48 protein-coding genes and 1 CRISPR repeat array (2 of these 49 running past the window's edge) are annotated in these 57,233 nt (G+C 68.0%); of the genes, 29 read left to right on the top strand and 19 right to left on the bottom strand.

The features are described from left to right. On the top strand, positions 1-2,875 hold the 3' portion of the coding sequence (locus tag MARPU_RS12765; protein ID WP_005221591.1) for an efflux RND transporter permease subunit. It extends 230 nt beyond the left edge of the window; only the last 2,875 of its 3,105 coding nucleotides appear in the window; the start codon falls outside the window, past its left edge; it ends in the stop codon at positions 2,873-2,875. A gap of 71 nt (positions 2,876-2,946) precedes the next feature. On the opposite strand, the gene MARPU_RS12760 is transcribed toward MARPU_RS12765, so the two are convergent. Beyond that, entirely contained in the window at positions 2,947-3,390 is a 444-nt protein-coding gene (locus MARPU_RS12760; protein ID WP_005221592.1) for a MarR family winged helix-turn-helix transcriptional regulator, read from the bottom strand. Between the two features lie 79 nt (positions 3,391-3,469). On the opposite strand from MARPU_RS12760, the gene MARPU_RS12755 reads away from it, so the two are divergent. Together MARPU_RS12755 and MARPU_RS12750 are read left to right on the top strand one after the other, a co-directional pair. After that, positions 3,470-3,922 (top strand): hypothetical protein, encoded by a 453-nt coding sequence (locus MARPU_RS12755; RefSeq protein ID WP_005221593.1) that lies wholly within the window; start codon positions 3,470-3,472, stop codon positions 3,920-3,922. 15 nt (positions 3,923-3,937) lie between these two features. Next, positions 3,938-4,342: a hypothetical protein gene (locus MARPU_RS12750; protein ID WP_005221594.1), complete on the top strand. Its 405-nt coding sequence runs from the start codon at positions 3,938-3,940 to the stop codon at positions 4,340-4,342. Positions 4,343-4,402: 60 nt separating this feature from the next. Here the strand turns inward: MARPU_RS12750 and MARPU_RS12745 are convergent, their stop codons facing one another. Then, positions 4,403-5,329, bottom strand: a complete 927-nt coding sequence (locus MARPU_RS12745; protein ID WP_005221595.1) for a LysR substrate-binding domain-containing protein — start codon at positions 5,327-5,329, stop codon at positions 4,403-4,405. Positions 5,330-5,430: 101 nt separating this feature from the next. Here MARPU_RS12745 and MARPU_RS12740 point away from each other — a divergent pair, with 101 nt between their 5' ends. The 3 genes from MARPU_RS12740 to MARPU_RS12725 all read left to right on the top strand — a co-directional run bounded on the left by MARPU_RS12740 (position 5,431) and on the right by MARPU_RS12725 (position 8,781). Further along, positions 5,431-6,405 carry a DMT family transporter gene (locus tag MARPU_RS12740; RefSeq protein WP_005221596.1) on the top strand — a complete coding sequence of 325 codons (975 nt, stop codon included), beginning with the start codon at positions 5,431-5,433 and terminating at the stop codon, positions 6,403-6,405. A 322-nt stretch (positions 6,406-6,727) separates the two neighbouring features. Continuing rightward, on the top strand, positions 6,728-7,726 hold the full coding sequence (locus tag MARPU_RS12730) for a 50S ribosomal protein L11 methyltransferase (RefSeq protein ID WP_005221597.1): 999 nt from the start codon (positions 6,728-6,730) through the stop codon (positions 7,724-7,726). A 23-nt stretch (positions 7,727-7,749) separates the two neighbouring features. Next, positions 7,750-8,781: a PLP-dependent cysteine synthase family protein gene (locus tag MARPU_RS12725; protein WP_005221598.1), complete on the top strand. Its 1,032-nt coding sequence runs from the start codon at positions 7,750-7,752 to the stop codon at positions 8,779-8,781. Positions 8,782-8,827: 46 nt separating this feature from the next. On the opposite strand, the gene MARPU_RS12720 is transcribed toward MARPU_RS12725, so the two are convergent. The 11 genes from MARPU_RS12720 to ndk all read right to left on the bottom strand — a co-directional run bounded on the left by MARPU_RS12720 (position 8,828) and on the right by ndk (position 18,469). Beyond that, the gene (locus MARPU_RS12720) at positions 8,828-9,223 is read right to left on the bottom strand and encodes a DUF2750 domain-containing protein (protein ID WP_005221600.1); all 396 of its coding nucleotides are present in this window, start codon (positions 9,221-9,223) and stop codon (positions 8,828-8,830) included. Between the two features lie 75 nt (positions 9,224-9,298). Next, positions 9,299-9,748 (bottom strand): hypothetical protein, encoded by a 450-nt coding sequence (locus tag MARPU_RS12715; protein WP_156929279.1) that lies wholly within the window; start codon positions 9,746-9,748, stop codon positions 9,299-9,301. A 17-nt stretch (positions 9,749-9,765) separates the two neighbouring features. Beyond that, positions 9,766-10,392 carry a hypothetical protein gene (locus MARPU_RS12710; RefSeq protein WP_005221602.1) on the bottom strand — a complete coding sequence of 209 codons (627 nt, stop codon included), beginning with the start codon at positions 10,390-10,392 and terminating at the stop codon, positions 9,766-9,768. Positions 10,393-10,484: 92 nt separating this feature from the next. Further along, positions 10,485-11,885: a ribosome biogenesis GTPase Der gene (gene der, locus MARPU_RS12705; protein WP_005221603.1), complete on the bottom strand. Its 1,401-nt coding sequence runs from the start codon at positions 11,883-11,885 to the stop codon at positions 10,485-10,487. A gap of 5 nt (positions 11,886-11,890) precedes the next feature. Next, on the bottom strand, positions 11,891-13,126 hold the full coding sequence (gene bamB / locus MARPU_RS12700; protein WP_005221604.1) for an outer membrane protein assembly factor BamB: 1,236 nt from the start codon (positions 13,124-13,126) through the stop codon (positions 11,891-11,893). 20 nt (positions 13,127-13,146) lie between these two features. Further along, on the bottom strand, positions 13,147-13,776 hold the full coding sequence (locus MARPU_RS12695; protein WP_005221605.1) for a YfgM family protein: 630 nt from the start codon (positions 13,774-13,776) through the stop codon (positions 13,147-13,149). 58 nt (positions 13,777-13,834) lie between these two features. Next, entirely contained in the window at positions 13,835-15,100 is a 1,266-nt protein-coding gene (gene hisS / locus MARPU_RS12690) for a histidine--tRNA ligase (protein ID WP_005221606.1), read from the bottom strand. A 44-nt stretch (positions 15,101-15,144) separates the two neighbouring features. After that, the gene (locus MARPU_RS12685; protein ID WP_005221607.1) at positions 15,145-16,134 is read right to left on the bottom strand and encodes a RodZ domain-containing protein; all 990 of its coding nucleotides are present in this window, start codon (positions 16,132-16,134) and stop codon (positions 15,145-15,147) included. Then, positions 16,106-16,930: a type IV pilus biogenesis/stability protein PilW gene (pilW, locus tag MARPU_RS12680; protein ID WP_005221609.1), complete on the bottom strand. Its 825-nt coding sequence runs from the start codon at positions 16,928-16,930 to the stop codon at positions 16,106-16,108. The genes MARPU_RS12685 and pilW overlap by 29 nt, the downstream gene beginning before the upstream one ends. Further along, positions 16,927-18,021, bottom strand: a complete 1,095-nt coding sequence (locus tag MARPU_RS12675) for a bifunctional tRNA (adenosine(37)-C2)-methyltransferase TrmG/ribosomal RNA large subunit methyltransferase RlmN (RefSeq protein ID WP_005221610.1) — start codon at positions 18,019-18,021, stop codon at positions 16,927-16,929. The genes pilW and MARPU_RS12675 overlap by 4 nt, the downstream gene beginning before the upstream one ends. A 19-nt stretch (positions 18,022-18,040) precedes the next feature. Next, complete coding sequence (gene ndk, locus MARPU_RS12670; protein ID WP_005221611.1) at positions 18,041-18,469, bottom strand: nucleoside-diphosphate kinase; 429 nt, start codon at positions 18,467-18,469, stop codon at positions 18,041-18,043. A gap of 279 nt (positions 18,470-18,748) precedes the next feature. Here ndk and MARPU_RS12665 point away from each other — a divergent pair, with 279 nt between their 5' ends. From MARPU_RS12665 to purT, 9 genes are all read left to right on the top strand, one after another. Next, complete coding sequence (locus MARPU_RS12665) at positions 18,749-19,708, top strand: hypothetical protein (RefSeq protein ID WP_005221613.1); 960 nt, start codon at positions 18,749-18,751, stop codon at positions 19,706-19,708. Positions 19,709-19,880: 172 nt separating this feature from the next. Beyond that, positions 19,881-22,133, top strand: a complete 2,253-nt coding sequence (locus tag MARPU_RS12660; protein WP_005221614.1) for a CRISPR-associated helicase/endonuclease Cas3 — start codon at positions 19,881-19,883, stop codon at positions 22,131-22,133. 19 nt (positions 22,134-22,152) lie between these two features. Further along, positions 22,153-22,827 (top strand): type I-C CRISPR-associated protein Cas5c, encoded by a 675-nt coding sequence (gene cas5c / locus MARPU_RS12655; protein ID WP_005221616.1) that lies wholly within the window; start codon positions 22,153-22,155, stop codon positions 22,825-22,827. Beyond that, positions 22,824-24,677: a type I-C CRISPR-associated protein Cas8c/Csd1 gene (gene cas8c, locus MARPU_RS12650; protein ID WP_005221618.1), complete on the top strand. Its 1,854-nt coding sequence runs from the start codon at positions 22,824-22,826 to the stop codon at positions 24,675-24,677. The genes cas5c and cas8c overlap by 4 nt, the downstream gene beginning before the upstream one ends. Beyond that, the gene (cas7c, locus tag MARPU_RS12645) at positions 24,674-25,555 is read left to right on the top strand and encodes a type I-C CRISPR-associated protein Cas7/Csd2 (RefSeq protein WP_005221620.1); all 882 of its coding nucleotides are present in this window, start codon (positions 24,674-24,676) and stop codon (positions 25,553-25,555) included. Before cas8c ends, cas7c begins: the two co-directional genes overlap by 4 nt. 22 nt (positions 25,556-25,577) lie before the next feature. Continuing rightward, a complete protein-coding gene (cas4, locus tag MARPU_RS12640; RefSeq protein WP_005221622.1) occupies positions 25,578-26,210 on the top strand; it encodes a CRISPR-associated protein Cas4 in 633 nt (210 codons plus the stop codon). Positions 26,211-26,213: 3 nt separating this feature from the next. Next, positions 26,214-27,254 carry a type I-C CRISPR-associated endonuclease Cas1c gene (gene cas1c / locus MARPU_RS12635; RefSeq protein WP_005221624.1) on the top strand — a complete coding sequence of 347 codons (1,041 nt, stop codon included), beginning with the start codon at positions 26,214-26,216 and terminating at the stop codon, positions 27,252-27,254. Positions 27,255-27,261: 7 nt separating this feature from the next. Continuing rightward, positions 27,262-27,552: a CRISPR-associated endonuclease Cas2 gene (gene cas2 / locus MARPU_RS12630; protein ID WP_005221626.1), complete on the top strand. Its 291-nt coding sequence runs from the start codon at positions 27,262-27,264 to the stop codon at positions 27,550-27,552. Positions 27,553-27,736: 184 nt separating this feature from the next. Then, positions 27,737-29,915: direct repeats of the CRISPR family, unit length 32 nt; unit sequence GTCGCGCTCTATACGGGCGCGTGGATTGAAAC. 523 nt (positions 29,916-30,438) lie between these two features. Beyond that, positions 30,439-31,623: a formate-dependent phosphoribosylglycinamide formyltransferase gene (purT, locus tag MARPU_RS12625; protein ID WP_005221634.1), complete on the top strand. Its 1,185-nt coding sequence runs from the start codon at positions 30,439-30,441 to the stop codon at positions 31,621-31,623. Between the two features lie 75 nt (positions 31,624-31,698). Here the strand turns inward: purT and MARPU_RS12620 are convergent, their stop codons facing one another. Continuing rightward, positions 31,699-33,354: a methyl-accepting chemotaxis protein gene (locus MARPU_RS12620; RefSeq protein WP_005221636.1), complete on the bottom strand. Its 1,656-nt coding sequence runs from the start codon at positions 33,352-33,354 to the stop codon at positions 31,699-31,701. Positions 33,355-33,715: 361 nt separating this feature from the next. On the opposite strand from MARPU_RS12620, the gene MARPU_RS12615 reads away from it, so the two are divergent. The 6 genes from MARPU_RS12615 to MARPU_RS12590 are packed head-to-tail and all read left to right on the top strand — an operon-like array spanning position 33,716 to position 42,899. After that, complete coding sequence (locus MARPU_RS12615; protein WP_005221638.1) at positions 33,716-35,194, top strand: GNAT family N-acetyltransferase; 1,479 nt, start codon at positions 33,716-33,718, stop codon at positions 35,192-35,194. A 6-nt stretch (positions 35,195-35,200) separates the two neighbouring features. After that, complete coding sequence (locus tag MARPU_RS12610) at positions 35,201-36,391, top strand: MFS transporter (protein WP_005221640.1); 1,191 nt, start codon at positions 35,201-35,203, stop codon at positions 36,389-36,391. Between the two features lies 1 nt (position 36,392). After that, on the top strand, positions 36,393-37,757 hold the full coding sequence (locus MARPU_RS12605) for a phenylacetate--CoA ligase family protein (RefSeq protein WP_005221642.1): 1,365 nt from the start codon (positions 36,393-36,395) through the stop codon (positions 37,755-37,757). Positions 37,758-37,761: 4 nt separating this feature from the next. Then, complete coding sequence (locus tag MARPU_RS12600) at positions 37,762-39,072, top strand: phenylacetate--CoA ligase family protein (protein ID WP_005221644.1); 1,311 nt, start codon at positions 37,762-37,764, stop codon at positions 39,070-39,072. Further along, complete coding sequence (locus MARPU_RS12595) at positions 39,069-40,187, top strand: LuxE/PaaK family acyltransferase (protein ID WP_005221646.1); 1,119 nt, start codon at positions 39,069-39,071, stop codon at positions 40,185-40,187. The genes MARPU_RS12600 and MARPU_RS12595 overlap by 4 nt, the downstream gene beginning before the upstream one ends. A gap of 12 nt (positions 40,188-40,199) precedes the next feature. Then, positions 40,200-42,899, top strand: coding sequence for an acyl-CoA reductase (locus MARPU_RS12590; protein WP_005221648.1), 2,700 nt, complete (start codon positions 40,200-40,202; stop codon positions 42,897-42,899). 6 nt (positions 42,900-42,905) lie between these two features. Here the strand turns inward: MARPU_RS12590 and MARPU_RS12585 are convergent, their stop codons facing one another. The 3 genes from MARPU_RS12585 to MARPU_RS12575 are packed head-to-tail and all read right to left on the bottom strand — an operon-like array spanning position 42,906 to position 45,568. Continuing rightward, complete coding sequence (locus MARPU_RS12585) at positions 42,906-44,804, bottom strand: SpoIIE family protein phosphatase (RefSeq protein ID WP_005221650.1); 1,899 nt, start codon at positions 44,802-44,804, stop codon at positions 42,906-42,908. After that, positions 44,801-45,229, bottom strand: a complete 429-nt coding sequence (locus MARPU_RS12580) for an ATP-binding protein (RefSeq protein ID WP_005221651.1) — start codon at positions 45,227-45,229, stop codon at positions 44,801-44,803. Before MARPU_RS12580 ends, MARPU_RS12585 begins: the two co-directional genes overlap by 4 nt. Before the next feature lie 6 nt (positions 45,230-45,235). Beyond that, entirely contained in the window at positions 45,236-45,568 is a 333-nt protein-coding gene (locus tag MARPU_RS12575; protein ID WP_005221653.1) for an STAS domain-containing protein, read from the bottom strand. A gap of 665 nt (positions 45,569-46,233) precedes the next feature. Between MARPU_RS12575 and MARPU_RS18090 the strand changes: the two genes are divergently transcribed. From MARPU_RS18090 to MARPU_RS12555, 4 genes are read left to right on the top strand one after another with little or no spacing between them, the layout of a single operon-like run. Continuing rightward, a complete protein-coding gene (locus tag MARPU_RS18090) occupies positions 46,234-48,282 on the top strand; it encodes a TonB-dependent receptor plug domain-containing protein (RefSeq protein ID WP_269634254.1) in 2,049 nt (682 codons plus the stop codon). A 10-nt stretch (positions 48,283-48,292) separates the two neighbouring features. Beyond that, entirely contained in the window at positions 48,293-48,886 is a 594-nt protein-coding gene (locus MARPU_RS12565) for a YfiR family protein (RefSeq protein ID WP_005221657.1), read from the top strand. Then, the gene (locus MARPU_RS12560) at positions 48,879-50,378 is read left to right on the top strand and encodes a sensor domain-containing diguanylate cyclase (RefSeq protein WP_025275329.1); all 1,500 of its coding nucleotides are present in this window, start codon (positions 48,879-48,881) and stop codon (positions 50,376-50,378) included. The genes MARPU_RS12565 and MARPU_RS12560 overlap by 8 nt, the downstream gene beginning before the upstream one ends. A gap of 32 nt (positions 50,379-50,410) precedes the next feature. Further along, positions 50,411-50,878 (top strand): c-type cytochrome, encoded by a 468-nt coding sequence (locus MARPU_RS12555; RefSeq protein ID WP_005221660.1) that lies wholly within the window; start codon positions 50,411-50,413, stop codon positions 50,876-50,878. 74 nt (positions 50,879-50,952) lie between these two features. Here MARPU_RS12555 and MARPU_RS12550 read toward each other — a convergent pair whose 3' ends face one another. After that, positions 50,953-51,651: a cytochrome b/b6 domain-containing protein gene (locus MARPU_RS12550; protein ID WP_005221662.1), complete on the bottom strand. Its 699-nt coding sequence runs from the start codon at positions 51,649-51,651 to the stop codon at positions 50,953-50,955. A gap of 371 nt (positions 51,652-52,022) precedes the next feature. On the opposite strand from MARPU_RS12550, the gene queC reads away from it, so the two are divergent. From queC to queE, 3 genes are read left to right on the top strand one after another with little or no spacing between them, the layout of a single operon-like run. Beyond that, positions 52,023-52,718 carry a 7-cyano-7-deazaguanine synthase QueC gene (gene queC, locus MARPU_RS12545; protein WP_005221664.1) on the top strand — a complete coding sequence of 232 codons (696 nt, stop codon included), beginning with the start codon at positions 52,023-52,025 and terminating at the stop codon, positions 52,716-52,718. Then, positions 52,715-53,812 carry a 6-carboxytetrahydropterin synthase gene (locus MARPU_RS18220; RefSeq protein ID WP_005221666.1) on the top strand — a complete coding sequence of 366 codons (1,098 nt, stop codon included), beginning with the start codon at positions 52,715-52,717 and terminating at the stop codon, positions 53,810-53,812. Before queC ends, MARPU_RS18220 begins: the two co-directional genes overlap by 4 nt. Continuing rightward, positions 53,809-54,450, top strand: coding sequence for a 7-carboxy-7-deazaguanine synthase (gene queE / locus MARPU_RS12535; protein WP_005221668.1), 642 nt, complete (start codon positions 53,809-53,811; stop codon positions 54,448-54,450). The genes MARPU_RS18220 and queE overlap by 4 nt, the downstream gene beginning before the upstream one ends. A gap of 195 nt (positions 54,451-54,645) precedes the next feature. Here the strand turns inward: queE and MARPU_RS12530 are convergent, their stop codons facing one another. Then, the gene (locus tag MARPU_RS12530; protein ID WP_005221670.1) at positions 54,646-55,569 is read right to left on the bottom strand and encodes an alpha/beta fold hydrolase; all 924 of its coding nucleotides are present in this window, start codon (positions 55,567-55,569) and stop codon (positions 54,646-54,648) included. A 190-nt stretch (positions 55,570-55,759) separates the two neighbouring features. Here MARPU_RS12530 and MARPU_RS12525 point away from each other — a divergent pair, with 190 nt between their 5' ends. Then, positions 55,760-57,233 carry the 5' portion of a TonB-dependent receptor plug domain-containing protein gene (locus MARPU_RS12525; protein WP_232229466.1) on the top strand. Its footprint extends 524 nt past the window's final position, so the window shows 1,474 of its 1,998 coding nt (coding positions 1-1,474); it begins with the start codon at positions 55,760-55,762; its stop codon lies beyond the right edge, outside the window.

Below are 57,233 nucleotides of genomic sequence, written 5' to 3'. Positions count from 1 at the left end.
GCTGCGTTGTGCTGCCACCGAGGGTCAGGGGGTGGCGGTCGCGGTGATGCGCGAGGGCGCGGAGATGATGCGCTTTCTCGACGACGTCAACGCCGAGATCGATGCCATCGACGACTTCCCCGACGAGACCGAACGCCCGGTGGTACGCGAACTCGGTCGCACCGATCCGGTGATCGCGGTGGCGGTCACCGGCCCCGATGATCCGGTCGCGCTCAAGGCGTATGCCGAGGATCTCGAGGCGCGGATGCTGGCCGAGACCGAGATCGCCCAGATCGAGATCCAGGGCTTCTCCGATCATCACATCCGTCTCGAGATCCCGTCCTGGCGGCTGCGCCAGTACGGTCTGTCCGCCGCCGAGGTCGCCGAGGTCGTCGCTCGTCACAGCGTCGGCACTCCGCTCGGCTGGATCGAGGGACCGGACGAGGATCTGCTGCTGCGCTTCGACGATCAGCGCAAGCGCGCCGCCGACTTCGCCGATCTGGTGGTGATCTCGGGGGCGAGCGGGGCACAGATCCGTCTCGGCGAGATCGCCACCATCACCGACCGCTTCGATCGTCCCGAGGACCAGGTGCGCTTCGACGGACGGCGCGCCGCGCTGCTGGTGGTGAGCAAGACGCTCGACCAGGACGTGCTCGACATCTACGAGACGGTGCGCGCCTTCGTCGCCGCCGAGCGGACCCGCGCCCCCGCCGGGGTCGCGCTCGCGCTCACCCAGGACGTCGCTTCGATGGTGCGCGACCGGCTGGAGATGCTGATGCGTAACGGTCTTCAGGGGTTGGCACTGGTGTTCCTGGTGCTGTGGCTGTTCTTCGGTATCCGCTACAGCTTCTGGGTGACCATGGGGTTGCCGGTCTCCTTTCTCGGCGCCTTCGTGCTGATGCCGCTGTTCGGCATCACCGTCAACATGATCTCGATGGTCGGGCTGCTGATCGGCATCGGCCTGCTGATGGATGATGCCATCGTCATCGCCGAGAACATCGCCGCCCGGCTGGTGCGCGGCGCCGCCCCCGCCGAGGCGGCGATCGCGGGCGCGCGCGAGGTGCTGCCCGGGGTGCTCGCCTCTTTCGCCACCACCACCCTGGTGTTCGGCTCGCTGGTGTTCATCGGCGGGGATCTCGGGCAGATCCTGCGGATCATGCCGGTGGTGCTGTTACTGGTGATCTCGGTGAGCCTGATCGAGGCGTTCTGGATCCTGCCCCATCATCTCAATCACGTCCTGGCACGCGAGCGTGGTCGTCCGCTCTCGCGGTTGCGCCAGGGCGTCGAGCGCGGCTTCGCGTGGCTGCGCGACGGGGTCTTTGGGCCGCTGGTCGATCGCGCCCTGGCGTGGCGTTATCTCACCCTCGGGTTGGCGCTGATGCTGCTCCTGGTCTCGGTGGCGATGGTCGCCGGTGGGCGGCTCAAGTTCGTCGGTTTCCCCGAACTCGACGGTGATGTCATCGAGGCCCGGGTGCTGTTGCCGCAGGGCACGCCGCTGGCGCGTACCGAGGCGGTGGTGAGGGAACTTGAGGCGGCGCTCGGGCGTGCCGCCGCGCGGGTCATGGCCGGGCAACCCGACGACACACCATTGGTGCGACACGTCGCCGTGCGTTTCGGCCAGAACCCCGATGCCTACGAGGGCGGTGCCCATGTCGCCCGGGTGGTGGTCGACCTGCTCGAGGCCGAGCGGCGCGCCTTCGCCCTCGACGACCTGTTTGCCGCCTGGCGCGAGGAGACCGGTCCGCTGGCCGATGTCATCAACATCAAGTACACCGAACCGGCGATCGGCCCGGCGGGGCGGGCGATCGACATCCGTCTGCTCGGTACCGATCTCGACCGGCTGCGCGCGGCCTCGGGCGAGTTCCAGCGCTGGTTGTTGCGGCATGCCGGGGTGCTCGACCTCGGCGACGACCTGCGCCCCGGCAAGCGCGAGCTGCGGCTGCGGCTCAAGCCCGGCGCCGATGTCCTCGGGCTTGATGCCCGGGCGGTGGCCGAGCAGGTGCGCGCCGCCTTCCAGGGGGTGGAGATCGACGAGTTCCAGGTCGGGCGCGAGCGCTACGAGGTCAATCTGCGGGTGGTGGCGGCCGACCGGATGGGGCTCGATGATCTCGACGACTTCATGGTGATCGGCCCCGACGGCGTGCTGGTGCCGCTGTCGCTGGTGGCCGAGGTCGAGGAGGTGCGCGGCTGGGCGCGTATCCACCGCATCGACGGGCGCCGTGCGGTGACCATCCAGGGCGAGGTCGACCGTGAGCTGGTCAATGCCCGTGAGCTGCTCGGTCTGGCTCAGGCCGAGTTCGTGCCAGAGCTGCGCGCGCATTACCCGGAGATCCAGGTGGAGTTCCACGGCGAGATCCGCGAGTCGCGGCTCACCGGGCAGTCGATCGTGCGTAACGTGGCACTCGGACTGATCGGCGTCTACATGCTGCTGGCGCTGCAGTTTCGCGGCTATCTGGCACCGCTGACGGTGATGGTGGTGATCCCGATGGCGCTGATCGGGGTGGTGTTCGGCCATCTCGCGCTCGGTATCGACATGGCGATGCCGAGCATCACCGGCATGGCCTCGTTGTTCGGCGTGGTGGTCAACGATTCCATCCTGCTGGTGGTGTTCATCCGCGCCGCGCGGGCGCGCGGCGCGGCGGTGATCGAGGCCGCCGCCGAAGCGGCGCGGGCGCGTTTCCGCCCGATCCTGCTGACCTCGATCACCACCATCGCCGGGCTGACTCCACTGCTGCTGGAGAAGAGCCTGCAAGCGCAGATCCTCATCCCGCTGGCCACCAGCCTGGCCTTCGGGCTGACCACCGCGACGCTCGCCGCGCTGCTGCTGGTGCCTGCGCTCTATGCCATCCTCGACGACCTCGGCTGGCTCGGCGCGCTGGAGGCCGAGCGCGACTGAGGTCTCGTCGTGTCGTCACGCCGTCGGTTGGGTGGTCGGACTCGGCAACCCAACACCGGCGTGCGGAGGGCTCAGACGACCTCGTCGTCGGGCTGCAACCCGGTGACGACCTTGCGCATCAGCGCGACGAAGGTCGCGCGCTCGGTCGCCGAGAGCCCGGCGAGGGCGCGGGCATTGACCGCCGTGGCCGCCGCCGTCGCCGGTTCCTTCAGGGCGCGGGCGGTCTCGGTCAGCCAGATGCGCTGGGCGCGCCCGTCGTGCGGGTCGCGTCGGCGCTGGATCAGGCCGTCGCGCTCCATCCGCGCCAGGGTGTTGGCCATGGTCGGCTGCTCGATGTCGAGCGCGGCGATCAACTCGCGCTGGGTCAGCCCGTCGCCCTCCCACAGCACCAGCAGCGCCGGGAAGGTGCCGATGCTCAGGCCCAGCGGTTTGATCCGCGCTTGCAGCTCGCGCGCGAAGAGCCGCGCCAGGTGGTTGGCGAGATAGCCCGCCGAGTCGTCTCTGCTGAATGTCATGGCGTCTTGATAGCACTTGTATAGCTTGAAATGCAATGCTATATAGCAAGCTATGTTTAACCCTGGAGCGGAGACCGTCATGACCAAGTGGATCCATCCCATCGCCGGCGTGCTGGCGCTGCTGACCATCCTGAGCTTCTGGCTCGCCACGGTGATCGTCGAGACCCTCGGCGCCCCGGCGGCCATCGTCGCGGTCAAGACCGCCATCCCCTGGGGCCTGCTGGTGCTGATCCCGGCGCTCGCGGCGGTCGGCGGATCGGGCTTTGCGCTGGCGCGTGATCGCCAGGGGGCGCTGGTCGCGGCCAAGCGCCGGCGGATGCCGATCATCGCCGCCAACGGTCTGCTGGTGCTGGTGCCCTGCGCCTTCTTCCTCGCCGCCAAGGCCGGGGCGGGGGAACTCGACGGCGTCTTCTACGCGGTGCAGGGGCTGGAGCTGGTCGCCGGCGCGGTCAACGCCACGCTGCTCGGGTTGAGTCTGCGCGACGGGCTGCGGTTGAGCGGCCGGCTGCGCGGCCAGCCGGTGCGGACCTGAGCGGGGGAGACGATCATGCGTATCCAGAAGCCGCTCCTGTTCGTCGCCGTCGCACTGCTCTCCGGCGGCTGCGGCGCGCCCCATCTGCACCAGGTCCACGAGGCCGAGCAGCGCTTGCTCGGCGCTGAGGTCGAGCGGCTCGCGCACTGCATCGGCGAGCCGCTGTCGGTCACTCGGTCGGCCACGGATCCCGGTGTCACGCTGCGCCACTACTCCTCGGCGCAGCGCCGCGGCGCCGATGGCCTGCTGCGTGCCACCCCGGCCCCAGCCCCCGAGGACGACGCCCGCGCCTGTGTCTTCGATATCCGTGTGCGCGACGGGCGCGTCGTCGCCGTCGCCAGCAACAACCGCGCCGGTTGGGGCTTCGGCAGCATCAAGCGTTGCTCGGCGATGATCGGACGCTGTGCGGGTAAGGGATGAGCATCGCACCCGGAGTGGTGACGATGATCGTGCGGGGGATGAATGAGGGGCGGAGCCCGCTCATCCGTCCTCGACTTCCACCCTCGTCGAGACCTGCTCATCGGTCATCGGATCGAGTGATTCGAATCCGTCCTCGACCCGCCCCAGGATGTAGTCGACGAGCGATTCCCCGGCACGCGACAGCCCGCTCGGGGCGATCTCGAGGGCCAGCTCGACGCTTGGCAGCGAGGGGAGTCCGTCGGCCGTGCCCAATGTCCGGTGGCCGGGTAACAGGGAGCTGTCCGGCAGCACCGAGACCCCGAGTCCGCCCAGTACGGCGGCCTGGATCCCGACGAGGCTGGGACTGACATAGGCCAGCCGCCAGGCGCGGCCGTTCGCCGCGAGTGCGTCGATGGCATGGGCGCGGTAGGCGCACCCCTCCGGGAACACCGCCAGGGGTAGGGGGTCGGTCTCGATCAGTTGGCACATGCGGCTGCCGACCCAGTGCAACGGCTCTCGATACAGGCCCCGACCACCCTCGGCTTCGAGATTGCGCCGGATCAGCGCCAGGTCGAGTTCGCCGTCACGCACCGACTTCAGCAGTTTCACCGAGAGGTCGCAGCAGACCTCCAGCTGGACCCGGGGATGCATGGTGGCGAAACGCGACAGCAGCAGGGGTAGATACTTGCTGGCGAAGTCCTCCGGTGTCCCCAGACGTACCTTGCCCGCGAGCCCGGACGCGCCGACGGCCTGGAGCGCGTCGTCGTTGATTCGCAGCATGTGACGCGCGTATCCCAGCAGGACCTCGCCCGCCTCGGTCAGGCCGCACAGGCGGCCCTTGCGACGCACGAACAATGGACGCTCGACCAGTTGCTCCAGACGCTTGACCTGGATGCTCACGGCGGGCTGGGTGCGATGGAGACGCGCGCCGGCCTGGGTGAAGCCCTGCGCCTCGACCACGGTGACGAAGGTTCTCAGTAACTCGACGTTGAGGCTCGGGATACCCATAACGATTTCTTATCCCTTTTGCTCCGAAGAATTCATTTTCCCTCAGGACGACCAGGTCCTTACCCTGCTGCGCCACTTATCGAGAAAATTCGCCGACGACCATGAACAGCAGCGATACCGACGAGGCGATCGCGATGGGCGTTCCGTCCAGAGGACGCCTCGAACCACGCGAGGGAGCGGCCTCGACGAGCACGTTCTACATCCTCGGACTCGCGCTCGTTTTCTGCATCATCTGGAGCTCCGCCTTCGTTGCCGGCAAGATCGCGCTCCAGTCCTCGCCGCCGTTGACTCTCCTGGTGATGCGCTTCGTCCTCGCCGGGGTCCTCATGTTGCTGCTGGCGTGGTTGCTCGGCGAGCGCTGGCGTATCGACGGACGCACGTTCCTCAACCTGTTGCTACTCGGGTTCCTGAACAACACCGCCTATCTCGGGTTGAGCTTTACCGGACTGGCCACGGTGCCCTCCGGGCTGGTCACCATCATCGCGGCCACGACCCCGCTGATGACCATGGTACTGGCCATCTTCCTGCTCGGCGAGCGCATCACCGCCCGGCAACTGATTGGCCTGATGCTGGGCTTCGGCGGCGTATTCTTCATCTTCCATCGCAGCGTTTCGGACGTCGCCGACATCAGCCCCCTGGGGATCGGTTATGTGGCGCTGGGAACACTGGCGCTGTCGCTCGGGACCATCCTGTTCAAGCGTATGCGGGTGGAGATGAGTCTGCTCTCGGTCAATGCCATCCAGACCCTGTTGGGCGGGTTGCTGTTGCTGCCGGTCGCCCTGACGCTCGAGGACGTCTCATCCGTCACGCTCGACACCACGCTCCTGGTGTCGCTGATCTATCTGGTACTCGTGGTCTCCGTCGGCGCCGTGCTGCTGTGGCTCAGGATCCTGAGCCTGACGAGTGCCAGTACCGCCAGCTCCTTCCATTTCATGACCCCGGTGTTCGGTCTCGTCATCGCCTGGTTGCTGCTCGCCGAGCCGATCTACTGGTTCGAGGCCGTCGGCGTTATTCCGGTGGCGCTGGGGATCTTGCTGGTCGTGATGAGAGGCACCGCCGTCAGGAAGCAGGATTAGGCGCGCGGTAGGGCGAGCAGGACTCGATCATCAGGAGTCTCCCTCGGCACAAGGATGTGCCACCTCGAATGGCTGTCTCCTCCCGGTCTGACCGGGCTGGAGAGGAGTGTCGTCCGGTCCGATCTCGGCCGACACAGCGAAGGGTGGCGCATCGTCGATCTGCCGGAGGGTTCGCAATGCTTCCTCCATGCTGGCCGCGACTCGCCGCCCGAACGACATAGCGTATTGCCGAGGGCGGGTCCTCTCGGAATATCGCCCTGTCGATGACCCGTCTGCCTCGATGACATCCGGGGCGGTCACAACCCAGGAAGTGAGGAGCACCATGCAATCGACGACCGTACGAGCACCCGCCGACATCGCAAGCTCGATCCAGGGCTTCTTTGAGTCGGGGCGGACGATTCAACGGCTCACCCCCGAGCTGCGGGTCGAGCTGACCGAGCACACTTATCTGCCGAAGATCGATGTGCCACGTCGCGACTGGGTCGCCTCCGTGGCGATCCCTTCCTTCATCGCATACGCCAGTAAATATGGCCTGAACGAGTCCGACTTGGTCGATTTCTGCTCCATTGGCACCGGATCCGGGATCGATGCGATCGCCGCGATCGAACTCCTGGGGCCGGCTCATGTCGTCGTCACCGATATGCATCACGACGTGGTCGACAAGGCGGTCGGCAACATCCTCGCCAATCTCCTGGAACCGTCGCGTTTCCAGGTCGAGGGCCATGTCGGGGATCTCGCCGAACCATTGCTCGAGACCGGGCAGCTGTTCGATCTCATCTACGAGAACCTCCCCAACATCCCGTTGCTTGAAGGGATCGATCTCGAACACGGGATGAACAGCTCCAGCTATATCAGGTCACGCGAACACGGACTCCCCGAAGCGATTCGGAACGACCTGCTGGAGCTGCACTACAGCCTACTGCGACAGGCGGGCAGTATACTGAAGCCCGGCGGCCACGTGTTGTGCTCGATCGGGGCCAGGGTTCCGATCACCTCGATCCTCGAGATGCCGCGCCACGCGGGGTTCGACCCGGAGCTGCTGATTTACACCTGGAAGATACAGTCCGAGCCGGAGGAGGTGGTGGGATCCTACGCAGTGCACCAGAAGCATGGCCACGGGCCCTTTCAGTTCTATCCGGTGGAGATCCTGCGGGAGGTGTTCGCGGATCTCGATCCCGCCCAGTCGCTGGATGCGGCGCTGGAGATCGAGGCGAGACTTCAACCCCATGCCATCGATGCGGAGACCGCCATCGCGATCGTGCAGAAGGGCGTCGAACTCGGACACACGGTGGTCGTGGTCGATGCGCAGCATCGCGTCTAGGGTGCACGACAAGGGGGTGGAGAATGGCAGCGTCGATCCAAGCGGAGCAGCGTCCGTCCGGCCGCACTCAGGTCCATCACGGCACGATCCTCGATCATATCGGGAGTACCCCGCTGGTCAGGCTGGACAAGCTCTTCAGCCAGGACCATGTCACCGTCCTCGCGAAGCTCGAGACCTTCAACCCGAGCGGAAGCGTCAAGGATCGGATCGTCAAGCACATCATCGAGGACGCCGAGCGGTCGGGAGTGCTGAGGTCCGGCGGGACCATCGTCGAGAACACCTCGGGCAACACGGGTGCCGCGATCGCCATGATCGCGGCGATCAAGGGGTACCGCGCGATCCTCACCATGCCCGACAAGGTGAGCCAAGAGAAACAGGACGCCTTGCGAGCCCTGGGCGCGGAGGTCGTGCGGTGTCCCACGTCGGCGCAGCCGGGATCCCCGGATCACTATGTCAGGCGGGCACGGGACATCGCCGCCTCCATCCCCGGGTCCTTCATGATCGATCAATACGACAACCCCAAGAATGCCGAGGCCCATTACCTGACTACCGGCAAGGAGATCTGGGAACAAACCGGGGGAGAGATCGACTACTTCGTGGCCAGCGGCAGTACCGGGGGAACGATCTCCGGGATCGGCAGATACCTGAAGGAGAGGCTGCCCGATCTCAAGGTCATCATGCCGGATCCGGTCGGGTCGATCTATCACGACTACTTCAATACCGGAACGGTCGATCACGGCAAGATCGGGACCTATCAGGTCGAAGGTGTGGGCGAGGACCATATCGCCGAGTGCATGGATTTCACGGTCGTCGACGAGGTCCTGCAATTCGAGGATGCCGATGCCTTTGCGATGGCGCGACGTCTGGCGAGACAGGAGGGGATCTTCGCCGGTGGTAGCTCCGGGGCGAATCTATGGGGCTGCGTCCAGATCGCGAGGCGGTCCGATGAGCCGGTGACCATTGTCACCGTGCTCCCGGACTCCGGCCTCAAATATCTCTCCAAGTTCTTCAGTGATCGCTGGATGAAGGCGCAAGGGCACGACATCTCGTCATGAAGGAGGCGGCCGTCCCCGCGGTCGATCTCGCGCGGGGACGGTGCGCTCAGTCGCGCGCGCGCTGTGCGGCCTCGAGGTCGGCGAGCAGCTCCAGCGGATCGACCACCATGCCGCTGCCGTCGGGGGCGGCGAACACCGAGACCAGGCGCTCGTCACGGTCCATGCCGGGGAGCCAGCGTTCCATGAAGGTGGCGAGCGGGAGCGATTCGGGACGACAGTCGCCCCAGTCCTCCTCGGCCAGGGCGGCGGCCAGCTCCGGGGCCGGCCAGAAGGGGAAGCAGTCGGTGTCGTCCTCGTCGCTGAAGGCGACGAAGCCGTCCTCGGCGCACAGTGTCCAGACCTGGTCGTGTTCGACGGCCTCGGTGACGAAGAGGCTATAGCGATCGGGGGCGGGCAGGTCGAACAGGGCGGCGAGTTCCTGGGTGGAGCGTGGTGCGTTCATCGTGAGGCCCCCTTGCGGTCGGGTGGTTTGGGTTGCACTCCGCATTGTATGACAGCCGGGCGCCTCCCGGGGGGCTCAGGGTGCGGGCGCGGTGCGCATGACCCGTTGTCGCCAGCCGGCGTGGCAGGCGATGCAGGCATGATCGAGCCGGGCGAGGGCGTCGAGCGCAGCGCCCCAGTCGGCCTCGCGCGCGGCCTCGAGTGCGGCGCCGGCATGGCGGTCGAGCTGCGGGTCGAAGGCGAGCAGCGCCTGCTTGAAGGCGTTGCGATCGCTCGGCGCCATGATCGTCCAGGGGCGGTGGCGTGGTGCCGGATGGTCGAGGATCATGCGCGCACCGATGGCCACCAGTTCGGCATTCTCGCGCAGGATGCCACGCTGGATGGTGCCGACGGCCTCGCCCATCAGCTCCATTAGCTGGCGGTAGTCGATATCGGCGCGGACCTTGCCGGCGACCAGCTCCTCGGCGGTTTCGGCGTACGCCGTGGCGCCGAGCAAGGCGGTGACGAACACGATGGCGAGTCGCATCATCGATCGGGGCCGGATCACCACGGAGCCATCGAGTCCATGACGCGGAAGGGAATGCCCATGGCGCGGGTGTCGCTGGCCATGCCACCGACGCCTTGGCGCATCAGCAGGACGTCGTACTGGAGACGGCCCATGGTGGTGTTCATCTGGGTCATGTCGTCACTCATCTCGACGATGCTCACGCGCATCCGGCCCATGTCGTCGCGCATCGCCTCCATGCTGGTGCGCATGCTGCCCATGTCGCCGGCCATCGCCGCCATGTAGCTCTCGCCCTGGGTCTTGAACTCGGAGGGGCGCACGCGGGTGTCGCCGGCGGTGTGGCCCATGTTGTACATGTAGTCCTCCATCCGGTTCATGTCGTGGGCCATCATGAACACCAGATAGAAGAGCACGCCGCCCATCAGCACGGCGAACAGGCCGAGCACGCCGGTGTACCACTTGGCGCGGGAGTGACGACGCTCCTCGATGTGGAGTCGTCGGTCGAGTCCGCTGATGTCGTTGAGTTGACGCTCGGGGCCGCTCGCCGCGAGCAGGCGTTCGAGCTGGTCGCTGAGTCGGGCGCGCTGCGCGGTGTCTTCCCTGAGCGCCTGGATCAGCGCATCGATTCCGTGCTGGGGTGAATCGCCTTCGATCTGATCGGTCATCTGCGCCCTCGTCCTGAGTGTTGCTGGGGATGCCGATTATAGGGCCGTCGTCGACGAGACGGCGAGGGTGGTGCGTCCCTGCACCGATGGATTCAACGCTTGCGCGAGGTGAACTTCTTGAGCCGCTGGCGGCTCTTGATCTGGCGCGGGGTGAGCGGGTTGCGCTTGCCCTCGTAGGGGTTGCCGCCGCTCTTGAACTCCAGGCGCAGCGGGGTGCCGAGCAGATCGAGTTCGCGGCGGAAGCGGTTGATCAGATAGCGCTTGTAGCTCGCCGGGGTCTCCTCGGTCTGGTTGCCGTGGATGACCACCACCGGCGGATTGCGTCCACCCTGGTGGGCATAGCGCAGCTTGATGCGTCGACCGCGCACCAGCGGCGGCTGGTGCTCCTGTACCGCCGCTTCGAGCAGCCGGGTCAGCTCCGGGGTGGAGAGGTTGCGGGTGGCGTTGGCATAGGCCAGGTCGACGTCGTCGAGCAGCAGCCCGACGCCGCTGCCATGCAGCGCCGAGATACGGTGCAGCTTGGCGAAGTCGAGGAAACCGAGCTTGCGGGTGAACTGCGCCTTGACCTGTTCGCGCGCCTCGGCGTCGAGTCCGTCCCACTTGTTGATCGCCACCACCACGGCGCGACCGCTGTCGATGACATGGCCGGCGAGGGTGGCGTCCTGCTCGCCGATGCCGGCATGGGCATCGATCACCAGGACCACCACGTTGGCCGCCTCGATCGCCTGCAGCGTCTTGATCACGCTGAATTTCTCAATCGCCTCCTTAACCTTGGCGCGACGGCGCAGACCGGCGGTGTCGATCAGGGTGTAGCGCCGACCGTCACGCTCGAAGGGGATGAAGACGCTGTCGCGGGTGGTGCCGGGGCTGTCGAAGGCGACCACACGCTCCTCGCCGACCAGACGGTTGATCAGCGTCGACTTGCCGGCATTGGGGCGACCGACGATTGCCACCTTGACGCCCCGCTCGTCGTCCTCCTCGGCGGCCTCCTCCTCGGCGGGTTCGGGGAGCAGGGCGAAGACATGCTCGACCAGCGGCCGGATCGCCATCCCCTGGGTGGCCGAGACCGCGCGCGGTTCGCCCAGCCCGAGGGCGTGGAACTCGGCGGTGGCGAGCAGCGGGTCGAAGGTGTCGCTCTTGTTGACCACCAGGGTCATCGGCTTGCCGATACGGCGCAGCCGTTCGGCGATGGCGATGTCCTCCGGGGTGCAGCCGTCGCGCGCGTCGACCACGAACAGCAGGTGATCGGCCTCCTCGATGGCCAGTTGCACCTGACGCTCCATCAGCGTCTCGACGCCCTCGGTGGCGGTGGCGATACCGCCGGTGTCGACGATCACATAAGGACCGGGGCCGATCCGCCCGACCCCGTATTGGCGATCGCGGGTGAGCCCGGGGAAGTCGGCGACCAGCGCGTCGCGGGTGCGCGTGAGCCGGTTGAACAGGGTCGACTTGCCGACATTGGGACGACCGACCAGGGTGATGACGGGGAGCATGGTATTCAGGGACTCGCGTTGTCGGCTTGCTCGGGCGCGCGTTGCGCCGTCCGCGCCGGAATGGCGCCGACGCTGAGGGCGCTCAGCGTCCCGTCGTCGGCATAGACATAGAGCCGCCCGGCGACGGCCAGCGGCGGTGCGGTGATCGGCGCTTTCTTGGTGATGCGGGCGCGTCCGAGCAGCTGGCCGTCGGCGGCGTCGAGCAGGTGGACATAGCCCTCCAGGTCGCCGACCACGACCACCTGGCCGCTCAACGCCGGCGCGGTGAGCCGACGATAGCGTAGCCCTTCCTGTACCCAGCGTCCGGCGCCGCTGAGCGGGTCGGCGCCCCACACCTGATCGCGCGAGTCGGTGACGAACAGCGCCTCCGGGGTGGCGGCAAGACCGGCGTGGGCGGAGAGTTCGCGGCGCCACAGCACGGTGCCGGTGACGGCGTCGACCGCAGCCAGGTCGCCGTTGTAGGTGCCGACGAACACCGTGGTGCCGACCAGCACCGGGTCGGCGTCGATGTCGGCGATGCGTGAGAGTTCGGAGCGCCCGCTCGGTCGGGTGATGGTGACCTCCCACAACGGCGTGCCGTCGGCGACATCGAACTTGATCAGCTTGCCCCCGGAGAGTCCGACGATGACCCCGTCCGGGGCGACCGCCGGGGTGCTGCTGCCGCGCAGGGTGAGCACCGGGGCGGGGTAGGTGAGGTGCCAGCGCTGCTCGCCGGTGGCCGCCTCGATGCCGTAGAGGCTGTCGTCGAGGGTGTGGACGACGATGGTCTCGGCATCGGCGAAACGCGGCACCGAGAGCACCTCGCTGCCGAGTCGGGTCCGCCACAGCTCGGTGCCCTCGGCGGTGGAGAAGGCCGCCAGCTCGCCGCCGGTGGTGCCGAGCACCAGACGCTCGCCGTGGACCTCGGGGCCGCCGCTGAAGGCCAGCTCGGTCTTCTGGCGCCACAACACGCGGCCGCTGTCGGCGTCGAGCGCGACGAGGGTGCCGCGGGCATCGGCGACATAGAGCCGCCCGGCGGCGAGCGTCGGCACCAGATAGAGGCGACGCCCGTCGGTGCCGTCGGTGACGCGCGCCGACCACAGCGTGGTCGGGCTCAGCGACGGGTCGAGTTCGGGCAACTCGCTCGGCGGTGTCGGATCCTCCTCGCTGCCGAGCCAGGGGATGAGACTGCAGCCGCCGAGCAGTGCGCTCAACAGCAGTGCGCCGGCGCCGGTGATCGCCGCTCTGGTGTGGATCGCCATAGCTTCCTTCCGTGTGTCGTCTAACCGGCCGAGGGCAGGTTGTCGAGCTTGAGCTGGATGAGTTGCGAGAGTGCGGCACCGCCCTCGATGGCCGTCTCATAGGCCTCGCGGGCGGCGTCGAGGTCGCCGCGCGCGGCGGCCAGATCACCGCGTACCGCGGCGAAGTCGGCGCTGAACTCGGGGCTGTCGTCATGGGTCGCGATGGTCGACTCGGCGGCATCGAGCGCGCCCTCGGCGAGCTGGATGCGCGCCAGGCGCAGTGCGGCGAGGCGTGCCAGCGCCGCGTCCGGGGCGTCTTCGATCACCCGCTCGAGTCGGGCGATGGCCGCCTCGGCCTCACCGGCTCGATAGAGCCCCTTGGCCGCGACCAGGGCGCCGAGTGCGGCATAGGGCGTGGCGCCGAAGTCGGCGTCGAGCTGCTCGGACTGCTTGGCGAGCACCGTGGCCGCGTCCGCGTCCTCGGCGCTGTAGAGCATCTGCTCGAAGTGAGTCGATGCCTGGGCGGCATGGTCGTTGCGGTATTCGGTCCAGTAACGCCAGCCGAAGATGATGACCAGGCCGAGCGCGAGACCGGCGAACACGGCAACGCCGTTGTCACGCCACCACTTCTTGATGGCCTCGGCCTTTTCCTCGTCGGTTTGGTAACTCACGGGTCTGTCCTCTATGGGTGCGCGCGCTGTCGCGCGGCGCGGATGGCTCTCGATGGGGTCAGGCCGGTGTGCCGGCGAGCAGCGCGGCCAGCGCGGTGAAGTCCAGCTCGCGCTGTTCGATCTGCTCGCGCAGCGCCTTGACGCCGACCACCCCGCGCTCGGCCTCGTCCTCGCCGAGGATCAGCGCATAGCGCGCGCCGCTCTTGTCGGCACGCTTGAACTGGCTCTTGAAGCTGCCGCCGCCGGCGTGGACCACCAGGCGCAGCTCGGGCAGGGTGTCGCGCAGTCGCTCGGCGAGCACCGGGGCCTCTTGTTGGGCGCGCTCGCCGAGTGCGACCAGGTAGGCGTCGATGCCGGGATCATCCTGCGCGCCGCTCAGTTCGAGCAGCTCGACCAGGCGCTCGATGCCCATGGCGAAGCCGACGGCGGTGGTCGGGCGCCCACCGAGCTGGGCGACCAGACCGTCGTAACGACCGCCGGCGCAGACCGTGCCCTGGGCGCCGAGTTCGTCGGTGATCCATTCGAACACGGTGCGATTGTAGTAGTCGAGCCCACGCACCAGACGCGGATTGACCTGATAGTCGACCCCGGCGCGCTCGAGTCCGGCGCGGATGTGATCGAGGTGAGCGCGACTGGTCGCGCCGAGATGATCGAGCAGCGAGGGCGCGCCGGCGACGATCTCGCGGGTCTGCGGGTGCTTGGAGTCGAGGACGCGCAGCGGGTTGCTGTGCAGCCGCTTGCAGCTGTCCTCGTCGAGTTGCTCGACATGGGCCTCGAGATAGGCGATCAGCTCGGCGCGATAGGCCGCGCGCTCCTCGGCGTCGCCGAGCGAATTGATCTCCAGGCGGAAACCCTCGAGCCCGAGTTCGCGCCACAGTCGCGCGGTCATCAGCATCAGCTCGAGGTCGATGTCCGGTCCCTCAAGCCCGAAGACCTCGACCCCGATCTGATGGAACTGGCGGTAGCGGCCGCGCTGCGGACGCTCGTAGCGGAACATCGGGCCGCGGTACCACAGCCGCTGCGGCTGCATCAGCAAGCCGTGCTCGATGGCCGCGCGCACGCAACTCGCCGTCCCCTCGGGGCGCAGGCTGAGGCTGTCGTCGTTACGATCGGGGAAGGTGTACATCTCCTTCTCGACGATGTCGGTGACCTCGCCGATGGAACGCTTGAACAGGTCGGTGACCTCGACGACGGGGGTACGGATCTCGCTGTAGCCGTAGCCTTCGAGGACCCGTCGCGCGGTGTCCTCGAGACGGTGCCAGGTGGGGATGCGGTCCGGCAGGATGTCGTGCATCCCGCGGATGGCTTGGATCTTCTTGCTCATACTGGGCGGATACTGATGGCCTGTGGGATCGCAGCGCGCCGGACTCAGTCGGGCTGACTGGGATCAAGGGTGAAGCGGGCGACATTGCCGCGGGCGCGGGCGCTCAGGTCGAGCGGCTCGCCGTCGATGGTGAGACGCGCCATGGCGGTGTTGCCGATGATGAAACGATAGGGCGGCTCGCCCTCGAGCACACGCCGGTCGCCGGCACGCAGCTCGCCGGTGAGGATGATGCGGCGGTTGACGTCACGCACCTCGACCCAGCAGTTGCCGGTGAACTCGAGCGCGACCTCGGGCGTCGTCGGGGCGGTGGTGACGGTCGTGGGCGTGACCTCCGGCTGCTCCTCGAGGATTGCGGGCGCGGCGCTGGGCGCGGGCACGGCGGTGGGAGCCGGCGTGGTGTCCGGTGTCGCCGCCGGCTCGGGGGCGGCGACGACCGTGGGTGTTTGCTGGACGGGTGCCGGGGCCGGGCGTGGTGTCGGCTGCGGGGCCGGGGGCTCGGGCGTCGTCGGGGCCGGGGTGACAGGGTCGGGTGTGGCCTGGGACGGGGCTGGGTCGAGGCGCGATTGCTCGCTGGGTGCGACATCGTCTGCGAGCGGCGCCGGGGCGATCTCGGGGCGGTTCTGCCACCACAGTACCAGCATGGCGATAGCCGCGACCATCAGCGCCAGACTGATCAGGCGCATCAGCCAGCGCGAGGTGGTCTCGGCGAGGTTGCCGCGTGTCCGTGGTCCTGTCTGGGCGGCGGCCTGCTCCTGGGTGGTCGCGCGCGCCGACTCGATCAATGGTGTCGGATCGACGCCGAGCAGCCTGGCATAGTTGCGCAGATAACCGATCGCGAAGACCGGGCCGGGCAGCGTATCGTAGCGATCCTGCTCGAGCGCCTCGATGATCTCCGGGCGCAGGTGCAGTTGCGAGGCGACGCGTGCGATTTCGAGGCCGCGCGCCTCGCGCTGCTGACGCAGGCGTTGGCCGGGGTGCATGACGATGTCTGGCGTGCTCGGCGCCTCAGGACTCGGTGATCTGGTCTCGCTCATCCAACTGGACTCCCTGGGATTCTCTGGATGCCGCCGCGTCCGGGAAACGCTCGCGCAAGGCCCGCTGGTAGAAGTTGGCGCGCTCGCGATCGCCGAGCTGGCGCTCGATGTTGGCGCCGAGTCGCAGGGCCTCGAGCGTGCTGGCCGCGGTGCGCAGGGTCTCTGCCCCGAAATAGCGGTCGATGTCTCCCTTTGCCGCCTTGATCTCGCCGCGGGCATAGGCCATCGCCGCGCGCTTGACCAAGGCCGGACCGAACTTCGGATTGGCCGCGACGGCGGAGCGATAATACGCTTCCGCCTGGCTCGCGTCGCCCTTCTTGCGAGCGCAGTCACCGGCATTGGTCATGGTCACCCAGGGGGTGGCATAGAGCGGGTTGTCGAGTGCCTTGAGGAACTGGGCCTCGGCCTCCGGGTAGCGCTGTTCGCGGCACAGATAGGAGCCGTAGGCGTGGAGCACGTCGGGGTTCTTCGGCGCCAGCCGCACGGCGCGCTCGTAGTGTTCGGTGGCCAGTGCGTCCTTGCCCAGCTGCTCGTAGAGAAAGGCCATCCAGACATGCGCGCGAGCATAGCGACGGTCGGCCTCGATGGCCTGGAGCGCGCGGCGGAAGGCGACCTCGATCTGGCCTCGGGCATAGTACTGCTCGGCCATCCGCACATAGATCTCGGCAGGGCTGTCGTCGGGTTCGAGACCGAGCGCGTCACCGCCCTCGGGGCGTTTCTCGGTGCCACCGCAGCCAGCCAGCAGGGTCAGGCACAGCAAGGCCAACGCGAGCGGGCGAGGCCAGCGAAGGGTCATGGCGCTCCTATCCGGTCCTGTTCGAGTTGTACCTGGGCCTGGCGACGGGTGCGGTCCTGCACCCGGCCAACGAGTTGGCCACAGGCGGCGGCGATCTCCTCGCCCCGGGTCTTGCGGGTGGTCGCGATCAGCCCCGAGCGGATCAGGCGCTGGCGGAAGGCCTCGACCTGTTCGGGGGGGCTGGTGGCGTAATCGACCCCGGGGAAGGGGTTGAAGGGGATCAGATTGATCTTCGACGGCGTGCCCTCGAGCAGACGGATGAGCTGCTTGGCGTGGGCGATGCTGTCGTTGAGCCCGGCGATCATGATGTATTCCCAGGTCACCTTGCGGCGCTTGTCGGCGGCGACATAGCGGCGGCAGGCCGGGATCAGTTCGGCGAGCGGGTACTTGCGGTTGATCGGCACCAGTTCATTGCGCAAGGCGTCGTTGGGGGCGTGCAGCGAGACGGCCAGCGAGACGTCGCTGACCTCGCGCAGGCGCTCGATCGCGGGGACGATGCCGACGGTGCTCACCGTTACCCGCTGCTTGGCGAGCATGTAGGCGAGATCGTCCTGCATGACGGCCATCGCCTTGACCACCGCGTCGAAGTTGGCGAGCGGCTCGCCCATGCCCATCATCACCACGTTGGTCGGTGATGCCTGGAGATGGCGCGTGGCATGCCATACCTGGGCGATGATCTCGCTGACCGCGAGGTTGCGATTGAAGCCCTGCTTGGCGGTGGCGCAGAAACGGCAATCGAGCGCGCAGCCGACCTGCGAGGAGACGCAGATGGTGCTGCGGCGGCCCTCGGGGATGAATACGGTCTCGATGTGCTGACCATCGGTCAGCTCCATCACCCACTTGATGGTGCCGTCGGCGGAGGGGTGGGCGTGGACGATTCGCGGCAGGCGAATCTCGGTGCGCTCGCGCAGCTGTTGGCGCAGCGCGAGCGGCAGATCCGTCATGGCGTCGAAGTCGACGACGCCATGCTTGTGGATCCACTTGAACAGGTTGCGGCCATGGAACGCCTTGCGGCCGAACTCGACGGCGAGCGCCTCACAGTCGGCGCGGTCGAGATCGAGCAGGTTGGTCTTGGTCTCACTGGCGTTCATGGCCGTCACCGGATCAGGATCAGCGGGTGCGCTCGCAGACGCCCTCGGGGAAGAAGAAGGCGATCTCCTCGGCGGCGGTCTCGGGGGCGTCGGAGCCGTGCGCGGCGTTCTCGGTGAAGGAGTCGGCGAAGTCGGCGCGGATGGTGCCCGGGGCGGCTTCGGCCGGGTTGGTGGCACCCATGATCTCACGATTCTTGGCGATGGCACCCTCGCCCTCGAGGACCTGGACCATGACCGGACCGGAGGTCATGAAGTCGACCAGCTCGCCGAAGAAGGGACGCTCCTGGTGCACGGCGTAGAAGGCCGAGGCCTGCTCGCGGCTCAGGTGCATCATGCGCGCGGCGACGATGCGCAGGCCGGCGGCCTCGAAACGCCCGAGGATGGCGCCGATGGCGTCCTTGGCGACGGCGTTGGGCTTGATGATGGAGAGGGTGCGTTCGATGGCCATGCGGGCTCCTGAAGAACTCTTAAAGGATGATGTTAGGACACACGGGCTTCCCTGGCTCCGGCAACCACCAATACGCCGTCGTCGCCGATCGCGAGACGCCGAGCCAGGGCCGGAGAACCTGAGAAGATCAAAAGAAGTCGGTGAGCAGGCAAGTCTAACGTCAGCGGCTGTACCGGGCAATGCCGATGCGCGCTTGTCAGGAGAGTCGCGCGCTGGTTAGGCTCCCCGCATTCCACTCGAATCGAGCCGGGCCGAGGATCGGCCGGGGAGGAGACACGCATGGCCCTGTACGATGTCTTCAACGGCGACGCGGACGGACTCTGCGCGCTCCTGCAGCTGCACCTGGCCGAGCCGCGCGAGAGCGTGCTGGTGACCGGGGTCAAGCGCGACATCGCGCTGCTCGATCGCGTCGAGGCCGGCGCCGGTGACGAGGTGCGGGTGCTCGACCTCTCGCTCGACAAGAACCGCGCTGCGCTCGAGCGGCTGCTCGCCGCCGGCGTGCGGGTGCGCTACTTCGACCACCACTTCCCCGGCGAGATCCCCGTCCACCCTGGACTCGAGGCCCATATCGACACCGCCCCCGATCGTGGCACCAGTCTGCTGGTCGACGCTGCGCTCGACGGTGCCCATCGCGCCTGGGCGGTGGTCGGTACCTTCGGTGACAACTTCGACGCCGCCGCGCGCCAGGCCGCCGCGCCGTTGGGGTTCGACGCGCCGACGCTCGAACGGCTGCGCGAACTCGGCATCTATCTCAACTACAACGGTTATGGCGCGCGGGTCGCCGACCTCCACGTCGATCCGGCGCAGCTCTTCGAGCGGCTGCGCCCCTATGCCGATCCGCGCGAGTTCATCGCCGCCGACGCGGTCTTCGCCCAGCTCCGCGACGGCTATGCCGACGACATGGCGCGCGCCGAGGCGCTGCGCCCCGAGGTCGACGAGACGGCGGGCCGGGTGTTCGTGCTGCCCGATGCGCCCTGGGCGCGGCGGGTCAGCGGGGTGTTCGCCAACGCTCAGGCTCAGGGCGCTCCCGAGCGCGCTCACGCGCTGCTCACCCGCCTGCCCGAGGGCGGTTTCCTGGTCAGCGTGCGCGCCCCGCTGGCCCGTCCCGACGGCGCCGATGCGCTGTGCCGCCAGTTCCCGAGCGGTGGCGGACGCAAGGCCGCCGCCGGCATCAACCACCTCACCGAGGACGACTATCCACGCTTCGTCGAGGCCTTCCTCTCGACCTTTGGCGGGTGATCTGGATCCTGTCCGTGGCTTGACCGAGGTCCTGGATAAATTCGTTTGATGGGGATAGATTCAAGGCTTCCATGATCCCACCACGGCGGGTGGGCTCTGTGCGATTGCTCCGGCGCTAAACGGTATCGGAACAGCGCAGCGCCCGTGTGGGTTGCACAGGACGTGACTTGAGATGCAGGCCCCCAAGGATTGTGAGTGCTTCGCCCATTCCACGGATTCGGACCGTGTCGCCGACTGGCAGCCCCTTGCCGAGCACCTGCACGCTGTCGCGCGCCTGGCCGCCGCTCGCGCTGCCCCCTTCGGTTGCGAGACGCTCGCCGAGGCCGCCGGGCTGCTCCACGATCTCGGCAAGTACACCACCGACTTCCAGCGCCGCCTGGCGGGCGAGGCGGTGCGGGTCGATCACGCCACCCGGGGCGCGCAGCTCGCGCTGGAGCGCTACCCGGGGCTCGGCCAGCTGCTCGCCTATGTCATCGCCGGGCACCACGGCGGACTCGCCAACGGCGCCGAGTCCGGTGAGCGTACCGCGTTGCGCGAGCGGTTGGCGCGAGACGGGCTGCCGCCGCTGCTCGAGGTCTGGCGCCACGAGATCGCGCTACCCGAGACGTTGGCGCGACCGCCGCTCGTCGCGCACAGCCGCGAGCGCGGCATGTTCCAGCTCTCCTTCCTGGTGCGGATGCTGTTCTCGTGTCTGGTCGATGCCGACTATCTCGACACCGAGGCCTTCTACGATCGGGTCGAGCGTCCGCCGGGCGTTCGTCGCGAGACCTTGCGCGCGGCACCCTCGCCGTCGCTGGCGGCGCTGCGCGATCGGCTCGACGCGCATCTCCAGGGGTTTGCTGCGTCGCGCCCCGTCGATCGGCTGCGCGGCGACATCCTCGATCATGTCCGGGGCCAGGCCGCGTTGCCGCCCGGGCTGTTCTCGCTCACCGTCCCCACCGGGGGCGGCAAGACCCTGACCTCACTGGCCTTCGCGCTCGATCACGCGCTGGCGCACGGGCTGCGACGGGTGATCTGCGTCATCCCCTTCACCAGCATCGTCGAGCAGACCGCCGCGAGCTTCCGCGCGGCCCTCGGTGAGCTGGGCGAGACCGCGGTGCTGGAGCATCACAGCGCCTTCGTGCCCTCGGCCACGGACGAGGGGCGCGCGTCGCGCGACAAGTTACGCCTGGCGATGGAGAATTGGGATGCCCCGATCGTCGTCACCACCGCCGTGCAGTTCTTCGAGAGTCTGTTCGCGGCGCGCCCCTCGCAGTGCCGCAAGCTCCACAACATTGCCGGCAGTGTGGTGATCCTCGACGAGGCCCAGACCCTGCCGCTGAAACTGCTGCGCCCCACCGTCGCCGCCATCGACGAGCTGGCGCGCAACTACGGCTGCACCCTGGTGCTGTGCACCGCCACCCAGCCGGCGCTGAACGCCCCAGAGTTTCGCGGCGGGCTGGATGAGGTGCGCGAACTCGCGCCCGATCCGCCGGCGCTCTACCGCCGGCTCGAACGGGTACGGATCGGCCATCTCGGCGAGGTCGATGACGCCGCCCTGGTCGCGCGTCTGCAAGGGCACGCGCAGGTGCTCTGTATCGTCAACAATCGCCGCCATGCCCGCGCGCTCTATCAGGCGATCGCCGAGCAGCCGGGCGCCTGCCACCTCTCCACCCTGATGTGCGCGCGCCATCGCAGCGAGGTACTCGCCGAGGTGCGCGCGCGGCTGGACCGGGGCGCGCCCTGCCGGCTGGTGGCGACCTCGCTGATCGAGGCCGGGGTGGATGTCTCCTTCCCGGTGGTCTATCGCGCCGAGGCCGGGCTCGACTCGATCGCCCAGGCCGCCGGGCGCTGCAACCGTCATGGCGAGGACCGGGCCGAGGACAGCCCGGTGTGGGTGTTCGCGCCCGCCGGCGACGCCTGGGCGCCACCGCCCGAGTTGAAGCAGTTCGCCCAGGCCGGGCGCGAGGTGTTGCGTCGGCACGGTGAGGCACCGCTCGCCCCGGCGGCGATCGACGCCTATTTCCAGCTCCTCTACTGGCAGCAGGGCGACGAGGCCCTGGACCGGCACGACCTGCTCGGGCTGCTGCGGCGCAGCCGTCCCGATGGGCTGCCGCTGGAGACGCTGGCGGCGTGCTATCGCCTGATCGAGACCACCCAGGTGGCGGTCATCGTGCCCTATGACGAGGCGGCGCGCGGCGCGCTCGCCGCGCTGGAGCACGTGCCTCGCTGCGGCGGCGTGGCGCGGCGGCTACAGCCCTATCTGGTGCAGGTTCCGGGGCGCGCCCTGGCCGAGTTGCGCGCTGCCGGTGCGGTACAGCCGGTGGCCGAAAATCGTTGGGGTGAACAATTCCTGGCGCTCATGAACCCGGACCTCTACAGCCCCGACTTCGGGCTGTGGTGGGAGGAGCCGACCTTCGTGAGCACGGCCAACACGATCATCTGAGGGAGAGGAGTACAGCCGTATGAGCTTCGGCGTCCGATTGCACGTCTGGGGGGAGCGCGCCTGCTTCACCCGCCCGGAGATGAAGGTCGAGCGGGTGAGCTACGACATCATCACGCCCTCGGCGGCGCGCGGCATCCTCGAGGCGATCCACTGGAAGCCGGCCATCCGCTGGCACGTCGAACGCATCCAGGTGCTGCGTCCGATCCGTTTCGAGTCGATCCGGCGCAACGAGGTCGGGGGCAAGCTCTCTGCGGCGACGGTGCGCAAGGCGATCAAGGCGGGGACCACCGCCGGCGTGGCGAAGTGGGTCGAGGAGGACCGCCAGCAGCGCGCCGCGACCGTGCTGCGCGATGTCGGCTATGTGATCGAGGCCCACTTCTCACTGACCGAGCGCGCCGGTGACGAGGACAACGTGGGCAAGCACCTCGACATCTTCAACCGGCGCGCGCGGCGCGGGCAGTGCTTCCACATGCCCTGTTTCGGGGTGCGCGAGTTCCCGGCCAGCTTCCGCCTGCTGGAGGACGACGAGCCGTTCCCCGCGGTCGCCGAGGCGCTCGCCGGTGAGCGCGACCTCGGCTGGATGCTCCACGACATCGACTTCGCCAACGGCATGACGCCGCGTTTCTTCCGCGCCCGCATGATCGACGGCCGGGTCGATGTCCCGGCCTGGGACGACACGGAGGTCCGGGCATGATCCTGCAAGCGCTCCATCGTCATTACCAGCATCTGCTGGAACGCGACACCGAGGGCGTCGCCGCGCTCGGCTACAGCCAGGAGAAGGTGAGCTACGCTATCGTGCTCGACCCGACGGGCGCGGTCGTCGCCGTCGACGACATCCGCGACACCAGCGCCAAGAAGCCCCGGCCCCGGTTGTTGGAGGTGCCGCAGCCTCCTATCCGCAAGGTCAATATTGCGTCCTGTTTCCTATGGGATAAAACCAGTTACGTCTTAGGTGTGAGTGCATCAAGTAAGCGCACCGAGCAGGAGCGCGCCGCCTTCGTGGCGCTGCACGAGTCCGCCCTGGCCGGGACCGAGGACCCCGGCCTGCTGGCGCTGCTGCGCTTCCTGCAGTGGTGGACGCCGGAGCGGTTCGTCCCCCCCATGTTCACCGACGAGGTGCTCGATACCAACCTGGTCTTCCGCCTCGACGGCGAGCGGCGCTATCTGCACCAGCGCGAGGCGGCGCGTCGGGCTCGTGCCGACTTGCTGGCCGATGCCGGGGGCGACGGTGAGCACGTCACCTGTCTGGTGACCGGAGTGTCGCAACCGATGGCGCGTCTGCACCCGCCGATCAAGGGAGTGCGTGGCGCGCAGAGTTCAGGTGCAGGGATCGTCTCCTTCAATCTCGATGCCTTCACCTCCTACGGTAAGAAGCAGGGTGGCAACGCCCCGGTCTCCCAAGCGGCGGCCTTCGGCTACACCACGGCACTCAATCACCTGCTGCGCCCGGGCGAGCACAACCACCAGCGTCTGCTGATCGGCGACACCACCGTGGTGTTCTGGGCCGAGACCGCCGCTGGTGCGCCGGCGCCCGAGGCCGAGCTGTTGTTCGACCTGTTGCTCGATCCGCCAAGTGGTGACGCACCGCCCGACGAGGCGCAGGAGACACAGCGGGTGCGTGAGGTGCTGGAGGACGTGCGCCGGGGACGCCCCCTGGTCGGGCGTGATCCCGGGCTGGCGCCGGACACGCGGATGTTCGTGCTGGGGCTTGCGCCCAACGCCTCGCGGTTGTCGGTGCGCTTCTGGCAGGTCGACACCCTGGATGCACTGACCCGGCGTCTCGCCCAACATGCCGAGGACCTGCGGCTCGAACCCGTGCCCTGGCGCACCGCGCCCGGGGTGCGGCGGCTGGTGCTGGCGACGGTGCTGCATCGCGACGGCGCCATGCCGAAGATGGACGACGCCTTCGACAACCTGGTCGGTGAGCTGCTGCGCGCGATCCTCGGCGGTGGCCGCTATCCGCGCAGCCTACTGGCCAACACCATCATGCGCATTCGCACCGACGGTCATCTCAGCGGGCTGCGCGTGGCCATCTGCAAGGCCGTGCTGACGCGCGAGCAGCGGCTCGGTAGCCCGCCGCGCCCGGCAGCGGCGCGCGGCTCGATACACACGTCCGAGGAGGAGATCCCCGTGAGTCTTGACACCCGATCGACCCAGCCCGGCTATCTGCTCGGGCGGCTGTTCGCGCTGCTGGAGCATATCCAGCGCGGCGCGCTCGGCACGCAGGTCAACGCCACCATCCGCGATCGCTATTACGGTGCGGCCTCGGCCACACCGGCCTCGATCTTCCCGGTGCTGCTGCGCAACACCCAGAACCATCTCGCCAAGCTGCGCAAGGAGCGCACGGGGTTGGCGGTGACGCTGGAGCAACAGCTCGGCGCGATCGTCGACGGGTTGCCGGAGCGCTTCCCGCGCAGCTTGCGCATCGAGGACCAGGGGCGCTTCGCCATCGGTTACTACCACCAGACCCAGGCGTTCTATACCAAACGCGCCGCCACCGACACCGCCGCCGACGAGACCGACTCAGAAGGAACCGACGCATGACTGCCATCGCCCACCGCTACGAATTCGTCTATCTGTTCGACGTCACCAACGGCAACCCCAACGGTGACCCGGACGCGGGCAATCTCCCCCGACTCGACCCCGAGACCAATTGCGGTCTGGTCACCGACGTCTGTCTCAAGCGCAAGGTCCGCAACTTCGTCGGCCTCGCCAAGGAGGCCGAGCCGGGGTACGAGATCTACATGCAGGAGAAGGCGGTGCTCAATCAGCAGCACCAACGCGGCTACGCGGCGATCGAGGTCGAGCCGGTCTCCAAGAAGCTGCCGAAGGACAAGGCCAAGGCCCAGGAGCTGACCGCCTGGATGTGCCGCAACTTCTTCGACGTGCGCACCTTCGGCGCGGTGATGACCACCGAGGTCAACGCCGGCCAGGTGCGCGGGCCGGTGCAGCTCGGCTTCGCCAGCTCGATCGAGCCGGTGCTGCCGCTGGAGGTCTCGATCACCCGTATGGCGGTGACCACCGAGGCCGAGGCCGAGAAGCAGAGCGGCGACAATCGCACCATGGGGCGCAAGCACATCCTGCCCTATGGTCTGTATCGCGCCCACGGCTTCGTCTCGGCCAAGCTCGCCGAGCGCACCGGGTTCTCCGCTGCCGACCTGGAGCTGCTGTGGCAGTCGCTCATCAACATGTTCGAGCACGACCGCTCCGCCGCGCGCGGCGAGATGGCCGCGCGCAAGCTGATCGTCTTCGAGCACGAGAGTGCGCTCGGTAATGCTCCGGCACACCAGTTGTTCGACGCCGTGGAGGTCTGTCGCGCCCCCGGCGAGGACGACCGACCCGCGCGCAGCTTCAAGGACTATCGTGTCGACATCGCGCATGCCGCCATCCCGCAGGGCGTGCGAGTGATCGAAAAACTCTGACCCCGAGGAGGAGGGCCGGGACATGGACGATGCTGACTTCATCCCGCTCTCGGCCCTCCAGCACTATCTCTACTGCCCGCGCCAGTGTGCGCTGATCCATCTCGAACGGCTCTGGGAGGAGAACGCCCATACCGCCCAGGGCCGCCTGCTCCACGATCGCGCCGACCAGCCCGGCGCCGAGCTGCGTCACGGCGTGCGGACCCTGACCGCGTTGCCGCTGGCCCAGGCCGAGCTGGGGATCGGCGGTGTCGCCGATGTCGTCGAGATGCACGCTCGGCCGGATGGGCCGTGCCTTTATCCGGTGGAGTACAAGCGCGGGCGACCGAAGTCGCACCGTGCCGACGAGGTCCAGCTCTGTGCCCAGGCGCTCTGCCTGGAGGCGATGTTCGGGCGGGCCGTGCCCGAGGGCGCGCTCTACTATGGCCGGGCCAGGCGCCGCAAGGTGGTGTGTCTCGATCCCGCACTGCGCCAACTGACGCTGGAGACCATCCAGGCGGTGCGCGCCATGTTCGCCGCCGGACGCACGCCTACCGCACGCTATCTGGCGTCGCGCTGCGACGCCTGCTCGCTGATCGAACACTGTCAGCCCCGCTTGCTGGGGCGCACGGACGGTGTCGATGCCTGGTTGCGCGATCAGCTCGACGGGGAGGACTGAGGGATGCGTCGTCTGCTCAATACGCTGTACGTGACCACCGAGGGGGCCTGGATCAGGAAGGATGGCGCCAATATCGTGGTCGAGGTCGAGGGGGCCGAGCGGGGACGGCTCCCCGTCCACATGCTCGAATCACTGGTGTGTCTCGGGCGGATGATGGTCTCGCCACAGTTGCTCGGTTATTGCGCCGAGCAGGGGGTCTGCGTCTCCTTCCTGTCACCGAACGGACGCTTTCTGGCGCGCATGGAGGGACCGGTCTCGGGCAACGTGTTGTTGCGGCGCGAGCAGTACCGGCGCAGCGATGAGTCCTCGCGCTGTGCCGCACTCGTCCGCAACCTGCTGACCGGCAAGGTGCACAACCAGCGCGCCGTGATCGGTCGGGCACTGCGTGATCACGGCACGAACCTCGCGCCAGAGGCGCGTGCCGCGCTGGAGCAGGTCCGCAAGGGGTTGCGACGCATCATGATCCGTCTCCGCGAGGAGGCGTCGCTGGAGGTGCTGCGCGGGCTCGAAGGAGATGCGGCGCGCGCCTACTTCGGTGTCTACGGTCATTTGGTGCGGGTCGATCTGGGCGAGCATGCCTTCAACGGTCGCAACCGTCGCCCGCCACGTGACCCCGTCAACGCGCTGCTGTCGTTCCTCTATACACTGCTCACCCACGACTGTCGCTCGGCGCTGGAGACCGTCGGGCTCGATCCGGCGGTGGGATTCCTGCACCGTGACCGACCTGGACGGCCCAGCCTCGCGCTCGATCTGGTCGAGGAGCTGCGTCCGGTCGTCGCCGACCGTCTGGCGCTGACCCTGCTCAATCGCAAGCAGCTCACCAGGCGCGACTTCATCTTCCTCGACAACGGTGCCGTGTTGCTCGAAGAGGGTGCGCGCAAGACGTTGCTGAGCGCCTATCAGGAGCGCAAGCGCGAGATGGTGCAGCATCTCTTCTTCGAAGAGCAGGCGCCGCTCGGCCTCTTCCCGCTGCTCCAGGCGCAACTGCTCGCCCGCCACCTGCGCGGCGATCTCGACGCCTATCCGCCCTGTCTGTGGAGGTGAATCCACCATGATGGTGTTGGTCAGCTACGACGTCAGTACACGCGAACCGGAAGGGCCGAAGCGGCTGCGGCAGGTGGCCAAGGCGTGCCTCGACTATGGGCAGCGTGTTCAGTTCTCGGTCTTTGAGATCGAGGTCGAGCCGGGACAGTGGGCGCTGCTCAAACAACGACTGTTGGACCTGATCGACCCGCAGCAGGACAGCCTGCGCTTCTACTATCTCGGCAAGAATTGGCAGCGCCGTGTCGAACACATCGGCGCGAAGGAGACGCTCGACCTTCATGGCCCCTTGATCCTCTAGCGGGAAAAACGCGAACCACAAGTGACCGGCGAAACCCCGGGAGGTTCGCGATTTTTTATATTTTTGATTTTAAAAAATATTTACTTTCTGGCTCGATGGCCGAGTTCCACTCGGCGGAGAGCCGCCCCCGGTTCGCAAAACAGGCCGAAGTGCCTCTGGTCTTTCAGTCGGTTAGGATGACAGAGTCGCGCTCTATACGGGCGCGTGGATTGAAACGTGTCACACTCCAGCACCAGCGTCAGCATCTGGCGAGTCGCGCTCTATACGGGCGCGTGGATTGAAACTGCCGGCGCAATGACGATTCCGCCGCATGTGCCGGCGTCGCGCTCTATACGGGCGCGTGGATTGAAACCCAGTAATCCCATACTGCAATTGCTTTTTTCGCCCGTCGCGCTCTATACGGGCGCGTGGATTGAAACGCTGAACTCGGCGGCTGGACGATGGCCGGGCTCGCGTCGCGCTCTATACGGGCGCGTGGATTGAAACCGCGTCGGCATCATCGGCGGTACAGACGGCACCGAGTCGCGCTCTATACGGGCGCGTGGATTGAAACATCCTCTACATGTCCGACGCCGCCCAGTCCCAGGCGTCGCGCTCTATACGGGCGCGTGGATTGAAACAGCGCGTCCCCTGAGGACGACTACAGCCATGTATCCGTCGCGCTCTATACGGGCGCGTGGATTGAAACGGCGATACGGTCGTACTCGGGCTCGTCCTTGATCAGGTCGCGCTCTATACGGGCGCGTGGATTGAAACTTCCGCGCGGCTGACCTGGCGCTGCTCGCGCGCCTCGTCGCGCTCTATACGGGCGCGTGGATTGAAACGACCCGGCGCGGCACACCATCGCTGAACAACAGCGGTCGCGCTCTATACGGGCGCGTGGATTGAAACTTTACGTTCAACGCGGAATTCCGCGGGCGATCCAGTGTCGCGCTCTATACGGGCGCGTGGATTGAAACCCGGACAAGAGGTCGGAGAAGCCGCCGTCCTTGCGGGTCGCGCTCTATACGGGCGCGTGGATTGAAACGCGCAGGAGTCCGACGCAACCGATGCCGTCGGCAAGTCGCGCTCTATACGGGCGCGTGGATTGAAACTCAAGAGAACAATATGAAATACCCGGCAACAATTAGTCGCGCTCTATACGGGCGCGTGGATTGAAACAGCGCGACGTGCCGGTCGCGCCGCTCCCCGAGGTGTCGCGCTCTATACGGGCGCGTGGATTGAAACTAGGCAACGCCATTGGCGGTCCTCCTCGGGCTCGGGGGTCGCGCTCTATACGGGCGCGTGGATTGAAACGTCGCCTTGACCAGCGGGATCGTTCGCGAAATCTCGTCGCGCTCTATACGGGCGCGTGGATTGAAACGAACAGTCGCGAGCAGATCCGCAACGCCATCGCGTCGCGCTCTATACGGGCGCGTGGATTGAAACCCTCAGATAGGCGACGCGGCGCTCGAGGTCGCCGAGGTCGCGCTCTATACGGGCGCGTGGATTGAAACTTGATCAGGTGGGTTAGCAGCCCGGCGAGCAGCATGTCGCGCTCTATACGGGCGCGTGGATTGAAACTTCCAGATCGGCGAGGCGCTGCTTGTATTCGAGCGCGTCGCGCCCTATAAGGGCGCGTGGATTGAAACGGAAGCCCTCGACGATCTCGCCATGCACGAACCGTCGCGCCCTATACGGGCGCGTGGATTGAAACAGCTCCTTGCGGGCCTTCTGGCCGCGCTTGCGCAGTCGCGCCCTATACGGGCGCGTGGATTGAAACTTCACCGGGCGGGAAAAGGAACTCGACTGGAAGGAAGTCGCGCCCTATACGGGTGCGTGGATTGAAACTCCAGCACCATCGGGCCAGCCGGGGTATTGACCACGTCGCGCCCTATACGGGCGCGTGGATTGAAACACGATCCGGCGCCAATGGCCGGAGACGACATGGGTCGTCGCGCCCTATACGGGCGCGTGGATTGAAACCGCACACCCCAGCGAATGCGCCCCGCGCGGGGTGTCGCGCCCTATACGGGCGCGTGGATTGAAACCTTGGCCTTCGGGCTCCCGCTTGCTCCGATGGTCGTCGCGCCCTATACGGGCGCGTGGATTGAAACCGCGCTTGGGATTAAGCGCCGGCACAGTGCGCCCGGTCGCGCCCTATACGGGCGCGTGGATTGAAACTCCATCGACAATGACGACTGGGAGAGCGAGGGCTTGTCGCGCCCTATACGGGCGCGTGGATTGAAACATCCACCTCGCCCTGTTCGCCGCGATGCCGATCCTGTCGCGCCCTATACGGGCGCGTGGATTGAAAAACTGGCATGGCCGACAGTATCGATTCATCCCCTTGTCGCGCCCTATACAGGCGCGTGAATTGAAAAAACCGACAGCAACTCCTTACATGAACCCCGTTGCTGGTTGCGTCTTATTCGAGCGCATGGGTTGAAGCGTGGCCTGTGCCGGGATCGGCTTGGCCTTGAGGGCGCTGCGTCCTGTGTGCTCAGAGATCGCCTACCTCAATGTGTTGTGGTGGCAAGTTTTGCTTGCTTGGGTAACGCCGAAGCCTTGCGGATTAAGTTGGAAGCCAGAGGTCAGACTGTGTGCCTTGCAGGTGATGCCTGGGGGGCAAGGGTGGCTGGCTGGCGGTTAGTTCAGGGGGTAGGTGCGCCGGGTTGACCAGTCGTCTCCGTCTGCGCCGTTTCGTCTGGATTGCGCTGGCGTGGGCGGAGTACCATCGGTCGCGCCCTTGCCGGAGCGGCGCGCGCGAGCGTGTCGGGACTGGGACTGCTCCGGGGTCTCTCCGCCGCGATCGCGGCGGTTGCGCGTGACTCGCGGAGACCGGCTGCGGCTGGCGGGAGTGCCGCGATCCATCTTGAAGCCACCACCCCGACAAGCAGAGACCACATGCCTACGATCGGAACCCCTTTCTCTCCCAACGCGACCAAGGTCCTGCTCTGCGGGGCCGGCGAACTCGGCAAGGAGGTCGTCATCGAGTTCAAACGGCTCGGACTCGAGGTCATCGCCTGCGACCGCTATGCCAACGCGCCCGCCATGCAGGTCGCCGATCGTGCCTACAGCTTCTCGATGCTCGACGGGGCCGAGCTGCGTCGGGTGATCGAACTGGAGCGCCCGGACTACATCGTCCCCGAGATCGAGGCGATCGCCACCGACACCCTGCTGGAGTTGGAGACCGAGGGCTTCAACGTCGTCCCGACGGCGCGGGCGACCCGGCTGACGATGAACCGCGAAGGGATTCGTCGGTTGGTCGCCGAGGAGCTGGGGCTGCCGACCTCGCCCTATCGCTTCGCCGATACCCGCGAGACGTTCGAGCAGGCGGTCGCCGAGATCGGACTGCCCTGCGTGGTCAAGCCGATCATGAGTTCCTCGGGCAAGGGGCAGAGCCTGGTGCGCGATGCCGCCGAGCTGGATCATGCCTGGGACTACGCCCAGGCCGGTGGTCGCGCCGGGGGCGGGCGGGTGATCGTCGAGGGCTTCGTCGCCTTCGACTACGAGATCACCCTGCTGACCGTGCGTCACCGCGACGGCACCGCCTTCTGCGCGCCGATCGGGCATCGCCAGGAGGACGGCGACTATCGCGAGTCCTGGCAGCCGCACCCGATGACGCCGACGGCGCTGGCGCGGGCCGAGGCGATCGCCGCGCGGGTGACCGAGGCGCTCGGTGGGCGCGGGATCTTCGGGGTCGAGTTGTTCGTGCGCGGCGACGAGGTGATCTTCAGCGAGGTCTCGCCGCGTCCCCACGATACCGGCATGGTCACTCTGATCGCGCAGGACCTCTCCGAGTTCGCGCTCCATGCCCGCGCCATCCTCGGGCTGCCGATCCCCGAGATCCGCCAGCACGGTCCGGCGGCCTCGGCGGTGATCCTGGTCGAGGGTGAGTCGTCCCGGCCCCGCTTCACCAATCTGGCCGAGGCCCTCGCCGAGCCGGGCACTGATCTGCGCCTGTTCGGCAAGCCTGAGGTGCGGGGGCGGCGGCGCATGGGCGTGGCGCTGGCCCGTGGCTGCGATGTCGAGGACGCCAAGGCGCGCGCGTTGCGCGCCGCCGCACGAGTACGTGTCGAACTCGACTAGGGCGCTCGGCGTGCGTGACTGTCGGCCGGAGTGAGTGGTTGGCGAGGCTCCTGGGCGCCGGCCTCTGGCGAGCCCTCAGACCTTGAAGCGCGCCATCAGGTGATGCAGCTGCGCGGCCAGTTGCGCGACCTGCTCACTGGCCTGCGCGACCTGTTCGGATCCGCCCAGGGTGGTTTCGATGGAATCGGCGATGTTGGTGATGTTGCGGTTGATCTCTTCGGTCACCGTCGACTGCTGCTCGGCGGCGCTGGCGATCTGGTTGGTCATGTCGCTGATCCGCTGGACCGAGGCGCTGATCGTCTCGAGTGACCGACCGGCCTCGCCGGTCTGGGAGACGCTGTCGCGTGCCTTGACGCGCCCGGTGTGCATCGCCTCGACGGCGTGGTCGGCGTTTTGCTGCAGTCGCTCGACCATCTCGCGGATCTCCTCGGTGGAGTGACGGGTGCGATCGGCCAGAGTGCGCACCTCGTCGGCCACCACCGCGAAGCCACATCCCCGCTCGCCGGCACGCGCCGCCCTGATCGCAGCGTTGAGCGCGAGCAGGTTGGTCTGCTCTGCGATGCCGCGGATCACCTCGAGCACGCGACCGATGTCGTCGCTGTCGGCCGAGAGGCGGTTGATCACCTCGGCGGCGCCCTCGACGGCCTCGGCTAGCGCTTCGATGGAGTCGACGCTGTGGCGCATCACCGCGTTGCCGGATGTGGCCTCGCGCAGCGTCGTGCTGACCGCGCGGGCGGTCTCGTTGGCGTTGTGCGCGACGTTCTGCACCGTGGCGGCCATCTGATTCATGGCGGTGGCGACCTGCTCGCTCTCGCACTGCTGCAGTTGGATCTGGTTGCGGGTCTCGGCGCTGTTTGCCGAGAGCTGTTCGGCGGCGCTGGCCAGTTGTGCCGAGGCGTCATTCACCTCGACGATGAGCTGCTGGGCCCTGTCGACGAAGGCATTGAAGGCGCGCGCCTGATCGGCCAGCTCGTCGTGCCCCTCGGCGGTGAGACGATGGGTCAGGTCGCCCTCACCGTGGGCGATTTCGTCGAGTCGTCCGGAAACCTCGCGGATCGGGGTCGCGGTCAGCTGTCCGAGCAGAAAGGCGCCGGTGACGCCGAGGGCGAGGATCACCACCAGTCCCACCACGAACTGGCGTTCGAGTCGCTCGATGCCCTCGGCGACGATGGCGTCGGGCTGGACGCGGGTGATGCCGAGAAAGAGGATGCCGATCACCCGTCCGGTCTCATCGGTGAGCGGATCGTAGACGGTGAGATAGGACTCGCCGAGGATCTCGGCCTCGCCGGTGAAACGTTTGCCCGCCATGACCGTGGCGAAGGCCGCGCTGTTCCCGTCCAGCCGGGTGCCGATGGCGCGCCGGCCGTCGAGTTGGCGGATGTTGGTGACGACGCGGGTGAAGTCGTCGCCGTCACGGGCGAATACCGTGGCGAGCACGCCGAGGTCGTTGCTGAGCCGATCGACCAGTCCGACACGTTCACGGATCGCCTTGCCGTCGTCATCGACCAAGGTGCCGTCGCGCATCCGCACCTCGCCCCAGTATGCCTCGAGATAGACCTTCGCCGCCGCGAGGTCACTGGCGATCTGCATCGACAGGGTGTGATCGACCAGCTGCCGCCCCATGGTGGTCGCGCTGTGGGTCGAGATCAGTAGGGAGACCCCGCCGCCGAGGATCAGTAGCGCGACAGTGAAGGTGAGTAGTCGGCCACGTATCGTTAGTGTGCTCCACATTAACCCGCTGTGCCCGATGGTCTTGGGGTGTGGCTTGAGGTGGTGGCGTCAAGTTCGGTTTTCATCGATCAAAATCTTTTGAATCAGCTTTTTAAGCTCTGCTTGCTGTCGGTTGCCGATCGTGATCATGGTGGGTGTGAGATTTTGATGGGGTCTGTCTCCATGATTGGTGGTCGTCTCTACGTGTAATCTTCGGCGCTGTCCGCTTCTCCCGTCGGCCCGTCCCCTTGGGAAGGCCCCAATACCGACTATGCTGTGTACGACCACGACGAGGGCATGGAAGGGTGCGTGATCCGGGGTGCGACAGGAGGCCGATGTGGCTGGTGATGGCGCGATGCGGTGCAGGCTGGAACTGCCACCGATGCTCGATGCATTGCCGGTAGCCCGTGGCTTCGCCGGCGAGTTGGCGGCGCTGGCCGGTTTCGACTCGAGACGAACCAATGCCATCGAGGTGGCGGTGGAGGAGGGCGTGGTCGGCGTGCTCGAGCGCGCCGCTCCCGACTCCACCGAGTCGCTGGCGCTGGTCGGCGAGCTGACGCCGCTGGCGCTCACCCTCAGCCTCGACGATCGCGAGGCGCCACCGGCGCCGCAGGCCGATCCGCCGCCGCGCGCGATGCTCGATCGGGTCGACGAGATCGATCTCGATGGTCTGCAGCGCCATATGATCCGCGCCGCCGCCGATGTCGCGCAGTGGCAGTCGCGCGGGCGCGAGGGCAATCGATTGCGGCTGGTCTTCAACCGGCCCGAGGCCGATGTCGTCGCCCGCGCCGGTCTCGAGGCTCGTCCGTTGGAGCCGTTCGCCGAATCCGTCGCCCGCGCCCCCGAGCAGACCTACGCGGTGCGCCGCGCCGAGCGCGACGGCGACTGGTATCAGATCTCGCGGTTGGTCTATCGCGCCTATGGCTATACCCACCCGAGCGACGACCTTTACTACCCGGACCGGTTGTGCGAACTCAACCGTGCCGGTCGACTGATCTCTGTGGTGGCGACCGATGCCGCCGACACCGTGGTCGGGCACTATGCGCTCGAACTCGGTGGGCTCGGACAGCTCGGCGCCTCGCGCCTCGCCGTGGCCGAGACCGGGATGGCGGTGGTCGACCCCGCGCACCGCGGACGGCGGCTGATGGAGCGGATGCGCGAGCGGCTCGAGGCGCTCGCCCGCGAGCGCGGGCTGAGCGGGCTGTTCGGCCAACCGGTGACCACCCACCCCTTCAGCCAGAAGGTCAACGAGCGCTTCGGTGCCCATGTCTGCGCGCTCTCGCTGGCCTTCCTCGCCGGCAACCTGCGCTTTCGCGCGATGGCCGAGGAGCGCCCGGCGCAGCGCGAGAGTTGCCTGCTCTACTTCAAGCCGCTCACCCCGCCGCCCGAGCGGCTGATCCTGCCCCCCGCGCACCATCGCGAGATCCTGCTCGAGACCTATGCCGAGAGCGGCATCCCGGCGCGTGCCGGCGAGCCTGGCGGGGGCGCCGGCGCGAGCCGGCTCGATGCCCATTATCTGGCCGCACTCGATCTCGGCATGATCCGTCTCGAGCGGGTCGGTGGTGATGTCGCCGAGGCGCTGCGCGCGGCGCGCAACGAGCTGTGCCGCCGCGCCGGGGCGCGGGTGCTCTATCTCACCGTGCGCCTGAGCGATCAGGGCTGCGCGGCGGCGGTGGCCGCAGCCGAGCGGCTCGGCTTCTTCTACGGCGGTCTCGCGCCCTGTTTCGACGAGGGCGAGGACGTGCTGCGGCTGCAGTACGTCGACACCGCGCTCGATCTCGACCGGGTCGAGTTGGTCGCGCCCTTCGCCCGGCGGCTGCTCGACTATGTCGCGCGCGATCGCCGGCGCGTCGAGCGGTAACGGCCGGTGCTCGAGCTGTTTCGCGCCCATCCCGCCTTCCTGCGCTTCTGGCTGGCGCAGGCGGTCTCCCAGATCGGCGACCGGGTGCACTCGCTGGCGCTGATCTGGCTGGTCTATCACTGGTCGGGATCGGCCTCGGCGGTCGGCGTCATCCTCATCGCCACCTCGCTGCCCGGCATCCTCGTCGCGCCCCTGGCGGGGATGGTCTGCGACCGCTATCCGCGCCGTCTGGTGATGATCTGTGCCGACCTGGTCCGCGCCCTGGTGGTCGGCGCGCTCGCCTGGCTGGCCCACGGCGGCGCCCTGGCGCTGCCCGAGCTGATCGCGGCCACGGTGGTGATCTCGATCGCCTCGGCCTTCTTCAACCCGGCGGCGCTGGCGATGGTGCCGGGGCTGGTCGCGCCCGCAGCGCTGCTGCGCGCCAATGCCGCCAGCCAGCTGCTGGTGGGGGCGAGCGCGGTCGCCGGACCGCTGTTCGGCAGCGCCCTGATCGCGCTGATCGGGGTCGCCCTGGCATTCGCCATCAATGCCGTCTCCTTCCTGCTCTCGGCGCTGTTCATCGTCTCGGTGCGCGAGCCGGCGCGCCGCGTCGCGCCGCGCCGGGGGTTCTGGTCGGAGTTGCGCGCGGGGCGCGAGGCGTTGAGTCGTGCCCCTTTGATCGGCGCGCTGATGGGTCCGGTGGCGGTGGTCAACTTCTTCTTCGCCGCAGTGCCCGTGGTCACCCCGGTGCTGGCCGAGGGCGTCCATGACGCCGGCGCGGCCGGGCTGGGGATGCTGATGGCCTGCTTCGGCGCGGGGATGCTCGGCGGCTCGCTGGCACTGTCGACGCGGCACCGTCCCGGCGAGCGCGGCGTGGTGCTCGCTGGGTTCCTGGTGATGGCCGGGTGTCTCGTGGTGGTCGCGCTCAGCCCCTGGCTGGCGCTCGCCGGGGCCGGACTCGTCGGGGTCGGGCTCGGGCTCAGCGCCATCAACATCACCCTCATCACCCTGTTCCAGCGTCTGCTGGAGGATGCCAGCCGGGGCAAGATCATGGCCCTGGTGACCGCCCTGGCGCTGTCGCTGCAGCCGCTGGCCTATGGCGTGATGGGCGTGGTCACCGATCTCATCCGCCCGGGCGGGGCCCTGTTGGTCAGCGCGGCGGTGATGCTGCTGATCACGCTCTGGGTCGCCCGGCTGCAAGCCCTCAAGGAGGTGTGAGTTGAATCCCGAGCAATTCGTGCGCGCGGTCCACGACTCGGTGCCGGCCTATCGCCGGTTTCTCGCCGCGGCCGGGTTGAGCGCGCCGGGGGACTGGGCGGCGCTGCCGCTGATGGACAAGCAGGGCTATCTGCTCGCCCATCCGGTGGAGACGCTTTGTCACGGCGGCAGCCTCGAGGGCTGTCACCTGATCGGCAGCTCCTCGGGGTTCAGCCGCGGCGGCTCCACCTTCTGGCCCAAGCGCCCTGCCGACGAGGGCGACTATGTCGCCGCCATCGAGCAGATGCTGATCGCGCATCACGGCATCGACCGCAGGCCTACCCTGGTGATGGTCTGTCTCGCCCTCGGCACCTGGATCGGTGGGATGCAGCTGGCAGCCGCCCTGCGCACCCTGGCCGCCAGCGCCCGTCACCCGATCACCGTCGCCACCCCGGGGCTCAACCTGCGCGAGGCCGCGGCCCTCTACCAGCGCTTCCATCGCCAGTTCGAGCAGTGCCTGATCCTCACCAACCCGTCGAACATCAATCTGCTCGGCGCCTTGCTGCGCGCGCAGTGCCCGGACCTGACCCCGGGCAGCGTCGCCTTCCCGGTGGTCGGCGAGTTCTTCACCGAGCGCTTCCGCGAGCAGGTGGCGCGCGACTTCGGTCATCCGCCCGAGGCCCCGTTCTGCGTCTGGACCGGCTACGGCTCGGCCGATACCGGCGACCTCGGCGTCGAGACCGCCGCGACCATCGCGCTGCGCAAGTGGCTCGCGCCTCGTCCCGAGCGACTGCGGGCGCTGTTCGGCCGCGCCGAGGCGCCGATGCTGCTCGCGCCCACGCCCAAGGCGCTGATCGAGATCATCGGCGGCGAGATCGTGGTCACCAAGGACCAGTTGATCCCGCTGGTGCGCTACAACACCCGCGACCAGGGCGGGCTGCTCGCGCGCGCGCAACTCGTCGCCGAGACCGGGCTGCCCGAGGCGCTGCTCGCGGCGCTGCCCGAGCAGCTCCTCTATGTCCACGGTCGGGTCAGCGACGCGCTGGTGTTCTACGGCACCAACCTGCCGGTGGCGGCGATCGGCGACTTCCTCCTCGGTCTGCCCGAGACGTTCGGCTATGGCGGCCTGTTCCAGGTGGTGCGGCGCGAGCACGCGGGCGTCGCGCGCCTGTTCTTCCGGGTCTTCACCCGCGACGGGGCGGGGCGCGCCGAGGACTACGGCGAGCGCCTGCTCGCGTTTCTGCGCGAGCACAGCCTCGAGTTCGCGGCCAAGTACGACAACCTCTGCGCCGCCGCCGGCGGGCCGCTGATCGAGGTCGAGTTGTGCGACATCGCCGCTCTCGACCCGAGCGTCAAGCATCGTTTCATCCTGGACGAGGAGGAGTAGCCGCATGTTTCCCTGGATCGAGTCCGCGCACCAGCTCGGGCGCGCCCGCGAGATCTGGCACGCCGCGCTGGCCGCGCCCTTCTACGCGGCCAAGTACGCCGGCATGCCGGCGCCGATGGACTGGACGCAGTGGCGCGCGCTGCCGCTGCTGAGCCGCCAGGAGCTCTACGACAACGCCTGGCCGCGGACCGGGACCATGCTCACCGTCCCGCCCGAGGGGATGATCGTGACCTCGACCGGGGGCACCAGCGGCATGGCGCGCTATACCGTGCTCACCCATGCCGAGTGGGACCGCTTCTGCGCCGAACAGGCCCGGGCGCTGGCGCTGATCGGGGTCGGGGCGGAGGACCGGGTGGCCAACCTGCTGGTCGCCGGCAGCCTGTGGCCGTCCTTCCTCGGCGGCCACGAGATCGTCAAGCGCCTCGGCGCGCTGCACCTGCCGATCTCGGCCAACATCCCGGTGGAGACGGTGCTGCGCTTCTGTCGCGAGTTCCAGCCGACGGTGATGCTGAGCCTGCCGACGCTGTTCGTGTTCCTCGCCGACCTGGCGCTGCGCGACGGCATCCGCTTCCCCGGACTGCGGCTGATCGCCTATGCCGGCGAGCACATGAGCCCGGCGGTGCGGACGCATCTGCAGCACGCCTTCGGCGCCGAGGTCGAGATCCACGCCCTGGCCTATACCAGCGCCGACGCCGGGCTGATGGGCTATCAGTGTCGCCACTGCGCGCCCAATGCCTATCACGTGCCGAGCGACTTCCAGCTCATCGAGGTCGTCGACATGGAGCGCGGACGTGTCGCTGAGGGCGGCGAGGAGGGCGAGCTGCTGGTGACCAACCTGGCGCGGCGCTCGCAGCCGATCGTGCGCTATCGCATCGGCGATCGCGGCTGCTATACCGGCGAGCCCTGCGCCTGCGGCGATCGCAACCCGGTGCTGCGCCTGGCCGGGCGTGCCGGCGACGACTTCAAGCTCGGCGGCGCCTATGTCGCCATGGCGGTGGTCGAGCGGGCGGTGGAGACGGTCGCCGGGCGCGACGGCATCAGCCCCAACTACTGTCTGCGCATCGCCGACGAGGCCAACCGCATCGCCCTCGAACTGGTGGTCGAGGCTGGCGACCCGGACGCCGCCGCGCCCCACGCCGAGACCCTGGTCGGCGCGCTGGAGACGGCCATCCCCGAGCTCGGGGTGGCGCGCGAGCGCGGCTATCTGGCGCGGCTCGAGGCCCGCTTCGTCGCGCTCGGCAGTCTCGAGCGCAGCCCGGTGACCGGCAAGGTCCGCCATCTGCACGACCTGAGGGTCGAGGAGCCCGCATCATGAGCGCGATCGCCTCGCTGGACGCACTGTTCGAACTCGATGCCTTCGCCGTCGGCGCGGAGGCCGACCAACGCTTCCTCGCCGCCGTGCGCGAGGTCTGCGCCCACCACATCGCCCACTGTCCGACCTATCGCCGGCTCTGCGAGCAGGAGGGCTTCGCGCCGGAGCGCCTGGCATGCATCGACGATCTCGTCGAGCTGCCCTGGATCATGGTCAACGTCTTCAAGCGCCATCGCCTGCTCTCGGTGCCCGAGTGCGAGCTGGTGGCCACCTTCACCTCGAGCGGCACCAGTGGCCAGCAGAGCCAGATCGCCTGGGACCAGGGCTCGATGGCGCGCCAGGACGCGATGCGCGCGGCGATCGTGCGCGGGCTCGGGTTGGAGTCGAGCGAGCCGGCGAACTATCTGGTGTTCGCCTATGCGCCCGAGGTCGCCGGGGGCAAGGGCGCGGCCCATGCGCACAGCCGCTATACCGCCTTCGCGCCGGCCGCCGAGCGCTTCTTCGCCATCCATGCCGACGCCGCAGGTGCGCCGGTGTTCCGGGTCGAGGAGTGTCTGGAGCAGCTCGCGCGCTTCGCCGAGAGCGGGCTGGCGCTACGGGTGATCGGCTTCCCCGCCTTCGCCTGGCGGATGCTGCGCGAGATGGCGGCGCGCGAGCTGCGCATCGCCTTCCCGCCCGGCAGCCTGATGATCCTCGCCGGCGGCTGGAAGGCAGCCCAGGACGAGGCGGTGCCGCGCGCGCGCTTCGCCGCCGTCGCCGCCGAACACCTCGGCATCCCGCCCGAGGCGCAGCACGACGTCTACGGTTTCGTCGAACACGGGGTGCCCTACATGACCTGCGAGGCCGGGCGTTTCCACGTTCCGGTCTATGCCCGCGCGCTCACCCGTCGCCCCGGCGGGCTGGAGCCGCAGTCGCCGGGCGCGCCGGGACTGCTGCAGGTGATCTCGCCCTACAACCTGGCACAGCCGGCGCTGTCGGTGCTCGCCACCGATTACGCGATCGTCGACCAGGGCTGCCCCTGCGGACGCGGCGGGGACACCCTCGACATCATCGGGCGCGCCGGCGTCGCCAAGCACCAGGGCTGCGCGATCACCGCCGCCGAGTTGCTCAAGAGCTGAGGGAGCCACGCCATGCACCACTACATCCACGGCGAGACCGACCATGCCGAGGCGCCGCTGACCGGGGCGCGGCTGGAGACGATCCTTTCGCGCGCTCACGCAATGAAGGCGCAGGTGGTCGCCACCCCGCAGGGCTATCTGCTCGATCTGCTCGACCGTGTCGCGCGGGCCTGGAGCGCGCCGGACTATCCCTACCGGGTCGAGGCGCTGCGCCGGCTGCCCGACCGGATCGGCTTCAGCCCGGAGATGATCGAGGCCGGGATCGAGGTGATGGTTGACCTGCTGCGCCGGGAAAACCTGCTCACCCGTCTGGGTTGCGACCTGGGGGATGCGCGGATGCTCGATGACTGGGTGTTCGACGCCCGCTTCCAGGGATTGGTTAAGGCTCAGCCGCTGGGGGTGCTGGCCCATGTCTCGGCCGGCAACGTCTTCGTCGGCGGGGTCGACAGCCTGATCCAGGGCATCGTCACCCGCAACGTCAACCTGATGAAGATGTCCTCGGTCGATCCGATCTTCCCGGTGCTCTTCGCCACCAGTCTGCGCGATCACGACCAGCGCGGCGACATCGCCCGCTCGCTGGCGCTGCTGACCTGGAAGGGCGGCGACCAGGGGGTGGAGCGGGTGCTCAAGCGCGACTGCAATGCCATCGTCGTCTACGGCGGCGCCGACACCATCCGCAGCTATCGTCGCGACCTCGGGCTGCACACCCGGCTGATCGAGTACGGGCCCAAGTACAGCTTCGTGATGGTCGCCGCCGACGCGCTCGAGCGGCGCGGCCTGTCCGCCTGCGCCCGACTGATCGCGCGCGACGCGGTGATGTGGGAGCAGTCGGCCTGCTCCTCGCCGCACGTGGTCTATGTCGAGGGGCGCGAGAGCGCCGAGCGGCTGATGGCGGCGCTCGGCGCGGCGCTGACCTGCTGGGCCGAGGAGATCCCGCCGGGGGCGATCGGCGACGATGCCGCGGTCGAGATCGACAAGGTGCGCGAGCTGGCCAAGGTGGAGCGGGCGATGGGCGTGGGCGACCTGCTGCACGGCGGCGGCACCGGCTGGACGCTGGCGCTGCGCGACGATCCCGAGTTCGAGACCTCGTGCCAGCACCGCACTCTGATCATCAAGCCGGTCGACCGGCTGGAGTCGGTGATCGAGCGGGTCGCGCCCATGGGCGAGTACATCCAGACCGTGGCGCTGCTCACCGACGAGCCGCGCGCGCGGCGGCTCGGGCGCGCGCTCTCGGCGCTGGGCGCCGACCGCATGGTCGAGATCGGACGCATGGCGGTGCGCAAGCACGGCACTCCGCACGATGGCACGCGCGGGCTGGCGACCTTGGTACGCTGGACCTCGCTGGCGCGCGATCGGCTCGAACAGGGCTCGGAGCGCATGTCCTGGCACCGGCTCGACGACTCGGGCGACAGCTTCGACTTCCTCCCCGATGCCGAGCGTGACGCCCAGACCTGCTCGCGGCTGCTGCAGGTGATCGAGGATTGTCGCCAGGGCTCGCCGCTGTTGCGCGCGCGCTATGCCGGGATCGTCCTGATCGGGCTCGACGACGTGCGCCGGCTGCCGCTGATGTCCGGCGAGGACTACAAGCAGCACCTGCCGCCGCGCGGCGACGGGCTGCTGACGGCGGGCGCGAGCGACGGCTATGTGTTCTCCAGCGGCGGCACCACCGGGGCGCCCAAGCTGGTCTATCGCACCGTCGCCGAGCAGCACGCCAACGCGCTGCGGCTCGGCAAGGGGCTGGCGCTGTCGGTGTTCGGCCCCGGCGACGTGGTCGCCAACCTGCTCTTTGCCGGCAGCATGTGGGCCTCCTTCGTCTCCTACAACCAGGCGCTGGAGGTCACCGGTTGTCGTATCCTGCCGATCTCGGGCAACCTGCCGATGGAGCAGATCGTCGAGCAACTCACCGGCTATGGCGCCACCGCCATCATCACCATCCCCTCGGTGCTGCTGTCGCTGGCCGAGTACGTCGAGGCGCACGGGGTGGCGCTGCGCATCGACAAGGTCGCCACCGGCGGCGAGCACCTGTTCGCCGGCTCGCGCGCCTATCTCAGCCGGGTGCTCGGTATCACGCGCTTTGCCTCCACCGGCTACACCACCAACGACACCGGCGCCATCGGCTATCAATGCGCGCACTGCGAGGGCGGAGTGCACCATGTCCACGAGGATCTGCACCATGTCGAGCTGCTCCACCCCGAGACCCTGGCGCCGGTCGGACCGGGCGAGATCGGCAAGGTGGTGGTGACCAATCTGCAACGGCGGCTGATGCCGACCATCCGCTACGACGTCGGCGACCTCGGGCGCTGGGTCGAGGGCGAGTGCCCCTGCGGTCGGCGCACCCGGCGCATGGAGCTGCTCGGGCGCGCCGACGACGTATTGATCATCGGCGGCGGCAACATCCAGCCCGAGGTGGTGGCCACGGCGATCGCCGCGGTGCCCGGGCTGGGCGCTCATTTCCAGCTGCGCGCGCGGCTCGACGGACATCGCGATCAGCTGGTGGTGCGGGTCGAGCGCGCCGCCGGTACGGCGCCGGAGGATGCCACCGGGCTCGCCGGGATGTTGTCGCAACGCCTGTTGCACGACTCCAAGGAAATCCGTGCGATGACCGAGGCCGGGCTGGTGGCGCCGACGCACATCGAGGTGCTGGCGCTCGAGGGCATCGAGCGCAATCCCAAGACCGGCAAGGTCCGACTGACCGTGGACGAGCGCCGCTAGCGCGGCTCAGTCCCCGAGCGGCGCGTCCGCGCCGCGATAGGCCAGCGCCATCAGGGTGATGTCGTCGGCCTGGGGGGTGTCGCCGGCGAAGGCGTGGACCTCCTCGATGAGGCCCTCGACCAGGGTCCGGGGAGAGCCGGTGCCGAGTGCGCGCAGCGCCTCGCGCAGTCGCGCCTCGCCATAGAGCGTCGCGTCGGCGTCCATCGCCTCGGTGACCCCGTCGGTGTAGAGCAGCAGGCGGTCGCCCGGCGCGAGCCGGGCGCGCGCGTCGCGATAGTGCGCCCCCGCCATCACCCCGAGCACCAGTTGTCCCTGCGAGGGCAGGGGTTCAAGGTTGCCCTCGGCGCGCAGCAGCAGCGGCGGGTTGTGTCCGGCGTTGGCATGGATCAGCTCACCGCTGCGATGATCGAGGACGGCGCAGAACAGGGTGACGAACATGCACCGCGGGTTGTCGCGGGCGAGTTCGGCGTTGACCCGCTCGAGCACTTCGGCGGGGCCGCGCCCGGGCGCGCTCGCCGTCTTGACCAGGGTCTTGGCCACCGCCATGAACAGTGCCGCCGGCACTCCCTTGCCGGCGACATCGGCGATCACCAGACAGTGGTGATCGGCGTCGAGGGCGAAGCAGTCGTAGAAGTCGCCGCCGACCTCGCGCGCCGGTTCGACCAGGGCGTGGAGGTCGAAGGCGGGGTGCGGCGCCAGCCGACGCGGCAGGATCGAGAGCTGGATGTCGTGGGCGATGCGCAGCTCGCTGGCGATACGCGCCTGGGCGGCGGTGCTGGCGGTGAGGCGCTCGATGTGCTCGCGCAGCGAGCGGGTCATGATGGCGAAGCCGGCGGTGAGGTCGCCGATCTCGTCGTCGTGCGGGTGGAGCGGGAGCGGGGTGTCGAGCCGTCCCGCGGCGATCTCGCGGGTCGCCGCGACCAGTCGGCGTAGCGGTCGGGTGATGGCGCGCGCGCTGAGGGTGATCGCGAGCAGCATCAGCACCAATCCGAGCAGGCCGATGGCGGTGGTGGTCAGCGCCAGGGCGCGCACGTCGTCGTCGATCTCCTTGATCGGCAGTACCACCGCCAGGGTCCAGCCTGCGGGGGCGATCGGGGCGTGGTAGAGGCGGACGGGGTCGCCCGAGATTTCGATCCCGTCGATCACCCCGGGGCGCCCCGATAGCAGCTCGGCGATGAGTTGGGGGTGATGCGCGAGCCCGAGTGCCTCGGGCGTGGCATGGATGTCGCGGCGCAGCGCCAGGCCGGCCAGGGGGTGGGTGATGAAGGTGCCGTCGGCGGCGAGCAGCGCGGCGTGACCGCTGTCGAGCACGCGCAGTGCCGCGACCTCGCCGGTGAGTCGGTCGAGGTTCAGCTCGAGGCTCACCAGTCCGCCGTCGAAGGCCGCGCTCAGCGTCGCCATCCGTGCCTGGCCGAGGTCGTCGTCGAAGTAGGGGCGCGACCAGGACAGTCCGCCGTCGGGTATCGGCGCACCGGCGCGTGCGAGCGGCCTGTCGAGTTCGGCTTCGCGCCCGTCTAGGCACTGGATGTCGGTGCCGCGCCAACGGCAGTCGTGGTCGTGCCGACGGGAGGTCTCGTGCTGGTTCGGGGCGAATCTCAGGGTGGCGCCGAAGACGTCGCGGTTGTCGGCGATGCCCTGACGCAGCAGTTCGCGCGCGCTGGCGTCGTCGAAGTGGCCGTGCGTGAGCGCTGCGGCCAGCGCACGGGCGGTACGGGCGGCTGCGCCGAGCGGGATCTCGAGGGCGTTGGCGGTGGCCTCGGTCTGGAGGCGGGTATTGCGCTCGATCTCCGCCTCGAGGGTGGCGAGCGAGCGTAGATAGTCGACCCCGAGCACCGTGAGCAGGATCGCCGAGGTGTAGAGCGAGACGATCAGGCTCAGCCGGGCGGCGATGCTCGGGCGCTTCATCGGCGGGGCAGGTCGGGGAGACGCATGCTCAGGCGCAGCAGGTTGCAGCCCTCGAGTCGGCGGTAGTCGAGGCCGTCGACTAGACGGCGGATCAGCACCCAGCCGAGACCACCGACCGGACGCGCTGCCAGCGGTTGCTCCAGGTCCGGTGTCGGTATGCGGGTGCCATCGAAGGGGATACCGCCGTCGCGGATCTCGATCGTCAGGCGGTCGTCGGCGTGGTGGGTGCTGATCTCGGCCCAGCCTGGCGCATCGACGGGGTAGGCGTGGGTACAGAGGTTGACGAAGACCTCCTCGACGGCGAGTTCCAGCCGTCCTCGTGCCTCAGCTCCCAGTCCGGTCTGCTCGGCCGAGTCGAGGACGAAGGCCAGCACCTGGGGCAGGGCGGTGATCTCGGCGGTGGTCGCGAGCCGGCGGGGTGGCACCGAACTCTAGACGGTCTCGAGCGCCATGGTGACGGAGTCATAGGTCTTGAAGATGGCGCCGAACCCCGCCATCTCGAACACGTCGCGGACATTGCCGCTCAAGTTGGCAAGCAGCAGGGCGCCGCCCTGTTGTTGTAGGGCCTTGGCGGTGACGATCAGCGAGCGCAGCCCGGCGCTGCTGATATAGGTGAGTTCGGTGAGATCGAGCACGATGCGGGTGGCACCGTCATCGACGAGCGCGAGCGCACGGCTCTCATAGCGCGGCGCGGTGAGGGTGTCGAGCCTGCCGCCGAGGGTGATGATCTGGGCGTTGGACGCTTGCTGAACGGCTAGCTCCATGGTTCGGTCACCTCGTTGTGGCGCGCCGGGCCGAAGGTCGCGGCAGGGGAGTCCCGGCACAGTGTCGGTGCCCCTCGCGAAGTCCTGGGTCTCGCGAGGGGCGTCCTTCAGCCGGAATGGCTGGCAAGGATGTCGAGGCCAGGCTCTTGGTTGCAGAAAGGCGGACAGCCTGCGAGCTGCTCTCCGACTGGCTGGGTCGGTACGACGGTCGGTTCTCCATGAGCCGAAACCGAGGAGGCGCCGGCGAATAGCCAACAATGCATGGACAGGGCGACCGAAGTGGCTCCCAGCGCTGATTTGATCAACATCGTTTAAGTCCCTTTTTCGCAATCACGTCCGATATGGTTGCAGGCGTCCCGATGCTAGCACCCGACTCGGTCATATTGGAAGGCAGCCTGGGGTGAGTGCCGTCGGCGGTGGCATGCCCCGATCTCGGCACGGTGCGCCGTGCGCGGGCTACGGCTGGTCGGTCCGCCTGTCAGGCCGGATTCCTGGGTGGCGTTTGGCATGCTCTAATCGGCGGGCCGATACCGAGAGGATGGGTGTGATCACCGCCTTCTCGATGTATTTCGAGGCCATGGGTCATGTTCCCACGCTCGATGTCCGCTTGATAGGGATGGACTCAACTCGAAGGAAGTCGAGGATGTATGGATTTGCTGTGTGACGTGTTCAGTCGATGGGGTGGCCGCTTGCGGGGGCGGCGATCCTGGCGGCTTGGCTGGTTACTCTGCGCCGTCGGGCTGGTGTGGTGTGGCAAGGGGCAGGGCACCACGCGCACCGAGGCTGATCAGATCGCGGGCTTGCTCGACCTGCTGGAAACCGAGACACAGCTGGCTACCCGTAGCGGGATGAACGCCGATTTCGTTCCCGGGATGGCGACCATTCTGCTCGGTGACGAGATGCTGGCGCGTGGTGCGCGTACCGTCTGGGAGGCACTGACTCTGGTCCCGGGGATGAGTCCGGCGCTCGAAGTGACCGGTGAACGGCAGGTGCTCAGTCGCGGGGTCGGACACGGGTATAGCTCGGGCAACATCAAGGTGTTGCTCGATGGGGTGTCGATGAACTCGACCCTGATGGCCACCGCCAACCCGGTACTCAACATGCCCATCGAGCAGGTCGAGCGCATCGAGGTGATCCGCGGGCCGGGCTCGTCGGTCCATGGCGAATATGCCTTTGCCGGGGTGGTCAATATCGTCACCCGCACACGAGAGCGCGTGCTCGGGGCAATCATCGCCGAGGGCGGCGCGCAGGGTGTGGCCGGACGGTGGTTCTGGGAGGATCCGGCGCGCGACCTGGAGATCTCGGTCAATCTGGCCGGCACCCAAGGCGATGGCGGCAAGGCCTGGGTCGAGCGCGACGCCCTGGATCCGCTCGGACTCACCGTACTGTCCAATGCGCCAGGACCGGCCAATGCCGCGTATCGTTATCGCTCGCTCTTTACCGATCTGCGCTGGGGTGAGAGTTTCGCCAAGCTGCGGCTGCTTGATGATGCCAATGGCGATCACTTCGGCATCAACCACTTTCTCCCACCCGATGACGGCAACCGGGCCGCGCGCCAGCGCTATGTGGCGCTGCAACTGGGGCATCGGTTGGCGCTCTCCGAGATGTTCGAACTCGAGCTGCGCGCTGCGGCCATCGAGCACCAGCGCGATCGCGATCGATTGTTCGTCTTCCCAGCCGGCTATCTGGCCGACGAGGCGGTGTTCATGGATCAGGACTACCGCGAGTACCGCTACGAGGCCGCCGCCGACCTGCACTGGCACGGACTCGAGGGACATCGCCTGCTCTTTGGTATCGAGGCGGCCCATGTCGAGGTCGATGAGGCGAGCTGGGCGTGGTCGGGGTTGCCGTTCGCGCTCGATCCAGAGTGGCTCGATACCGCCCGCTCGCGGCGAATCCTCAGCGCGCTGGTGCAGGACCAGTTCAGCCTCGGCGAGCGGGTGATGCTGACCGCGACGCTGCGCTATGACGACTACAGCGATGTCGGCTCCCTGGTCAGTCCCCGTCTTGCCGCGGTCTGGCGGATCGATGCGTCGAACATCCTCAAGTTGCAGTACGCGCGTGCCTTTCGTCCGCCGACCTTCTACGAACTGGAATACGCCCCGAAGGGCGACCTGCACGTCGGCGAGATCGCCAGCTACGAGCTTGGCTATATCTTCAAGCGTCCGGCCTGGGAGGCGCGCCTGATTCTCTTCCACTCCGATCTCACCCGCCCGATCCAGTTCGACGATCAGGACCTCGACGGCTTCGTCAATGGGCCGGACGCACGGTTGCAGGGTGTCGAGTTGGAGTACCAGTACCGCTTCGGCGCCCGCTTCAAGATCGACGCCAACCTCTCGCTGGTGGACGCGCGCCGGCGCGACAGCGACGAGCCACTGGCCGGTGGCGCCGACCTGCTGGCCAACCTTGCGCTGCTCTGGCGTCCGCACGAGCGTTGGACGGCCGCGCTGCAGCTGCGTCATGTCGGACCGCGGCATCGCGCCGAGCGCGACCCGCGCGATGCGGTCGATGCCAGCACCCAGCTCGACCTGACGGTGAACTATCGGCAGGTCGGTGGTGGTCCCTTCGTACACCTTGGGGTTAAGAACCTGACCGATACCGAGGTTTGGTTCCCCGATCAGCTCACCAGTTATGACGGGGTCGGACTGGTCTATCCCGACGGCTATCCGACGCCGGGACGGCGGTGGTGGCTGTCGGTCGGATACAGTTTCTGAGGGCGCTCCGATGTCGCGAGGGCGCGCGCTCATCACTCATCCGGCGTTCTGGTGGACACTGCTGCTGGGGCTTTGGCTGTACACTGGGCTGGCGCACGCCGAGCGGAGCGGGTTGTGGTCGGAGGACGAGCAGCGATTGCGCGTCGGACTGAAGCTCTTCCCCGCCTGTCTGGGGGCGCTCGAGAGGTTGGAGACGCATCTCGCTGCCGGTGGCGTGCTACACGTGGTGGTGGTCTACGAAGGCGCGCTGGAGACTGCGCGTCAGGCGGCCCAGGTGCTCGGAGGGGTTGCCTCGGTGCGCGACCATCCGCTGCGGGTCGAGACCCTGCCCGCGCACGAACTCGATGCCGAACGCTGGCGCAGGGGGCCACCGGGGGCGATCTTCGTCGCCACCCCCGGTCTCTCGGCCGGGCAGCTGCGCGCTTGGTCGCGCGAGCACGGCGTGCTGGTGTTCTCCCCCTTTGCCGGCGATGTCGAGCGTGGCGCCGTGGCCGGCCTGCACGTGGCCGACCGTATTCTGCCGCTGGTCAATCTCGGGCAGGCCGAGCGTGCCGGGATTCGGTTCCGCTCCTTCTTCCTGCAAGTGGCCAAGATCCATGAGTAGAGACGCAATGGCGGTGCCGAGCCAGGCGTCGCTGAGATTCGAGCGATTGTTGGCGCTGATCTTCGCGCTGCTGGGCGCGATCATCATCGCCATCAGCAGCGTCTACTGGATGTTCGCGCTCGAGCCATTGTTGCGCGAGCACTACGAGAGCCAGTCACGCGCCTTCGCCCAGGCCCAGGCTCCCGGTCTCGAGCGTCTGCTCGATGGCAGTGCCCGCCCCGAATATCTGCGTGGCGAGCTGCAGGCGGCGCTCGATGCCATCCTGCTGCTCGAGGATCAGTCGACCGGTATCGCCTTCATCCATCGCATCGAGCTGGTGCTCGACTACGAGATGCTGGATCTGCCTCGGGGGTGCCTTGACATGATCCGTGGCGAACTGGGCTGCGAGGGCTGCGTACTGGTGCCGATCGCGCTCTATCACCCGCGCGATCACCTGCTCGTCGGGGTGGCCCGGTTCTACGCCAATCCCGAGTTCCTGCAGCAACTGATCGCCGGGGTGCGCGGTAAGCTGCTGTGGGGGGCGGGGACGCTGCTGGTGCTGATCACGTTGGCCTGGGTCGGTATCAGCCGGTTGCTGCGCCGCCTCGGTGAGAGCGAGTCCAATCTGCGCAACGTCTTCGAGGCGGCCTCCTTCCCGATGGTGCTCCACGAGCCGGGACGGTGCACGCTGGCGCGAGCCAACGAGGCGGCACGTCGCTATCTCTCGCTCGAGGGCGAGGCCGGTGATCTGGGCAGCGAGGATTGGCGTTATCTGCTGGCCGCGGGGCTGCCGAGCGGTGATGGCGAACAGCGCGAGATGTGTATCCCCGCCGTGGACGGCGAGCTGCGCTGGGCACTGGTGTCGGTGGTCGGGCTGCGCTTCTCGGGCGGTCGCGGCAGGCTGGTGTCGCTGGTCGATGTCACCAGGCTGAAGGCGATCCAGGAGGAGCTGCGTGCGGCCTCCTTCACCGATGGACTGACCGGTCTCTACAACCGCCGCTATCTGTTCTCGATGCTGGGCAAAGAAGTGGACATGTTCCATCGCTATCACCAGCCGCTGTCGATCTTTCTCTTCGATCTCGACGACTTCAAGAAGATCAACGATCAGTACGGCCACCCGGTGGGCGACGAGGTGCTGGTGCGAGTGGCCGAGGAGCTGCGTCAGTGCGTGCGCGAGGTCGATGTGATCGGGCGCTATGGTGGCGAGGAGTTCATGGTGATCCTGCCCCATGCCCAGCTCTCGGCGGCCCGTGAGGTGGCCGAGCGGATCCGGGTGCAGATCGGCGCGCTGGCGTGGCCGCAGGCGGAGTTGCGGGTGACCATCAGTGGTGGCGTGTGCGAGTTCAACGGTATCTCCGTCGACGCCTTCGTCAAACTCGCCGATGACAGTCTCTATCGGGCGAAGAAGGCCGGTAAGGATCAGGTCTTGGCCGCTTTGTCGCCGACCGGGGTTGAATTACTCGATCAACGCCCTGAGACTGGGGGCGCTCGCCAGCATGGGCGAGACGGATGAACCGCGTCAGTTACGTTTAAGGGAGATTGTCAATGAAACGCATGCCAGCCAGCGCTGTCGCCGGCGTCCTCGCCGTCGCGCTCGCCAGTGTCGCCTCCGCCGCCGAGCTCAAGCCCGAGGATCAGATCCAGTATCGTCAGGCCGGCTATAGCTTCATGGCTTGGAACATGGGCAAGATCAAGGCCAACCTCCAGGGTGACTTTGATCAGGGGCAGGTCGAGGCTGCGGCCAACGCCATCGCCGCGATCGCCAACTCGGGCATGGGCGCGCTCTACGGTCCCGGCACCGACAAGGACGTGGGCGACGTCGAGACCGCCGTCAAGCCCGAGTTCTTTGAGAACATGGAAGAGGTCGGCAAGGTGGCGCGTAACTTCATCGCCGCCGCCAACAACATGGCCGAGGTCGCTGCCGGTGGCGATCAGGCCGCGGCGCAGGATGCCTTCGGCAAGCTCGGCCAGAGCTGCAAGTCCTGTCACGACAAGTTCCGCGCCGACGACTGATCGCCCGGCCCGGGTCCGGTGACGGACCCATGGAACGACGAGGCCGCCTTCGGGCGGCCTCTTGCGTTATCGCCTCACCAGGCCGGGATGCTGCCCGGCGGTGGTGGCGGTGGCGGGGCGGGCAAGAGCCCGCCGGCGGCGATCCACACCACCAGCGCCGCAACCAGTAGCGCGAACACCAGGGCGATCGGTCCACCGCCGCGCGCCGAGGGGATGGCGGGGTCGTCGACCTCCTTGACGCCGTTGATCATCGGGATGACCAGATTGTTCTTGCGCACCAGGGCATAGAACAGCATCGCCGCCACGTGCAGCGAGACCAGCGCGATGATCAGCCAGTAGGCCTGGCGGTGCAGCCCGATCAGCCAGTCGCTGACGTCCTTCGAGACCAGCGGGTAGAGCGGGCCCTCGAAGGCGATGTCGTCGTTGCCAAAGAGTCCGGTGAGGGTCTGGATGGCGAGGATGCCGAGCAGCACCAGCACCGAGACCGCGCCGATCGGGTTGTGACCGACGCCGTGCCAGCGTCCGCGCAGATAGTCGAGCACCGCGCGCGGACCGCGCACGAACTGACCGAAACGGGCGTAGGTCGAGCCGACCAGGCCCCAGGTGATGCGAAAGGCGATCAGGCCGGCGATTGCCAGTCCGATCCAGCCGTGCCAGGTCATCAGGTTGCCGCCGATCTCGCCGGTGACGTAGGCCGCCACCACCAGCGCGAACAGCAGCCAGTGCACGACCCGGGTCGGCAGGTCCCAGAGCCGGATACGGTATGCTTGCATGATGATCGATCCATGGTTCGGTTGAGTCCGGGGCGTGATCGGTCACGCCCCCGGATAAGGGCCGTCGCGCCTCGGGCGGCGACGGTTCCGGGCGGCGGGCGCTGATGATCGTCGTTGCGCGCGCAGCGCGCGCGGCGCGACAATCCCGGCGCGAGTCCGCGAGTCCGCGAGTCCGCGAGTCCGCGAGTCCGCGAGTCCGCGAGTCCGCGAGTCCGCGAGTCCGCGAGTCCGCGAGTCCGCGAGTCCGCGAGTCCGCGAGTCCGCCCGCTGCGGGGTTCGACGCCCGTGCTCGTCATCAGTTTCACCCACCGGGTCGAACCCTGCCAAGCACGCCCCGGCGGACAATCGCTTTTTTTCGGAGACACGACCCAATGACCCCAGCAGTGGTGCTGCTCAGCGGTGGCCTCGACTCGACCACCGTGCTCGCGATCGCCAAGGATCAGGGCTTCGCCCCCCATGCGCTGTCGTTTCGCTATGGTCAGCGCCATGGCTGCGAGCTTGACGCCGCCGCGCGGGTGGCCGCGCAGCTCGGGGTGGTCGAGCACGTGATTGCCGATATCGATCTGCGCCGCTTCGGCGGCTCGGCGCTGACCGCCGATATCGCGGTGCCCAAGGGGCGCGACCCGGAGGAGATGGAGACGACGATCCCGGTCACCTATGTCCCGGCGCGCAACACCGTGTTCCTGTCCTTCGCCCTGGCCTGGGCCGAGACCCTGGGGGCGAGCGATATCTTCATCGGTGTCAACGCGCTCGACTACTCCGGCTATCCCGACTGTCGCCCCGAGTACATCGCCGCCTACGAGCAGATGGCCAATCTCGCCACCGTCGCCGGGGTCGAGGGGCGTCAGCGGTTGCGCATCCACACCCCGCTGATCGACCTGACCAAGGCCGGGATCATCCGGCGCGGGCTGGCGCTCGGCGTCGACTACGCCCTCACCTCCAGTTGCTACGACCCCGACGCGCACGGTCGTCCCTGTGGCGGCTGCGACTCCTGCCTGCTGCGCGCCAAGGGTTTCGCCGAGGCCGGGATCGCCGATCCACTGCTCAACCGATTCGAGACCCCATGACCGAACGCCTGCTCCATGTCGCCGCCGTCCCCTTCGAGGCGGCCCGTCACGTCTCCGTGCTGCCCGCCGGGCACCGTTGCCGCGCGCTCCACGGCCACAGCTTCCTCGCCCGGGTTCGCGCCGAGCTGGCGCCCGGCTGGGCGCCCTTCGCCGGCGCCGAGACCGACGCGCTGCGCGAGCGGCTCGCCGAGGCGGTCGCGCCGCTCGACTACGCCGATCTCAACACCCGGCTGCGGGTGCCCACCGACGAGAACCTGGCGCGCTGGGTGCGCGATCATCTCGCGCTCGACGGGGTCGAGTCGGTCGGTATCCACAGCACCCGCGATCAGGGTGTCGACCTCGATGCCGACGGCCACTGTCACCTGTGGCGGCGCTTCCGCTTCGAGTCCGCGCACCAGCTGCCCAACGTCCCCGAGGGACATCAGTGTGGGCGGATGCACGGTCACGGCTTCGAGGTCATCCTCCATGCCGACCAGACCCTCGCCGAGGATCAGGATATGGGGGTCGACTACGACCGTATCGACACCCTCTGGGCGCCGCTCGGCGCCGCGCTCGACCACGCCTGTCTCAACGACATCCCCGGGCTCGAGAACCCCACCAGCGAGATGCTCGCCGCCTGGATCTGGGCGCGGCTCAAGCCCGAATTCGCGCCGCTGTCCTGGGTCAGCGTCTACGAGACGGCGACCGCCGGCTGCCAGTTCGACGGCAGCAGCTACCGGATCTGGAAGGAGCAGCGTTTCGAGAGCGCGCTCTGTCTGAGCGCCGCGCCTGAGGGTGATGCGCGCCGTCGGCTGCACGGTCACAGCTATCTGCTGCGGCTGCATCTGTGCGCGCCGCTCGACCGGGTGATGGGCTGGACGGTCGATTACGGCGACGTCAAGCGGCTGTTCAAGCCGGTCTATACGCGCCTCGATCATCACCGTCTCGATATCCTGCCGGGGATCGACCAGGCCGCGCCGGGGGCGCTGGCGCGCTGGATTCGCGCCGAGGTCGGCGATGCGCTGCCCGCGCTCGATCGGATCGACCTGCACCAGACCCCGGGTTGCGGCGCGGTGCTCAGTTGGGGGCCGCAGGGCCCGGCGCTGCCGGTATGAGTTACGCGGTCAAGGAGGTCTTCTACACCCTTCAGGGTGAGGGCGCCCAGGCGGGTCGCGCGGCGGTGTTCTGTCGCTTTGCCGGCTGCAACCTGTGGTCGGGACTGGAGCGTGACCGCGCCACCGCGCGCTGTCGCTTCTGCGATACCGATTTCCGTGGCACCGATGGCGAGGGTGGCGGACACTTCGCCGACGCCGAGCAGCTGGCCGCCGCGATCGTCGCGTGCTGGCCCCGCGCCGCCGCCCTTGGCGCGACACCCTATGTGGTGTGCACCGGGGGCGAGCCGGCGCTGCAGCTCGATGATGTACTGGTCGCGGCGCTCCACGCGCGCGGTTTCGAGGTCGGGGTCGAGACCAACGGGACCCTGGCATTGCCCGGGGGGATCGATTGGGTCTGTGTCAGCCCCAAGGCCGGGGCCGAGCTGGTGGTGCGCCGCGGCGACGAACTCAAGCTGATCTATCCGCAGCCCGGCGCCGAGCCGGAGCGATACATCGCGCTCGACTTCGATCATCACGTCCTTCAGCCGCTTGACGACGCCGAGCGCGCGGTTCACACCGAGGCCGCCGCCGCTTACTGTCTCGCCGACCCGCGCTGGCGGCTCGGCATCCAGATGCACAAGCTCGTCGGGCTGCCCTGAGGGTGAGCGGTCGACCGCCAGTCGCCAGTCTGCCCTCGATCGCTGGAGCCAAGAACACAGGTGAGCTGATCGCGGTTGACGGCAAGCGGCGCTGGCGCTGCGGATACATGCCCACTGGAGGCTGATGGCCGACAGCTGGCGGCTTTATTAACCCCCTTTGCGCCTTCGCAGTTCAATCCGTTGGTCGCTGGTGCTTCAGGATTCTGTCCAGAAGGCGTCGAGCGTGGCGATGGTTGCCTCGGGATGCTCCCAGTGCGGCAAGCCAAGGTGTGGGGCCAGGGTCTCGCTGCGCCAGTTGGGATGGTCGGCGAGGAAGTCGGGCAGGGCGGTGAAGTCGATGTAGGGGTCGCGGTCGGCGATCACCAGCACCGGCAGATCGGTGAGCCGGCTGTAGAGGCGTTCGCGCGCCTTGCGGGTGAACAGCAGGGTGGAGAGGAAGTGGAGCGGTGCGTGATGGGCACCGGGCTGGTGCGAGGTGGCGTGGGCGTAATCGATCAGCGCCTGTGGTGGCGCGCCGGTGAAGGAGCGTCCGAGATAGTGACGGATGCTCGGTCGCGAGGCGACCAGGGCATAGAGCGCACGCCCGAGCAGTGGCAGGGTGAGAATTCGGCGCAGACGGTGTCCGGTGCGCTCACTGGGAAGTTCGCGGCTGGTGAAGCCGGTCGGTGAGATCAGCGTGAGCGAGGTGACGCGCGCCGGCGCGGTGAGCGCGGCGCGGGCGGCGAACTCGCTGCTCAACGACAGTGCCAGCAGATCGGCGGGGGCGTCGACAACCTGCTCGAGGAACTCGTTGATCGCGGTGGCGAACAGCTCGGGGGTATAGCGGCGCGCCGGTCGCTCCGAGTGTCCGAAACCGGGCAGTTCCAGGCTGTAGACCGGGCGCTTGCCACGATAGTGCTCGAACAGTGGACGGAGTTCGTAGCTACTGGGCGCGGCGTTGATGCTGTGGATCAGCACCAATGGGCGTCCCGTTGCGGTGGTGTCGGCGTAGTAGGCGAGCCTGCCGCTGGTCCCCCGCAGGGTGTCGCGCCGGGCATCGAGCGCGTCGCTCAGTGTCGCGCGCTGCGCGACGTGTCGGCCCGCTGGTGCGGTGGGAGAAGAGTGAATGACGTTGCTCATGAGGTGCCTCTCGGGTCGATGTTGGCGATGGCCGGATCCTACCCGATGTGACGCCTGGGCGTTTATAGTGCGACGTGGTATCGATCATCGACCAGGGATTGGTGTGCGGGATGGTGATGGCACGTTCGCCAGAACACGGTGGAGGCAGTCTATGACTATGCGGGTGGCGGCGGGATGGATTCTGCCCCTGGTGACATCCTTGCTGGTGATGCCGGTGCGCGGCGAGGATCTGACCGAACTCAGTCTGGAAGAGCTGCTCGATGTCGAGGTGACCTCGGTCGGCAAGAAGTCCCAGGCGCTCGCCGATGCCGCCGCTGCGGTGTTCGTGATCGATGCCGAGGACATCCGGCGCAGCGGCGCGACGGCGCTGCCCGAGTTGTTGCGGATGGTCCCGGGGCTGCAGGTCAGCCGGCTCGACGCCAACAAGTGGGCGGTCTCGGCGCGCGGTTTCAATGGCCGCTTCGCCAACAAGCTGCTGGTGTTGATCGACGGTCGTACCCTCTATACGCCGAGCTTCTCCGGCGTCTACTGGGAGCAGCAGAATCCGCTGCTCGAGGATATCGAGCGTATCGAGGTGATCCGCGGTCCGGGCGCGACCCTGTGGGGGGCCAATGCGGTCAACGGCGTGATCAATATCATCACCCGCTCGGCCGAGAGTACCCTGGGTACGCTGGTGAGCCTCGGCGCCGGCTCCGAGCAGCGGGCGCTGGCGGCGCTGCGTTATGGCGCCGAGATCGCGCCCGATACCTTCGCCCGGGTCTATGCCAAGTATCAGGATCATGACGCGCTGATCACCCTCGACGGTGACGGTGGTCGTGACGACTGGGACAGTGGCCAGGGCGGTTTCCGCATCGACTCGCGCCTCACCGATGGCAATCGGTTCACGTTCCAGGGCGATCTCTATCGCAGCAATCTGCGCCAGCAGCTGAGCATTCCCGCCCCCGAGGTGCTGCCAGAGCGCTATGTCGCGGTCGACGACCGACTGCAGGCCAGCGGCGTGAACTTCCTGGCACGCTGGGAGCGGGCGCTGTCGGTCAGCTCGCAGGTGTCGCTGCAGCTCTACTACGACCATGTCGAGCGCGACGAGTACTATGTCTCGCAGCGCCACGACATCCTCGATGTCGAGTTCCAGCACCGGGTGATGTTGGGTTCGCGTCATGACCTGGTCTGGGGGCTCGGCTACCGGCATGTCGCCGACGACTTCAGTGGCGATGTGCTGGTCGACCTCGCCCCGGATGCCGAGTCGCGCGAACTCTGGAACGGCTTCCTCCAGGACGAGATCGATCTGGTGCCGGGGCGCTTGCACCTGACCCTGGGAAGCAAGTTCGAGCACAACGACTACACCGGGTTCGAGCTGCAACCCAATATCCGGCTGCTGTGGCACGCCTCGGATCGGTCTACGCTTTGGGCCTCGGTCTCGCGCGCGGTGCGTACCCCGTCGCGCGCCGAGCGCAGCGCCGAGGTCTGGGCGCGCGTCATCGACTCCGGGCTCGCCACGCCTTGGCCGCCGTCGCTGGTATTCGCCACCGCCGGTAACGACGATTTCGTCTCCGAGTCGCTGATCGCCTATGAGCTGGGTTGGCGGCTGGCTCCATCGTCGCGGCTGAGCCTGGATCTCACGCTGTTCTACAACGACTATGACGATCTGCGTTCCTCGGGCGACG

This window comes from Marichromatium purpuratum 984, assembly GCF_000224005.2.
Taxonomy (GTDB): domain Bacteria; phylum Pseudomonadota; class Gammaproteobacteria; order Chromatiales; family Chromatiaceae; genus Marichromatium; species Marichromatium purpuratum.
This window is presented reverse-complemented; position numbering and strand designations above follow the sequence as displayed.

Coding starts and splice junctions, on each gene's coding strand:
- MARPU_RS12760 (WP_005221592.1), bottom strand. CDS start 3,390: ATGACATTCAGCAGAGACGACTCGGCGGGCTATCTCGCCAACCACCTG.
- MARPU_RS12755 (WP_005221593.1), top strand. CDS start 3,470: ATGACCAAGTGGATCCATCCCATCGCCGGCGTGCTGGCGCTGCTGACC.
- MARPU_RS12750 (WP_005221594.1), top strand. CDS start 3,938: ATGCGTATCCAGAAGCCGCTCCTGTTCGTCGCCGTCGCACTGCTCTCC.
- MARPU_RS12745 (WP_005221595.1), bottom strand. CDS start 5,329: ATGGGTATCCCGAGCCTCAACGTCGAGTTACTGAGAACCTTCGTCACC.
- MARPU_RS12740 (WP_005221596.1), top strand. CDS start 5,431: ATGAACAGCAGCGATACCGACGAGGCGATCGCGATGGGCGTTCCGTCC.
- MARPU_RS12730 (WP_005221597.1), top strand. CDS start 6,728: ATGCAATCGACGACCGTACGAGCACCCGCCGACATCGCAAGCTCGATC.
- MARPU_RS12725 (WP_005221598.1), top strand. CDS start 7,750: ATGGCAGCGTCGATCCAAGCGGAGCAGCGTCCGTCCGGCCGCACTCAG.
- MARPU_RS12720 (WP_005221600.1), bottom strand. CDS start 9,223: ATGAACGCACCACGCTCCACCCAGGAACTCGCCGCCCTGTTCGACCTG.
- MARPU_RS12715 (WP_156929279.1), bottom strand. CDS start 9,748: ATGCGACTCGCCATCGTGTTCGTCACCGCCTTGCTCGGCGCCACGGCG.
- MARPU_RS12710 (WP_005221602.1), bottom strand. CDS start 10,392: ATGACCGATCAGATCGAAGGCGATTCACCCCAGCACGGAATCGATGCG.
- der (WP_005221603.1), bottom strand. CDS start 11,885: ATGCTCCCCGTCATCACCCTGGTCGGTCGTCCCAATGTCGGCAAGTCG.
- bamB (WP_005221604.1), bottom strand. CDS start 13,126: ATGGCGATCCACACCAGAGCGGCGATCACCGGCGCCGGCGCACTGCTG.
- hisS (WP_005221606.1), bottom strand. CDS start 15,100: ATGAGCAAGAAGATCCAAGCCATCCGCGGGATGCACGACATCCTGCCG.
- MARPU_RS12685 (WP_005221607.1), bottom strand. CDS start 16,134: ATGAGCGAGACCAGATCACCGAGTCCTGAGGCGCCGAGCACGCCAGAC.
- pilW (WP_005221609.1), bottom strand. CDS start 16,930: ATGACCCTTCGCTGGCCTCGCCCGCTCGCGTTGGCCTTGCTGTGCCTG.
- MARPU_RS12675 (WP_005221610.1), bottom strand. CDS start 18,021: ATGAACGCCAGTGAGACCAAGACCAACCTGCTCGATCTCGACCGCGCC.
- ndk (WP_005221611.1), bottom strand. CDS start 18,469: ATGGCCATCGAACGCACCCTCTCCATCATCAAGCCCAACGCCGTCGCC.
- MARPU_RS12665 (WP_005221613.1), top strand. CDS start 18,749: ATGGCCCTGTACGATGTCTTCAACGGCGACGCGGACGGACTCTGCGCG.
- MARPU_RS12660 (WP_005221614.1), top strand. CDS start 19,881: ATGCAGGCCCCCAAGGATTGTGAGTGCTTCGCCCATTCCACGGATTCG.
- cas5c (WP_005221616.1), top strand. CDS start 22,153: ATGAGCTTCGGCGTCCGATTGCACGTCTGGGGGGAGCGCGCCTGCTTC.
- cas8c (WP_005221618.1), top strand. CDS start 22,824: ATGATCCTGCAAGCGCTCCATCGTCATTACCAGCATCTGCTGGAACGC.
- cas7c (WP_005221620.1), top strand. CDS start 24,674: ATGACTGCCATCGCCCACCGCTACGAATTCGTCTATCTGTTCGACGTC.
- cas4 (WP_005221622.1), top strand. CDS start 25,578: ATGGACGATGCTGACTTCATCCCGCTCTCGGCCCTCCAGCACTATCTC.
- cas1c (WP_005221624.1), top strand. CDS start 26,214: ATGCGTCGTCTGCTCAATACGCTGTACGTGACCACCGAGGGGGCCTGG.
- cas2 (WP_005221626.1), top strand. CDS start 27,262: ATGATGGTGTTGGTCAGCTACGACGTCAGTACACGCGAACCGGAAGGG.
- purT (WP_005221634.1), top strand. CDS start 30,439: ATGCCTACGATCGGAACCCCTTTCTCTCCCAACGCGACCAAGGTCCTG.
- MARPU_RS12620 (WP_005221636.1), bottom strand. CDS start 33,354: ATGTGGAGCACACTAACGATACGTGGCCGACTACTCACCTTCACTGTC.
- MARPU_RS12615 (WP_005221638.1), top strand. CDS start 33,716: ATGCTCGATGCATTGCCGGTAGCCCGTGGCTTCGCCGGCGAGTTGGCG.
- MARPU_RS12600 (WP_005221644.1), top strand. CDS start 37,762: ATGTTTCCCTGGATCGAGTCCGCGCACCAGCTCGGGCGCGCCCGCGAG.
- MARPU_RS12595 (WP_005221646.1), top strand. CDS start 39,069: ATGAGCGCGATCGCCTCGCTGGACGCACTGTTCGAACTCGATGCCTTC.
- MARPU_RS12590 (WP_005221648.1), top strand. CDS start 40,200: ATGCACCACTACATCCACGGCGAGACCGACCATGCCGAGGCGCCGCTG.
- MARPU_RS12585 (WP_005221650.1), bottom strand. CDS start 44,804: ATGAAGCGCCCGAGCATCGCCGCCCGGCTGAGCCTGATCGTCTCGCTC.
- MARPU_RS12575 (WP_005221653.1), bottom strand. CDS start 45,568: ATGGAGCTAGCCGTTCAGCAAGCGTCCAACGCCCAGATCATCACCCTC.
- MARPU_RS12565 (WP_005221657.1), top strand. CDS start 48,293: ATGTCGCGAGGGCGCGCGCTCATCACTCATCCGGCGTTCTGGTGGACA.
- MARPU_RS12560 (WP_025275329.1), top strand. CDS start 48,879: ATGAGTAGAGACGCAATGGCGGTGCCGAGCCAGGCGTCGCTGAGATTC.
- MARPU_RS12555 (WP_005221660.1), top strand. CDS start 50,411: ATGAAACGCATGCCAGCCAGCGCTGTCGCCGGCGTCCTCGCCGTCGCG.
- MARPU_RS12550 (WP_005221662.1), bottom strand. CDS start 51,651: ATGCAAGCATACCGTATCCGGCTCTGGGACCTGCCGACCCGGGTCGTG.
- queC (WP_005221664.1), top strand. CDS start 52,023: ATGACCCCAGCAGTGGTGCTGCTCAGCGGTGGCCTCGACTCGACCACC.
- MARPU_RS18220 (WP_005221666.1), top strand. CDS start 52,715: ATGACCGAACGCCTGCTCCATGTCGCCGCCGTCCCCTTCGAGGCGGCC.
- queE (WP_005221668.1), top strand. CDS start 53,809: ATGAGTTACGCGGTCAAGGAGGTCTTCTACACCCTTCAGGGTGAGGGC.
- MARPU_RS12530 (WP_005221670.1), bottom strand. CDS start 55,569: ATGAGCAACGTCATTCACTCTTCTCCCACCGCACCAGCGGGCCGACAC.